General features: G+C 47.6%; 57 protein-coding genes and 1 riboswitch (2 of these 58 only partly in view). Of the genes, 51 read left to right on the top strand and 6 right to left on the bottom strand.

Annotated features, from left to right (window positions below):
* Window positions 1-37, bottom strand: the 5' portion of a protein-coding gene (locus tag HPY28_RS13890) for an NTF2 fold immunity protein (protein ID WP_017249640.1). Its footprint begins 449 nt before the window's first position; the window shows 37 of its 486 coding nt (coding positions 1-37); it begins with the start codon at window positions 35-37; the stop codon falls past the left edge of the window.
* Window positions 38-196: 159 nt separating this feature from the next.
* A riboswitch (purine riboswitch) is annotated at window positions 197-298 on the top strand.
* A gap of 176 nt (window positions 299-474) precedes the next feature.
* On the opposite strand from HPY28_RS13890, the gene HPY28_RS13885 reads away from it, so the two are divergent.
* The 23 genes from HPY28_RS13885 (at window position 475) to ggt (ending at window position 26,024) form a co-directional block, all read left to right on the top strand.
* Complete coding sequence (locus HPY28_RS13885; protein WP_017249642.1) at window positions 475-1,851, top strand: NCS2 family permease; 1,377 nt, start codon at window positions 475-477, stop codon at window positions 1,849-1,851.
* A 292-nt stretch (window positions 1,852-2,143) separates the two neighbouring features.
* A complete protein-coding gene (locus tag HPY28_RS13880; RefSeq protein WP_173622554.1) occupies window positions 2,144-3,445 on the top strand; it encodes a histidine--tRNA ligase in 1,302 nt (433 codons plus the stop codon).
* Window positions 3,446-3,504: 59 nt separating this feature from the next.
* Window positions 3,505-5,001 carry a M1 family metallopeptidase gene (locus HPY28_RS13875; RefSeq protein WP_174230757.1) on the top strand — a complete coding sequence of 499 codons (1,497 nt, stop codon included), beginning with the start codon at window positions 3,505-3,507 and terminating at the stop codon, window positions 4,999-5,001.
* Between the two features lie 19 nt (window positions 5,002-5,020).
* Window positions 5,021-6,559 carry a M1 family metallopeptidase gene (locus HPY28_RS13870; protein ID WP_174230756.1) on the top strand — a complete coding sequence of 513 codons (1,539 nt, stop codon included), beginning with the start codon at window positions 5,021-5,023 and terminating at the stop codon, window positions 6,557-6,559.
* Window positions 6,560-6,740: 181 nt separating this feature from the next.
* Window positions 6,741-7,229: a 5-(carboxyamino)imidazole ribonucleotide mutase gene (gene purE, locus HPY28_RS13865; RefSeq protein WP_012684280.1), complete on the top strand. Its 489-nt coding sequence runs from the start codon at window positions 6,741-6,743 to the stop codon at window positions 7,227-7,229.
* Complete coding sequence (gene purK / locus HPY28_RS13860; protein WP_174230755.1) at window positions 7,226-8,389, top strand: 5-(carboxyamino)imidazole ribonucleotide synthase; 1,164 nt, start codon at window positions 7,226-7,228, stop codon at window positions 8,387-8,389. Before purE ends, purK begins: the two co-directional genes overlap by 4 nt.
* Window positions 8,386-9,681, top strand: coding sequence for an adenylosuccinate lyase (gene purB, locus HPY28_RS13855; RefSeq protein WP_017249647.1), 1,296 nt, complete (start codon window positions 8,386-8,388; stop codon window positions 9,679-9,681). Before purK ends, purB begins: the two co-directional genes overlap by 4 nt.
* A 178-nt stretch (window positions 9,682-9,859) precedes the next feature.
* Window positions 9,860-10,432 (top strand): GNAT family N-acetyltransferase, encoded by a 573-nt coding sequence (locus HPY28_RS13850; protein ID WP_017249648.1) that lies wholly within the window; start codon window positions 9,860-9,862, stop codon window positions 10,430-10,432.
* 298 nt (window positions 10,433-10,730) lie between these two features.
* The gene (locus tag HPY28_RS13845; RefSeq protein WP_017249649.1) at window positions 10,731-11,246 is read left to right on the top strand and encodes a sigma-70 family RNA polymerase sigma factor; all 516 of its coding nucleotides are present in this window, start codon (window positions 10,731-10,733) and stop codon (window positions 11,244-11,246) included.
* Window positions 11,247-11,797: 551 nt separating this feature from the next.
* Window positions 11,798-12,496, top strand: a complete 699-nt coding sequence (locus tag HPY28_RS13840; protein WP_017249650.1) for a response regulator transcription factor — start codon at window positions 11,798-11,800, stop codon at window positions 12,494-12,496.
* The gene (locus tag HPY28_RS13835; RefSeq protein WP_017249651.1) at window positions 12,493-13,509 is read left to right on the top strand and encodes a sensor histidine kinase; all 1,017 of its coding nucleotides are present in this window, start codon (window positions 12,493-12,495) and stop codon (window positions 13,507-13,509) included. The genes HPY28_RS13840 and HPY28_RS13835 overlap by 4 nt, the downstream gene beginning before the upstream one ends.
* Before the next feature lie 67 nt (window positions 13,510-13,576).
* Window positions 13,577-14,347, top strand: a complete 771-nt coding sequence (locus tag HPY28_RS13830; protein ID WP_007729857.1) for an ABC transporter ATP-binding protein — start codon at window positions 13,577-13,579, stop codon at window positions 14,345-14,347.
* Window positions 14,322-16,208, top strand: a complete 1,887-nt coding sequence (locus HPY28_RS13825) for an ABC transporter permease (RefSeq protein ID WP_017249652.1) — start codon at window positions 14,322-14,324, stop codon at window positions 16,206-16,208. Before HPY28_RS13830 ends, HPY28_RS13825 begins: the two co-directional genes overlap by 26 nt.
* A gap of 70 nt (window positions 16,209-16,278) precedes the next feature.
* Complete coding sequence (locus HPY28_RS13820; RefSeq protein WP_017249653.1) at window positions 16,279-16,749, top strand: nucleoside deaminase; 471 nt, start codon at window positions 16,279-16,281, stop codon at window positions 16,747-16,749.
* 241 nt (window positions 16,750-16,990) lie between these two features.
* Complete coding sequence (locus HPY28_RS13815) at window positions 16,991-17,467, top strand: Lrp/AsnC family transcriptional regulator (protein WP_017249654.1); 477 nt, start codon at window positions 16,991-16,993, stop codon at window positions 17,465-17,467.
* A gap of 114 nt (window positions 17,468-17,581) precedes the next feature.
* Window positions 17,582-19,144 (top strand): ABC transporter substrate-binding protein, encoded by a 1,563-nt coding sequence (locus tag HPY28_RS13810; RefSeq protein ID WP_174230754.1) that lies wholly within the window; start codon window positions 17,582-17,584, stop codon window positions 19,142-19,144.
* A 41-nt stretch (window positions 19,145-19,185) separates the two neighbouring features.
* A complete protein-coding gene (locus HPY28_RS13805; protein WP_017249656.1) occupies window positions 19,186-20,142 on the top strand; it encodes an ABC transporter permease in 957 nt (318 codons plus the stop codon).
* The gene (locus HPY28_RS13800; protein WP_017249657.1) at window positions 20,142-20,972 is read left to right on the top strand and encodes an ABC transporter permease; all 831 of its coding nucleotides are present in this window, start codon (window positions 20,142-20,144) and stop codon (window positions 20,970-20,972) included. The genes HPY28_RS13805 and HPY28_RS13800 overlap by 1 nt, the downstream gene beginning before the upstream one ends.
* A 35-nt stretch (window positions 20,973-21,007) precedes the next feature.
* Window positions 21,008-21,982: an ABC transporter ATP-binding protein gene (locus HPY28_RS13795; protein WP_026043173.1), complete on the top strand. Its 975-nt coding sequence runs from the start codon at window positions 21,008-21,010 to the stop codon at window positions 21,980-21,982.
* Window positions 21,979-22,965, top strand: a complete 987-nt coding sequence (locus HPY28_RS13790; RefSeq protein WP_174230753.1) for an ABC transporter ATP-binding protein — start codon at window positions 21,979-21,981, stop codon at window positions 22,963-22,965. Before HPY28_RS13795 ends, HPY28_RS13790 begins: the two co-directional genes overlap by 4 nt.
* A 24-nt stretch (window positions 22,966-22,989) precedes the next feature.
* Entirely contained in the window at window positions 22,990-23,571 is a 582-nt protein-coding gene (locus HPY28_RS13785) for a chromate transporter (protein ID WP_017249658.1), read from the top strand.
* Window positions 23,568-24,098 (top strand): chromate transporter, encoded by a 531-nt coding sequence (locus HPY28_RS13780; RefSeq protein WP_017249659.1) that lies wholly within the window; start codon window positions 23,568-23,570, stop codon window positions 24,096-24,098. Before HPY28_RS13785 ends, HPY28_RS13780 begins: the two co-directional genes overlap by 4 nt.
* Before the next feature lie 315 nt (window positions 24,099-24,413).
* Window positions 24,414-26,024 carry a gamma-glutamyltransferase gene (gene ggt / locus HPY28_RS13775; RefSeq protein WP_174230752.1) on the top strand — a complete coding sequence of 537 codons (1,611 nt, stop codon included), beginning with the start codon at window positions 24,414-24,416 and terminating at the stop codon, window positions 26,022-26,024.
* Window positions 26,025-26,108: 84 nt separating this feature from the next.
* On the opposite strand, the gene HPY28_RS13770 is transcribed toward ggt, so the two are convergent.
* Window positions 26,109-26,525 (bottom strand): hypothetical protein, encoded by a 417-nt coding sequence (locus HPY28_RS13770; RefSeq protein WP_017249664.1) that lies wholly within the window; start codon window positions 26,523-26,525, stop codon window positions 26,109-26,111.
* Window positions 26,526-26,670: 145 nt separating this feature from the next.
* Here HPY28_RS13770 and HPY28_RS13765 point away from each other — a divergent pair, with 145 nt between their 5' ends.
* The 12 genes from HPY28_RS13765 to HPY28_RS13710 all read left to right on the top strand — a co-directional run bounded on the left by HPY28_RS13765 (window position 26,671) and on the right by HPY28_RS13710 (window position 40,371).
* On the top strand, window positions 26,671-27,219 hold the full coding sequence (locus HPY28_RS13765; RefSeq protein ID WP_017249666.1) for a hypothetical protein: 549 nt from the start codon (window positions 26,671-26,673) through the stop codon (window positions 27,217-27,219).
* Window positions 27,220-27,258: 39 nt separating this feature from the next.
* Window positions 27,259-27,867 carry a hypothetical protein gene (locus HPY28_RS13760; protein WP_173622561.1) on the top strand — a complete coding sequence of 203 codons (609 nt, stop codon included), beginning with the start codon at window positions 27,259-27,261 and terminating at the stop codon, window positions 27,865-27,867.
* Window positions 27,868-28,080: 213 nt separating this feature from the next.
* Entirely contained in the window at window positions 28,081-28,452 is a 372-nt protein-coding gene (locus tag HPY28_RS13755) for a response regulator (protein WP_017249668.1), read from the top strand.
* A 415-nt stretch (window positions 28,453-28,867) separates the two neighbouring features.
* Window positions 28,868-29,287: a response regulator gene (locus HPY28_RS13750; protein ID WP_174230751.1), complete on the top strand. Its 420-nt coding sequence runs from the start codon at window positions 28,868-28,870 to the stop codon at window positions 29,285-29,287.
* A complete protein-coding gene (locus HPY28_RS13745; protein ID WP_174230750.1) occupies window positions 29,284-31,488 on the top strand; it encodes an NAD-dependent epimerase/dehydratase family protein in 2,205 nt (734 codons plus the stop codon). Before HPY28_RS13750 ends, HPY28_RS13745 begins: the two co-directional genes overlap by 4 nt.
* Window positions 31,481-32,455, top strand: coding sequence for a hypothetical protein (locus HPY28_RS13740; protein WP_174230749.1), 975 nt, complete (start codon window positions 31,481-31,483; stop codon window positions 32,453-32,455). Before HPY28_RS13745 ends, HPY28_RS13740 begins: the two co-directional genes overlap by 8 nt.
* Window positions 32,456-32,493: 38 nt before the next feature.
* Window positions 32,494-34,359, top strand: a complete 1,866-nt coding sequence (locus HPY28_RS13735) for a DUF2194 domain-containing protein (RefSeq protein ID WP_217444789.1) — start codon at window positions 32,494-32,496, stop codon at window positions 34,357-34,359.
* Between the two features lie 3 nt (window positions 34,360-34,362).
* The gene (gene pelF / locus HPY28_RS13730) at window positions 34,363-35,769 is read left to right on the top strand and encodes a GT4 family glycosyltransferase PelF (protein ID WP_174230748.1); all 1,407 of its coding nucleotides are present in this window, start codon (window positions 34,363-34,365) and stop codon (window positions 35,767-35,769) included.
* 5 nt (window positions 35,770-35,774) lie between these two features.
* Entirely contained in the window at window positions 35,775-37,175 is a 1,401-nt protein-coding gene (gene pelG / locus HPY28_RS13725; RefSeq protein WP_173622564.1) for an exopolysaccharide Pel transporter PelG, read from the top strand.
* A 31-nt stretch (window positions 37,176-37,206) separates the two neighbouring features.
* Entirely contained in the window at window positions 37,207-38,931 is a 1,725-nt protein-coding gene (locus tag HPY28_RS13720) for a CotH kinase family protein (RefSeq protein ID WP_174230747.1), read from the top strand.
* The gene (locus HPY28_RS13715) at window positions 38,928-39,662 is read left to right on the top strand and encodes a polyphosphate polymerase domain-containing protein (protein ID WP_174224907.1); all 735 of its coding nucleotides are present in this window, start codon (window positions 38,928-38,930) and stop codon (window positions 39,660-39,662) included. Before HPY28_RS13720 ends, HPY28_RS13715 begins: the two co-directional genes overlap by 4 nt.
* Before the next feature lie 22 nt (window positions 39,663-39,684).
* Complete coding sequence (locus tag HPY28_RS13710; RefSeq protein WP_017249677.1) at window positions 39,685-40,371, top strand: DUF4956 domain-containing protein; 687 nt, start codon at window positions 39,685-39,687, stop codon at window positions 40,369-40,371.
* A 66-nt stretch (window positions 40,372-40,437) separates the two neighbouring features.
* Here HPY28_RS13710 and HPY28_RS13705 read toward each other — a convergent pair whose 3' ends face one another.
* The 3 genes from HPY28_RS13705 to HPY28_RS13695 all read right to left on the bottom strand — a co-directional run bounded on the left by HPY28_RS13705 (window position 40,438) and on the right by HPY28_RS13695 (window position 43,462).
* A complete protein-coding gene (locus HPY28_RS13705) occupies window positions 40,438-41,832 on the bottom strand; it encodes a DUF4832 domain-containing protein (RefSeq protein WP_174230746.1) in 1,395 nt (464 codons plus the stop codon).
* A 32-nt stretch (window positions 41,833-41,864) separates the two neighbouring features.
* Window positions 41,865-43,016: a response regulator gene (locus HPY28_RS13700; RefSeq protein WP_017249679.1), complete on the bottom strand. Its 1,152-nt coding sequence runs from the start codon at window positions 43,014-43,016 to the stop codon at window positions 41,865-41,867.
* A 131-nt stretch (window positions 43,017-43,147) separates the two neighbouring features.
* Window positions 43,148-43,462 (bottom strand): thioredoxin family protein, encoded by a 315-nt coding sequence (locus HPY28_RS13695; protein ID WP_174224909.1) that lies wholly within the window; start codon window positions 43,460-43,462, stop codon window positions 43,148-43,150.
* A gap of 212 nt (window positions 43,463-43,674) precedes the next feature.
* Here HPY28_RS13695 and HPY28_RS13690 point away from each other — a divergent pair, with 212 nt between their 5' ends.
* The 16 genes from HPY28_RS13690 (at window position 43,675) to HPY28_RS13615 (ending at window position 57,069) form a co-directional block, all read left to right on the top strand.
* Window positions 43,675-44,130, top strand: coding sequence for a prepilin peptidase (locus tag HPY28_RS13690; protein WP_017249681.1), 456 nt, complete (start codon window positions 43,675-43,677; stop codon window positions 44,128-44,130).
* A gap of 96 nt (window positions 44,131-44,226) precedes the next feature.
* Window positions 44,227-45,057, top strand: a complete 831-nt coding sequence (locus tag HPY28_RS13685; RefSeq protein ID WP_174224911.1) for a CpaB family protein — start codon at window positions 44,227-44,229, stop codon at window positions 45,055-45,057.
* Window positions 45,058-45,060: 3 nt separating this feature from the next.
* The gene (locus HPY28_RS13680; protein WP_017249683.1) at window positions 45,061-46,218 is read left to right on the top strand and encodes a CpaE/TadZ family protein; all 1,158 of its coding nucleotides are present in this window, start codon (window positions 45,061-45,063) and stop codon (window positions 46,216-46,218) included.
* 28 nt (window positions 46,219-46,246) lie between these two features.
* The gene (locus HPY28_RS13675; protein WP_017249684.1) at window positions 46,247-47,635 is read left to right on the top strand and encodes a TadA family conjugal transfer-associated ATPase; all 1,389 of its coding nucleotides are present in this window, start codon (window positions 46,247-46,249) and stop codon (window positions 47,633-47,635) included.
* Entirely contained in the window at window positions 47,613-48,539 is a 927-nt protein-coding gene (locus HPY28_RS13670) for a type II secretion system F family protein (RefSeq protein ID WP_017249685.1), read from the top strand. Before HPY28_RS13675 ends, HPY28_RS13670 begins: the two co-directional genes overlap by 23 nt.
* A gap of 4 nt (window positions 48,540-48,543) precedes the next feature.
* On the top strand, window positions 48,544-49,479 hold the full coding sequence (locus tag HPY28_RS13665; RefSeq protein WP_017249686.1) for a type II secretion system F family protein: 936 nt from the start codon (window positions 48,544-48,546) through the stop codon (window positions 49,477-49,479).
* A gap of 100 nt (window positions 49,480-49,579) precedes the next feature.
* A complete protein-coding gene (locus HPY28_RS13660) occupies window positions 49,580-49,792 on the top strand; it encodes a hypothetical protein (RefSeq protein ID WP_007717266.1) in 213 nt (70 codons plus the stop codon).
* A 129-nt stretch (window positions 49,793-49,921) separates the two neighbouring features.
* The gene (locus tag HPY28_RS13655) at window positions 49,922-51,367 is read left to right on the top strand and encodes a vWA domain-containing protein (protein WP_174230745.1); all 1,446 of its coding nucleotides are present in this window, start codon (window positions 49,922-49,924) and stop codon (window positions 51,365-51,367) included.
* A gap of 30 nt (window positions 51,368-51,397) precedes the next feature.
* Window positions 51,398-52,543 carry a hypothetical protein gene (locus tag HPY28_RS13650; RefSeq protein ID WP_173622570.1) on the top strand — a complete coding sequence of 382 codons (1,146 nt, stop codon included), beginning with the start codon at window positions 51,398-51,400 and terminating at the stop codon, window positions 52,541-52,543.
* Window positions 52,544-52,558: 15 nt separating this feature from the next.
* Window positions 52,559-53,413 (top strand): hypothetical protein, encoded by an 855-nt coding sequence (locus HPY28_RS13645; protein WP_017249689.1) that lies wholly within the window; start codon window positions 52,559-52,561, stop codon window positions 53,411-53,413.
* Window positions 53,414-53,436: 23 nt separating this feature from the next.
* Entirely contained in the window at window positions 53,437-54,159 is a 723-nt protein-coding gene (locus HPY28_RS13640; RefSeq protein ID WP_174230744.1) for a hypothetical protein, read from the top strand.
* Window positions 54,149-54,595 (top strand): TadE/TadG family type IV pilus assembly protein, encoded by a 447-nt coding sequence (locus HPY28_RS13635; RefSeq protein ID WP_254613117.1) that lies wholly within the window; start codon window positions 54,149-54,151, stop codon window positions 54,593-54,595. Before HPY28_RS13640 ends, HPY28_RS13635 begins: the two co-directional genes overlap by 11 nt.
* Window positions 54,596-55,264: a Tad domain-containing protein gene (locus HPY28_RS13630; RefSeq protein ID WP_017249692.1), complete on the top strand. Its 669-nt coding sequence runs from the start codon at window positions 54,596-54,598 to the stop codon at window positions 55,262-55,264.
* Window positions 55,265-55,290: 26 nt separating this feature from the next.
* On the top strand, window positions 55,291-55,491 hold the full coding sequence (locus tag HPY28_RS13625) for a hypothetical protein (RefSeq protein WP_235617602.1): 201 nt from the start codon (window positions 55,291-55,293) through the stop codon (window positions 55,489-55,491).
* Between the two features lie 31 nt (window positions 55,492-55,522).
* Complete coding sequence (locus HPY28_RS13620; RefSeq protein WP_017249694.1) at window positions 55,523-55,723, top strand: hypothetical protein; 201 nt, start codon at window positions 55,523-55,525, stop codon at window positions 55,721-55,723.
* Between the two features lie 35 nt (window positions 55,724-55,758).
* A complete protein-coding gene (locus HPY28_RS13615) occupies window positions 55,759-57,069 on the top strand; it encodes a VWA domain-containing protein (protein ID WP_174230743.1) in 1,311 nt (436 codons plus the stop codon).
* 78 nt (window positions 57,070-57,147) lie between these two features.
* Here the strand turns inward: HPY28_RS13615 and HPY28_RS13610 are convergent, their stop codons facing one another.
* Window positions 57,148-57,671: the 3' portion of a hypothetical protein gene (locus HPY28_RS13610; RefSeq protein WP_017249696.1), read on the bottom strand. The gene runs 37 nt beyond the window's last position; the window shows 524 of its 561 coding nt (coding positions 38-561); its start codon lies beyond the right edge, outside the window; it ends in the stop codon at window positions 57,148-57,150.

The raw sequence follows: 57,671 nt of genomic DNA, 5'->3' as shown, positions 1-57,671 counted from the left end.
CCGCTATTATTTGCTCCCAAGCATCCATATAGCTCATTTTGGACCACCCTAAAAGAGATTGTTGAGATCTGGAAGAATCTATGCAAGTATAACACAGGCCGTATTAGAAAATATCCGGATATTAAACTCTTTCCAAAAATGAATGTTCGTATTTTCGTTGACATTCCCTATGTCACCTGATAAACTTCTCAATGTGAGCAGGTAATATAGGAAGGTTCGTATATTCTTGAGAATATGGCTCGAGAGTTTCTACATGGTCGCCGTTAACGACCTGGCTACGAACAAAATGTCATCGGGATCTGATTTTGTAATTATATTTGGAATTATTCCCGGAGTGTTTTGTTTGAAGGCCAGGCGCATGATAAGAGCGTCCGGGCCTTTTTTTGTGAAAAACGTTGAGACGTTTTTCATTACGGTCGGCAAAAAACAGATAGACTGTTTTTTGCAACAAGATTAGTATGGGGGGACTTATAGGTGCGGAAGTATTTTGAGTTTGACAAGCTAGGCACCAATTACCGTCGCGAAATTATCGCGGGTATCACTACTTTTTTGGCAATGGCTTATATCTTGGCTGTCAATCCATTCATTCTCAGTGGTGCTGATCTGCCGCCAGATTTAAAAGCGAACTACCCTGAATTTGGCGCTGTCTTTACCGCAACGGCTTTGGCTGCTGCTCTCGGTACACTGCTAATGGGTATTCTCGGACGTTTGCCGATCGGTCAAGCTCCGGGTATGGGATTGAACGCATTTTTCACTTATACAGTCGTTCTGACGATGCAAATTCCTTGGCAACAGGCTTTGGCTGGCGTATTCCTTTCTTGTACGATCTTTTTGATTCTGTCCCTGACAGGTGTTCGTGAAGCGATCATCAAGGCGATTCCACAAAGCTTGAAATACGCAGTTTCGGCAGGGATTGGACTTTTTATTGCCTTTATCGGTTTGAAAAACGCGGGTATCATCGTAGCAAATGATGCCACCTTCGTAGCATTGGGACATCTGACCTTCTATCACGAGGGCATGAAGCCGGAAGAAATTTTGGCAGCGAAAAATGCATTGCTTGCTGTGTTTGGTTTGATCGTGACGGTCATTCTGCTTTCTCGCAAAATCAATGCGGGTATCTTTATCGGAATGTTGATTACAGCGATTACCGGGATGTTCTTCGGACTGGTGAATCTGCCTGAGCAAATCGTTTCTGCACCACCGAGCCTTGCTCCTACATTCGGTGCTGCATTCCAATATCTCGGTGATCCATCCGCATTGTTCACCATGAATATGCTGATTGTTGTTTTGACTTTCTTGTTTGTAGACTTTTTCGATGCGACGGGTACGCTCTTGGGTGTAGCGAACCAAGCTGGATTGCTTCGCGAAGACGGCAATTTGCCACGTCCAGGAAAAGCACTCGCTTCCGATGCGATTGCAGGTATGGCAGGTGCGGTACTTGGTACATCTACCACTACAGCTTATGTTGAGTCGACAGCAGGGGTAGCGGCAGGCGGACGCTCCGGATTTACCGCAGTTGTCACAGGGAGTATGTTCCTTCTGGCGTTGTTCTTCTCGCCGATTCTCGCAATTGTGACACCAGCTGTTACGGCACCAGCGCTCATTATCGTCGGTGTTCTGATGGCTTCTCATATTGCAAAAGTGGCTTGGGATGACCTGGATGAAGCGTTCCCTGCATTCCTGACGATTTTGTTGATGCCATTGACTTACAGTATTGCAACAGGTATTGCGACGGGCTTCATCGTTTATCCGGTGATGAAGGTAATGAAGGGCAAGGCTCGCGAAGTGCATCCGGCGATGTATGTGCTGTTCTTCGTCTTCCTGGCGTACTTCATCTGGTTGCGCGAATAGAATTTTTTGGGAATGGGGCTCTTCGTCTACTGGACGGGGAGCTTTTTTTGCGCTATGATAGGAAAAATCTTTTTTTGGAAGGATGGACCGATCAAAATGACAGGTCTCACTATGTTCCTTCAACAGCATCACCACACGTAGAGCGTTTGTATCTTCGGAAATTTTTCCGCAGGTGCAAGCGCTTCTTGTGCTTCGTGCCTGCGGTGGTGTATTTAGGAAGCCATGCGGGCAGGAAATTGCCTTGCATGGCTTTTTTGGTTTTCTTTATCTGAAAAAAGAAAGGGTGTTCCTCATGGAAAACGAAGTATTAAAAACGGTAAAAGGCACAAAAGATTTCATGCCGCAGGAGCAAATGCAACGAAACTGGATACGAAGGACACTCGAAGCCGTATTCGAGACATACGGCTGCAAACCGTTGGAGACGCCTATGCTACAGCACTACGAATTGCTGGCATCCAAGTACGGTGGCGGGGATGAAATCTTGAAGGAAGTGTATCGTTTGAACGACCAAGGAGATAGAGAGCTTGGGCTACGCTATGATTTGACCGTACCATTGACGAAGGTAGTGGGTATGAATCCTGAGATGCGGATGCCGTTCAAGCGGTATGAGATCGGAAAAGTATTTCGGGACGGTCCAGTGAAAACCGGGCGTTTGCGCGAATTTATTCAATGCGATGTCGATATCGTGGGAACGACATCGGTGCTGGCTGAAGCAGAATTGCTCAGTATGGCGTTTGAGGCATTCAAGCGGCTGGGGCTCGACGTGTACATTGAGGTCAACAACCGCAAGCTATTGTCTGGGGTGCTTCAGGAGTTGGGAGTCCCCGCTCTGCGGGCCGGGGATGTCATGCTGTCGCTGGATAAGCTCGAGAAGATCGGCGTGGATGGAGTGCGTGATGACTTGCGGGAGCGAAACGTCGAAGAGCCACTCGTTTTGGCGATTACGTCTTTCCTGCAAGAAGGTGTGATTACCCTGGATCTGTTGGCAGAGCGCTTTGTGTCCCCACTTGTTCAGGAAGGGATTCGGGAGCTGCGCGATATGCTTGCCTATGTAAAAGGAGCGGGTGTGGGTGGAGAGCTTCGGTTCTCTCCATTTTTGGCGAGGGGCTTAGGGATCTACACGGGAATTGTGTATGAGATTTTTTTGCAGGATGGAAGTCTTACGTCCAGTATCGGCAGTGGGGGACGTTACGATCAGATCATCGGTCGGCTTTTGGATGATGGACGAGAGTATCCCGCTGTAGGGATATCGTTCGGATTGGATGTCATTCTTGCAGCCTTGGCAAATCGCAACACGGGAGAGCAGAAGGCTGCCGATGTACTCGTCATTCCCCTCGGGACCGAAGCATCCAGTCTTGGTCTGGCCAATCGATTGCGAGAGGGCGGAATCAGAGTCGAGCTAGAGCTGACAGGTAGAAGACTGAAAAAAGCACTCGATTATGCAAACAAAGAAGGCGTTGCTTTTGCCTTGATCTATGGGGAAAACGAAGTGAACAGTGGGCAGGTCGTCGTCCGAGATATGCGAGAGGGAACGGAACAGCGGGTTCCTTTGGAGTTGGTTGAAAAGTGGCTGTCCGACAAGCTGTCAGGGTAAAGAGGAAAGATAGTCTTTTTCTTCCATTTTTTGTACAGTAGAGAAAAGGGGGAGATGGCGTGAAGAAATGGGTCTCAATGGTCGGTTGTAGCTTATTGTTTTTGACGTGGATGTTGCCTGTAAATGCTGAGGAGGGTACTGCGCTTAAGCGAAAACCACTCTATCAGGCTGATGTGCGAATTGATCCAATCAAGAAAGAAGTAGCAGGAACCGTAACAATTACCTTTTGGCCAAAAGACCCTACTCGTGCCTATCTCCATCTTTACCCGAACGTATTTACAGAAGAGCATCAAGGCATGCTATGGGAGGAACTTTTAGGCAATGGCCCAACGCTTGGCTCATATACTAATAAAAAGCTCTTGGTTGATGGAGTAGCGGTTGTCGGCAAACAGATAAAAGACCTGAACATCCTGGAAGTACCTCTAGAAGGACAGGCGGGACTACGAAAGATTGTGATGGAGTTCGAGATGACTCTTCCGCGAAACGACGGCAGGATGTCGTACGATGACCAATCCATCTGGCTGGGGAACTGGCTCCCAGTTCTTGCTGTGTACGACAAGGAAGGGTGGCACCTCGATCAATACGAGCCTGTTGGTGATCCATTTTACAGTGAGAACGCAGATTATGAGGTGAACGTGACGCTGCCAAAAGACTATCAACTGGCGAGCACAGCGTCAGACAGGGCTGCGAAGCAGGTTTCTACTCGTGAGGGAGAAAAGACGATACAGCTGGGTGCAGAAAATGTGAGGGATTTTGCCCTAGTCGTCATGGATGACTCCTATCAGCAAACGGAAACAAAGGTGGGCGAGACAGTCGTCCGAACATGGTGGCGGAAAACAGATGATTCGGCAACTGCTGAGCAGATTCATGAAGCAGCTGCGAAGTCTCTCGCCTATTTTCATCATCAATTAGGTGCCTATCCATATACCGAATACGATGTGGTAAGGACTGGTGGCGCGATTAATGGGATGGAGTACCCAGCATTGGTCTTTCTCGACGGACGTCATTTCTTTGCTGGGGAAGAAACAGGTATCGTCACGGTTGTCCATGAGACGGCACACCAGTGGTTTTACGGCTTGCTCGGAAATAATCAGGTAAAGGAAGCATGGCTGGATGAGGGATTCACGGAGTACGTGACGCTCTCGTATTTATCTCAGCAAGACCCGCTGTTGGGAGCAGAACGGGTGCGCAGACGGCTGGAGCAGGGCACCTCTGTTCAGTATTACGTGGCAGAGGAACTGCGTCCTTGGCAAGCACTGTCTGCATTTCCTGATAATCAGAGCTATAGCGATCTCGTCTATTCCCGTCCGTCCTCGATGCTGTGGCTATTGCAGGGAGCGTGGGGGGAAGAAAGGGTACATGACGTTTTGAAACAGTATGTCGAGAAGTACCGTTATCAGGTTGTGACCGGAAAGGAATGGGGAGCTTTTCTATCTGAGATGGCAGGAGAAGATGCAAGCGCCTTCTTGGATTATTGGTTGAAGGTAGACATGTCCCAGCAGGAACAGGCAGCAGCTTGGCTCGAGCGCCAACGTCTCAAGCATCAGAAGAAGTAATCGAAGGCAGGGGATCACGATGTGGCGGAAGCATTGGGTGGTCATCGTGGCAGTAGGAGTCGTTTTGACTGTATTCTTGACCGTCCGTCCTTGGATAGGGAAGGCAGGCTTAGATGCTCATGAGATTGTGCCGATTGATCACAGGGAGGCTGCAGTTACTTACAAGGCCGACGTACAAATCGATATGAACAAGCACGTGGTGAAAGGCATGCTGACGGCTCGTTTTGTCCCAAAAGATGACCAAGCTTTTTTTCATCTATATCCCAATGCTTTTTCTGCAAATGCTGCTCTCAGTGGTGAAAACTGGGAGGTTGTGCTGGGTAAACAGCGTGAGCCTGGTGGTATCAAGATAAGCGACGTACGGGTAAACGGAAAAAGTGTCGGCGTACAGTATGCAGGAAAGACCAATACGCTTTTACAAGTGCCCCTTCCTGCAAGAGCAACGTCTGCTGAGACGGTGGTGGATATGAGTTTTCAGCTCGAGGTTCCTTATAACAATGGGCGAATGTCTTACCATGATCATGCGATGTGGCTGGGCAATTGGCTGCCGATTCTGGCGGTCAAGGACGCAGGAGGCTGGCGGCTCGATCCTTATTCCGCGATTGGCGATCCTTTTTACTCGGATATGGCGAATTATCATTTGCGTGTGCAGTTATTAGAGGGGTACCAGCTTGCTACGAGTGGATTAGAGAGCGTGGCTGTCATCACTGAGACGAGACCGCAACGGCTAAAAATCTATGAGGTGGACGCATGGAACGTTCGGGATTTTGCCCTTGTCGTCATGGACGATACGTACCAGCCCATATCTGGTAAGGTCGGGGAAACTATCGTACGTACGTGGGTGCAGAAAAGTGATGACTCGCAAAATGTTGAACGAATACATGAAACTGCTAAGGAGTCACTCGACTATTACGGAAAACAGTTCGGGTTGTATCCGTATAAGGAATACGATGTTGTCAAAACAGGCGGCTTCTTTGGTGGAATGGAATACCCGAGCCTCGTCTTTATTGCCCAAGAGTATTTTGACCGTAGCGATGCCATGGGGGAAGCGGTCGTAGCACACGAAACGGCACATCAGTGGTTTTATGGGTTGGTCGGAAACGACGAGGTGCGAGAGGCTTGGCTGGATGAGGGACTGACGGATTATGCGACGATGGTATTTTTGCAGCAAAAGTTCCCCGCACGTTCACAAGCGTATATTCAGATGCGACTAGGCCAAGCACGTGCAGCGGAAGGATATGCGAACCAAGGAGTCACTGCGAAGTCATCCGTGGAAGCTTTTCCAGACTGGAGGAGCTACAATGACCTCGTTTACGGGCGAGCGGGTGCCATGTGGTGGAACTTGAAAGAAGAATGGGGAGTCGAACGACTGCATCAGGTGTTGCGCCAATATGTACGAGATCATCAATACAAACAGGCAAATGGGGAGCAAATCACAGCGCTATTGACTGCAGCTGCCGGGGCGGATGCCAGTCCCTATTTGGATTATTGGCTTCGGGTTGAGTTAGAGAAAGCCGAAGCGGCAAACAAATGGGTAGAAAAAGGCAAACACGAATAATTTTCGATCTTCCATTTTTAAATGTTCGGAAACGAGGTTGACAGGCAAACTTTCTCCCTGCTACACTGAATATGTTGAGTGAAAACGAGTTCGAATAGCCCAGGCGATGAGAGCGGCGCGAAAAGCCGTTAGTCGGTTGGGTTTTCTTCTGATGTTACAAAACGTAGGGGGCGAATGGTTCATGCTACAGCCTTTGGTAGGAGTCATTATGGGCAGTACGTCAGACTGGGAAACAATGAAGGAAGCTTGCGCAATTTTAGACGAATTGCAGGTGCCGTATGAAAAGAAGGTCGTGTCTGCACACAGAACGCCAGACTTGATGTTTACGTATGCCGAGACCGCTAAAAGCCGCGGCTTGGAAGTCATTATTGCGGGTGCGGGCGGTGCAGCCCATTTGCCAGGAATGGTGGCTGCTAAGACAGAATTACCAGTCATTGGTGTCCCGGTGAAATCATCCAACTTGAATGGTCTCGACTCGCTTTTGTCGATTGTGCAAATGCCAGGGGGCGTACCTGTGGCGACGGTTGCTATCGGAAAAGCTGGAGCCATCAATGCAGGGTTATTGGCTGCGCAAATTTTGGGGATCAAATATCCAGACGTACAAGAGCGGTTTGTGCAAAGACGTGATGATGTACGCAATAAGGTGCTGGAGGCTAGTGAACTCGAATGACGACCAAAGACCGTAAGCAAATCAAACCAGGATCGACCCTAGGAATACTCGGCGGAGGACAGCTTGGACGGATGATTGCTCTTGCGGGACGAGCTATGGGCTACCGCTTTGTCACAATGGACCCGACAGCAGACGCACCATGCGGCCAAACGGCTGATCGACAAATTGTTGCCAGCTACGATGATGTAGAAGCAGCGATGCAGCTTGCCTCGGTCAGTGATGTCATTTCTTATGAATTTGAAAATGTCGATGCGCAGGTGGCTGAAGTGTTGGAGAGCCGCGCTTATGTGCCACAGGGCAGCCGTCTTTTGCGCATCACCCAAAACCGGATTCGGGAAAAGACCGCCATTCGCGAGATCGGCATTCCTGTTGCTCCGTTTTGTGTTGTGAATAGCTTGGAGGATTTGCAGAACGCCGTGCGTGAACTGGGACTGCCTGCTGTAATGAAGACCGCAACCGGTGGCTATGACGGTAAAGGGCAATGGGTATTGAGAAGCGAGGCTGAACTGGCGGAGGCGTATGAAACGTTGTCCAAAGCAGGTACAGAGCTGATCGTGGAACAATTTGTACCATTCCAAATGGAGCTGTCTGTTATTGCTGCACGCAATCCTGCGGGAGAACTGGCTGTTTTTCCTGTGTCAGAAAATATTCATCAGGAAAATATCCTACACCTGAGTATTGTTCCAGCTCGTATTTCGGCTGAAGTAGCAGCCCGCGGGGAAGAAATTGCCCGCACGATTGTAGAAAAGTTGGATGTGGTCGGCCTCTTTGCCGTTGAGCTGTTTTTGACCGAAGATGGTCAGTTGTATGTCAATGAATTGGCGCCGCGCCCCCATAACTCCGGGCATTTTACCATGGATGCTTGTGTCACCTCACAGTTTGAGCAGCATGTTCGGGCGGTTTGCAATCTGCCTTTGGGATCTACAGAGTTGCTCTCGAGCGTCGTGATGGTTAATATTTTGGGAGAGCATCTACAGCCTGTCATCGATCAGATCGACAAGCTGCCGCGCACAGCCAAGCTCCATTTGTACGGAAAAGCAGAGAGCAAGGCCAAGCGAAAAATGGGGCATATCAATGTGCTCGCCCCTACTGTAGAAGAAGCGCTCACCCTGATTGATGAGCTGAAAATCTGGACGAATACATCGGAGGTATTATCATGATCGAACGTTATTCCCGACCGGAAATGCGCGCCATTTGGACGGAAGAAAACAAATTCAAAGCGTGGCTGGAAGTAGAAATTCTCGCGTGTGAAGCATGGTCCAAGCTGGGCGTCATTCCTGAGGAAGACGTGAAAAAGCTGTGGGATAAAGCTACTTTTGACATGAACAGAATCTATGAGATCGAAGAAGAGACACGCCATGATGTGGTGGCGTTTACCCGTGCGGTATCGGAAACCTTGGGCGAAGAAAAGAAGTGGGTGCATTACGGACTGACTTCTACAGATGTAGTGGATACTGCTCTGTCTTACCTGCTGCGTCAGGCGAACGAAATTTTGGAGAGTGATATCCAAGACTTCATCGAGATTTTGGCAGACAAAGCTCGTGAGCACAAGGATACGGTTTGCATGGGTAGAACGCATGGTGTACATGCGGAGCCTACGACTTTTGGTTTGAAGCTGGCCCTGTGGCATGAAGAAATGAAGCGCAACTTGGCACGTTTTCAGGCTGCGAAAAAAGAAGTGGCGTTCGGCAAAATCTCTGGTGCAGTTGGAACATACGCAAACATCGATCCGTTCGTGGAAGCGTATGTGTGCGAGAAGCTGGGGCTGTCGGCAGCGCCTATCTCGACTCAAACGTTGCAGCGTGATCGCCACGCCGAGTACATGGCAACATTGGCACTGATCGCAACCTCTTTGGAGAAATTCGCGACAGAAATTCGCGGTCTGCAAAAGAGCGAAATGCGCGAGGTGGAAGAAGCATTTGCCAAAGGTCAAAAAGGCTCTTCCGCCATGCCACACAAGCGCAACCCAATCGGCAGCGAAAATATTTGCGGACTGGCTCGTGTCATCCGCGGTCACATGCTCACTTCCTATGAAAATGTTTCCCTCTGGCATGAGCGGGATATTTCCCACTCCTCTGCCGAGCGCGTGATTTTGCCAGATGCGACGCAAGCGTTGAACTACATGCTGCGCCGTTTCATGAACATCGTGAAAAACTTGACGGTGTTCCCTGAGAACATGAAGCGCAATATGGATCGTACCTTTGGATTGATCTACTCGCAGCAGGTGATGCTCAAGCTGATCGAAAAAGGCATGAGCCGTGAGCAAGCCTATGACACGGTACAGCCTCGTGCGATGCAAGCGTGGGAAGAACAACGCTCCTTCCGTGCGATCGTCGAGGAGGATGCGACGGTCAGCTCCACACTGTCCAAGGAAGAGCTGGATGAGTGCTTTGACTATCGTTACCACCTGAAGCATGTGGATACGATCTTCCAACGTCTTGGTTTGATGTAAATACAAGTGCCCTCGAATTTATTCGGGGGCGCTTTTTCTTTTTCATGTAACTGTTGTGGGGAAGAAGCGCAGCTGTTTGTAAATTCCTTGAAAGTGAATCAGTGTTATCTTCAATTGTCAATGAGCGGCCAAGCGGTTACTATTATTGGAAACTCATTCCGATAGAAGGAGGACGAATATGAATCCATTACTGCTCTCTTTTCCGGAACATTTAGAAACTCAGCGATTATTGATTAGAGCACCGCAATGGGGGGATGGTCAATTTGTAAATGAAGCCATACGTGAGAGTGTAAATGAAATGAGCCCCTGGCTTCCGTTTGTAAAAAACCTCCCATCCATTGACGATTCGGAAGCCTACGTACGTAAGGCCCGGCTCAATTTTCTAGAGCGCACAGACTTAGTACTTCATATATTTGAAAAGAGCACAGGGCAGTTTGTGGGCAGTAGTGGACTCCATCGCTTTGATTGGAATGTACGCAAATTTGAAATTGGATATTGGCTACGCACATCGCGTACGGGTGAGGGTCTAATAACAGAGGCAGTAAAAGGTATCGTTGGCTTTGCCATTTCTGAGTTGGAAGCTAACCGTCTTGAAATTCGCTGTGATACTCGGAATAACGCAAGTATAGCTGTAGCTAAGAGGGCGGGTTTTACGTTAGAGGGTACTTTACGCAATGTTAATCGAAATGACTCAGGAGAACTAACTGATACCCATATCTTTTCAATAGCAAAAGGCTATGAATATCATTGATAACTGAGCTGATCTAACTGATGCGAAAGTAAACTAGAAAACATGCGGCAGGACTTTTCCCCCATCAAAAAATGGTTTTGAAGACAACTTAAAAAATTCCTTAAGAAATTTTTAAAGATTTCTTTTGAAAGTTGTAACCGATATGAAACCTCTTCCGTACCTACTTGTGCGAGCTTACAACGAGTCCAGAAGTACCTTACAAAAGTGTAAGCTTCCTGAAATATAACTCGATGGTTCCTGCTTCGTTTCAACCGTACAATGAAATCAATTCATACGGATCAGAAACGGGAGATCGATTATGACGACAGCAATCATGTATCCAAAATTAAATCACCAACAAATTTACGAAGATTACTCTGCTAAAATATATCGCTATTTCCGCTACCGGGTAAAAAACGTCTGGGATGTGGAAGACCTGACAACGACTGTGTTTATTAAGGTGTACTCCAAGCTTGAGCAGTACGATGGCCGCCATCCTTTTGGCGCCTGGATTTTCCGAATTGCGCACAATGCTTTGATTGACTACATGCGTAAGAAGCGGGAGAGCCCGGTAGATCAGGACACATTTAGCAATATGGTCGCAACGGATAAGCTGCCGGAGGAGTGCCTTCTGAATCAGGAGACAACCGAGGGCTTGTGGGATAAGGTGCACACGCTGACAAAGGATCAACGCAATGTGATTGCTCTGCGTTATCTCGGAGATTTGCGAATGAATGAGATCGCGGAAATCTTGGGTAAGACAGAGGCTTCGGTGAAAATCCTGCACTTCCGTGGGATTAAGAAATTGCAGCAATTGATGGAGGCACAAGCATAAAGGGAGGACAACAGTCCTTCCTTTTTTACTATGTGGCTGTAGTGGAGAGAAGAATATTTCCAGTCTAGGCTCCAGGCTCCGTCCTGCTGGGGGCTAAGACTGTCCGTTCGGTAGGACTTCACAAGTCGCTACGCCTGGAAATATTCTTCTCTATCGTTACTGATGACATCCTTACATTCTTTTAAGTCTTTTAAAAACGTTTAAGTAGGAAAGCTCGTAGAGGAAGCAGGAGAAATAAGCGAAGATCTTAGGTACACCGACCGAGACGCAATGCAAAAATCGAAACACGCCCTTAAGCGTCCACCTCTGAAACACATCCTGAAAGGACAACTTTGGACGCGGTTTCGGTTTTTGCATGGAGTCGTGCAGTCAATCCCCCAGCGGGTGGCCCTAGAAGCTGAGCGTTTTCTCCTGTTTCCTCCCCTCCACAACAGTAACGAGACTCGTGGCCTCTAAGTAAGAGAAACGCCAAATGCTTGGCGTAGTCTAGTTTTCTAATGGTATAGTAAAGAATAAAATGGAGGAGACTCAAGACGAGAGGAGTATGAGTGATGTCCACAATTATGATTGTAGAAGACGACCCGAAAATCAACCAGCTGCTGCAAGAGCAACTGGAAAAATACGGATTCCAAACAGTCAATGTTGAACATTTCGATAGAGTCATGGAGGTATTTACCCAGTCGCGCCCTGATTTGGTTCTGTTGGACGTGAATCTACCGAAATTTGATGGATTTTATTGGTGCCGGCAAATGCGCCAAGAGTCCAACTGCCCGATCCTGTTCATCTCTGCACGAGAAAGTAAAATGGACCAGGTGATGGCCTTGGAAAATGGGGCCGATGACTATATCACAAAGCCGTTCGACTACGATGTGGTTTTGGCTAAAATCCGCAGTCAGCTACGTCGGGCTTACGGACAATATGCTCCGCAAGAAGGAGAGCGTACGGTTGAAGTGGCGGGGCTCAAGCTGTTTTTGGAGCGAATGGAGCTATCTATGTACGATACCAAAATCGAGCTGAGCAAAAAGGAAGCGCTACTGCTTGAAGCCTTGATGAATCAACATCCGCGTGTCGTCAGCCGTGAGCGTTTACTAGAAAAGCTGTGGGATGAACAGTTTGTCGATGAAAACACGCTGAATGTCTACATCACACGCGTGCGCGGCAAGCTGAAGGACTTAGGCTTAGAGGGAGCTGTCGAGACTGTTCGCGGTTCCGGTTATCGCTTGCGTGCAACTTGGGAGGAAGAGCAATGAAGCTGTTCCTTCGAGATCAATGGCCATTCGCAGCGTTTTTTCTAATCCAATTGATCTTATTGATTATGATTTTTGCGATGGATGGGTACTGGAATGAGTCATTGATGATCTACGTTATGTTTTTATCTGTTTTTTTTGCGGGGGCTTTTCTCGCCATCCGTTATTTGTCTCACCGCACAATCTATCAGCGACTGAGCAAGCCGGTAGAGTCATTAGAGGAACTGACCCAGACATACGGGAATTCGCCGTTGTGCCGCGCGATGGATGATATCAGTCAGGAGCAGTACCGAATCTACAAAGAACAGCTTCATGCCTATGAAAACAAGCAACGGGACCATACGACGTTTATTCAGCAGTGGGTTCATCAGATGAAGACGCCGATTTCGGTTATTCATCTGTTGCTGCAAAATGAAGACGATCCAACAGCTGAGAGCGTCCGTGAAGAAGTGGACCGGATCAAGCGTGGACTGGAAACCGTTTTGTACATAGCTCGCCTCGACCGATTTGAACAGGACTTCCTGATTGAGCCTGTAACTCTGCGTTCCTTGGTGCAGAATGTGTTGGCTGAAAACAAGCGGCTGTTTATCCGCAACCAGGTGTATCCCGAGGTAAAAGTGGATGAAAATTGGCGAGTGGAATCGGACGATAAGTGGCTTGCTTTTGTCCTCAACCAATTGTTGACGAATGCCGTTCGTTATTCAGCAGGAAAAAGCAACAAGGTCACCATTCGTGCGTATGAACGCGGAGCACATGCCATACTGGAAGTACAGGATTATGGAATCGGGATCCCTGTCGAAGATATTCGCCGCGTGTTTAAGCCGTATTTTACGGGAGAAAACGGGCGCAAATACCCTGAGTCTACCGGGATGGGACTGTACTTGGTGAAGGAAATTTGCGGGCGGCTCCATCATGGGGTGGAAATGGAATCAGAAGTGGGCGAGGGGACAACCGTACGGATCGTCTTGTCTGCTGTCGTACCAACCTTACAAGAAAGTAAGATAGCTGAAAGTTAATTCGATGGCTGGACTATGCGCACTTCCGTATAGTTGAATTTGGAAGTGCAAGAAAGGGGAATGGCGCATGGAAATGCTTGCTGTAAATAGCTTGAGTAAAATATACGGGGGCAAGGTGACCTACCGCGCGCTGACCGATATCGATTTTTCGATCCGCAAGGGTGAATTCGTCGGTATTATGGGCCCCTCAGGCAGTGGCAAGACTACGCTATTAAACATGATCTCCACTATTGATACACCAACCTCTGGTGCGGTTCTTTTGAACGGTACGAATCCGCATCATTTAAAAAAAGATAAACTCGCTCTGTTTCGTCGCCGTGAGCTCGGTTTTGTGTTTCAAGATTTCAATCTCTTGGACACGTTGACGATTGGGGAAAATATCGTGTTGCCGCTGACGCTGGACAATGAGAAAGTATCGGTCATGGAAGAAAAGCTGCAAAGTGTTGCAGAGAAGCTAGGGATTCAGGACATTTTGGAAAAGCGGACCTTCGAGGTGTCTGGGGGGCAACGCCAACGGACGGCCATTGCCAGAGCGATCATTCATTCTCCATCGCTTTTGCTCGCTGACGAGCCGACAGGAAATCTTGATTCCAAGTCTTCGCGCAATGTGATGGAGACACTGGAAGCGATCAATAAGAGAGACAATACCACCATGATGATGGTGACGCATGATGCTTTGGCGGCCAGCTATTGCCATCGGGTGATTTTTATTAAAGACGGACAGCTCCATAACGAGATGTATCGCGGTGAGAGTCGACAGGTATTCTTCCAGAAAATTATTGACTCGTTGTCGTTTTTGGGAGGGAACACTTATGACCTTTCGACAATTCGCGTGTAATAACGTTGTACGAAATAAACGGATGTACGCTGCGTTTTTTATGAGTAGCGTTTTTTCTGTCTTAATCTTTTTCGTCTATGCGATGTTCATTTTTCATCCGGAAATTATCGGACAGGAGATTCATGAGTCCGTAGCCACTGGAATGATGGCGGCTGAGTACGTCATTTTTCTGTTTTCTTTCTTTTTTCTCTTTTATTGTGTCGGTGCTTTTCTGAAAAAGAGGGAGAAGGAGTTCGGCATCCTTTTTATCCAGGGCATGACACCGTTGCAGCGGAATACACTGATTTTTATGGAAAACATGCTGATTGGCATTGTCTCGATTGCTATCGGGATTGGGCTCGGTTTGGTTCTCGCCAAGCTGTTTTTCCAATTTGCCGGATTTTTGCTGGATGTAAAAGCACTTGGGTTTTACTTCCCGTGGAAAGCGATCGGTTTGACAGTGGTGGCGTTTCTCATCTTGTACGCAGCCATTTCGCTGTTTACCGTCCTCGTGCTGCGAAGCCGCAGTCTGTTGGATCTGTTGCAAGGGAGCGGTCGGTCTAAGCGTGAGCCGAGGGCATCGTTAGTGTTGTCTCTGGTCGCAGTAGCTTTGTTGGGAATGAGCTATGCCTTAGCCCTCACGGCTGACGGCGTGAATGTGCTCGTGCTGATGCTTCCGGTCATTGCGCTGACGACTGTCGGAACGTACCTGTTGTTTACTCAGCTGAGCGTCATCTTCATCGATTTTCTGAAGAAGCGTCGCGTTTTCTATTGGAAAGGTACGAATCTCCTGACGCTCTCTGATTTGGCCTATCGGATGAAGGATAATGCACGGATGTTCTTTTTGGTCAGCATCGTCTCTACCGTTGCTTTTTGTGCGATTGGCACGCTGGCAGCGTTGGCTGGGTCGATTCAGATTACGGTGATGAAAACACATCCATTTGCGTTTGAATACCAGTCCAAACAAAGCGATGAGGAGAGAGCGAAACATCTGTCGTTAATCGAAACGAGCTTGCAGCAAAGTGGCTTTTCTTTCGAAAAATATCAAGTGGCTATGAGAGTTTTGCCAGAACTGGTTCAGGAGGAAAGGGTTGGAGTAGTCAGGCTGTCTGACTATAACCGGCTGGCGGTAGCGTCCAATTCGACTGTACTCGAAATGACGAATAAAGAGGCCTTCGTACTGCTCAATTGGATTGGTGATTCGGTAGCGAGCAAAACGCTGCAAGTGGGGAAGGCACAGCTCGCAGTCAAAACAGATACGAATATGACTCCATTGATCAGAGGGATTGAATTTGAGCGATTGGTTGTCGTACCGAATCAGGTGTTTGACCAGCTTCCGAAAATGAAGGAAGAAGAGCGCTTTGTGTACGAGGTGCCAAGATGGAAGGAAACGCAGGATCTTAGTCTCAAGCTTCAGGAAGATATTAGTCATTTCGAAGATAATTACTCGTTTTCAGCTCGTGCGCCATACTACCACTCCATGAAACAAATGGCGAACATGGGACTCTTTATCGGGTTGTTTGTGGGCGTGTTGTTCTTTGTAGCGGCTGCTAGCTTTCTCTATTTCCGTCTGTATACTGACCTGGAATACGACAAACGGCACTATGGTTCGCTTTCCAAGATCGGACTCACGGATGCGGAGCTGACGCGTATCGTGACGACCCAGGTTGCCCTGTTGTTCTTCGTGCCGATTGTGGTGGCCATTATTCACAGTATGGTGGCGTTCGTCTCCCTGCAAAGCTTGTTGAAGCTCATTCTTGTCGCGTCTGTGGTTAAACCGACTGCGATTGTATTGTGCAGCTTTGTCATTGTTCAAGGTGTGTATTTCTGGATCATTCGAAACCGTTACTTGTTCCATTTAAAGCAATCGATGAACCGTTAGTGACTTTTCCAGCATGTCCAGATAAGCAGGGACATAGGATAAAAGGAGAAGGATGCGAGGGGGCTAGCGGATGGAACGGGAGGCATGGATGGGTCAAGCCGTTCAGATTGCGTTTGAAAATGTACGTGAGAAAATAGGCGGACCGTTTGGAGCTATTGTCGTGAAGGACGGACACGTAATTGGACGAGGACGCAATGAAGTGACGACGAGCAATGACCCTACGGCACACGCCGAAATCCAAGCGATTCGAGAAGCATGTCGTCATCTCCAAACTTTTCAGTTAAACGATTGTGACTTGTATACGAGCTGTGAGCCATGTCCGATGTGTCTGGGAGCCATCTATTGGGCCAGACCGCGCAATGTCTATTACGCTTGCACGAAGGAAGATGCGGCGCATGTTGGTTTTGACGATCGGTTTATTTATGAGCAGATCGTTCTCCCTCATGAGGAACGCAGCATTCCTTTTCAGAGAATCAATCTTGCGAATAGACAGAGTCCATTTCAAGCATGGTCTCAATCTCCGGACCGTATCGAATATTAATAGAGAGCCTCTCCTAGCGGAGTAGGCTCTTTTTTTTCGTTTTATTTATAGTAAGAATAGGTAGAAAGGAAAAAATAAAATGAAAATGCTTTCAAAATGAAATTTTCAGATAAAGTATTGCGCTATGTCGATAATCGTATTATAGTAACAACAATCATTATGAAATTCGACCATATTTTCCGTAATTGAGCCGTAACAAGGTTGAATATTGTTGAAAAAAGACGAATAAAGGTGTGTTTGTATGGAAGAGACTTTTCGTAGATCACTTTATCCTGATTTAGATGACATCGACTACGGGATCATTCGAGCTTTGCAAGGAAATGCGCGCTTGCCGTTTACTCAGATTGCAAAGGATCTTGGGGTCACGGAAAAGACGATCCGCATGCGCGTCCAGCAATTGCAGGACGAAGGTGCCCTGAGTCTGGTCGGTATTGTCAATCCAGTCAAGGCAGGGTTTCACGTACAGGCGATGATTCAAGTGGCTGTGGATGCGGAAAAGCTGGACGATGTGGTTGCTGCATTAACGGACACCGTTGAGATTAGGCTCATCGTACTCACTTCTGGTGAATATCAGCTTTTCACACAGGTGCTCGTAACAAGTTACGAAGAATTATCGCAATTTTTACTCAAAAAGCTGCACAAGATTCCTGGCATCTCTAAAACGAATGTGATTAACGAATTGAAAATACTGAAGTCCAAGTATAACTTTATCCGTTAGGCATGGGTGACCTTGGAAGGGGGAATGCCATCGGGCGAAAATCCGCTGGGATTATGAATGCCGAACGATTCTGGGAAGAAACCGGAGAAAAAACGAGAGAAAAGGGGTCATCCTATGTTTTCGACCAAAGTGAGCAAAGCAATGCTCGGTGCTGTTCTGGGGACAGTTTTATTGGTAACAGGCTGTGGAGGAGGAAATAGTGCGAGTACAGATAACGGCAAAGCCGCAACAACATCGCCAGCCTCCGGGAAAAAAGTACTGAATATTGGGTTAAAGGCAGATCCGCCGTCAATGGACCCAAACACCTCGACATCGCTGTACGACCGTCAAGTATACGCGAGCCTCTATGACAAGTTGTTTGATATCGACTCAGAAGGAAAAATAGTGCCAATGCTGGCGGAATCGTATGAAGTAACGCCAGACGGCAAGACCTATACATTGAAGCTGAAACAGGGTGTGAAATTCCACGATGGCACCGAGTTTGACGCTGAGGCAGTGAAATTCAACTTCGAGCGTAACATGAACGATGAGAAGTCTCGTCGGAAAGGCGAATTGAAATTCGTAGATTCCGTTGCCGTAGTGGACAAGAATACCATAAAAATCCAGATGAAAGAGCCTTTCGCTCCATTCCTGTCCGTCTTAACAGACCGTTCGGGCATTATGGTATCGCCAAAAGCAGTGAAGGAACATGGCGATCAATACCTCAATCATCCGGTTGGTACAGGCCCATACGTATTTGTTGAACAAGTAAAAGGCGATCACGTGACACTGAAGAAAAATGAAAACTACTGGAATGGTCAAGTGAAGATCGATGAAGTGAACTACAAAGTATTTACGAACGGAACAGCGAAGGTGCAAAACCTGCGCTCCGGCATGCTGGATATCATCGATGATACACCTGTAAAAGAAATTCCTGCAATCAAAGGCGATGCGAACCTGCAATTGGTTGCGGAATCCGGAATGGGTTACCAAGGGCTTTACTTGAACAACTCCCGCCCGCCGTTTGACAACAAGTACCTCCGTCAGGCTGTGGATCGTGCCATTGACCGTGATGCTCTGGTAAAAGTGCTGTTTAACGGCTATGCGGCACCGGCTCGTACAGCATTTACAAAAGGCAGTCTGGCTTACAATGAAGCACTGAACACACCGAAGCCGCCAGATGCAGCGGAAATCAAGGATTTGCTCGCGAAGGGCGGTCAACCAAACGGATTTAATTTTAAGCTGTACATCTCTACTTCTCCAGAGAATGAGCAACTGGGTGCGGTACTGCAAAACATGCTGAAACAGCACAACATCAATGTGACATTGGAAAAATTGGAATATGGACAATTGATCGAAACGGGCGATAAAGGTGAATTTGAAGCGATGCAATTGGGCTGGTCTGGACGTCAGGACCCTGACCAAAACTTCCATGACTTCGTCGTAACAGATACATCCAACAACGATGGCCGTATTTCCATTCCACAGCTGGATGAACTGGTTATCAAAGCACGTGGTGAGCTGGACGAAGCAAAACGCAAGGCGCTGTATGACGAAGCTGCTACATTGCTGCAAGACGAAGCGGGCTATGCCTATATGTACCACCAATATGTACTGCTCGGCATGAACAAGAAAGTAACTGGCTTTACTTATGTTCCAGATGGTTTGATCCGTACAGCCAATTTGGACAAGCAATAGGTAGCGCAACACTATAACAGCAAGAGCAAGGAGGAATTGTCATGATGTTCATAGTCAGGCGTCTATTGCTGACAATCCCGATTCTCCTGCTGGTGTCGATTATGACATTCTCTTTGATTCATATGATCCCGGGCGATCCTGCCCGGGTCATTTTAGGAGAGGAAGCGACACCGGAAGCCTATGCGGCATTGCGAACCGAGCTGGGGTTGGATCAGCCGATCGTGGTGCAATATTTTTCCTGGCTAGGAAAAGTGGTAACGGGTGATTTGGGAATATCGATTACGGACCGTGTGCCGGTCGCAGACTTAATTATGCAAAGACTACCAGCTACCGTGGAATTGACGATCGGAACGTTCTTGGTAGCGATTCTGATTGCGTTTCCTGCGGGAATTCTCGCGGCAGTGCGACGCGGGACCTGGATTGACTATACAAGTACCTTTACTGCGCTAGGCGGTATGAGTATCCCCAGCTTCTGGCTGGCGATGATGATGATTATTTTCTTTGCCGTGGAAAACCAATGGCTGCCTTCATCCGGTTATGTACCTTTTTCCGAGAATCCTACACAAAACCTGATGGCTATGATCCTGCCCTGTTTGGCAACAGGCTTGCGGGAATCTGCCGTATTGATGCGAATGCTACGTTCTTCTTTGCTCGATGTTGTGAGCATGGACTTTATTCGGACAGCGAAAGCGAAGGGATTGAATGAGGCTCGCACGATTCTGGGGCATGCGCTGAGAAATGCGATGGTTCCCGTGGTAACGACCTCGGGTTTGATGATCGCAGGCTTGTTAGGTGGTCTGGTGATTACCGAGTCGATTTTTTCGATTCCTGGCTTTGGCCGTCTGATTGTGGAATCTGTCTTCAAACGTGATTATGTAACGGTTCAAGGAGCCATTCTTGTTTCTGCGGTTCTCGTTGTCTTGGTGAACCTGATTGTCGACATTTTGTACGCTGTCATTGATCCGCGCATCAAGGCTGGGAAAGGAGCAGGTGAGTGATGAAAACCGTGGGCAAATTTCTCCGGAATGGCTTGGGCGTCATCGGAGCGGTGATTATCCTCGGATTGATCTTCGTGGCGATTTTCGCGCCGCTGATCGCACCCTTCGACCCCAATGCACAAGACTATAACAAAATTTTGATAGCGCCAGATGGTGAGCATTTGTTTGGGACCGATGATCTCGGTCGGGATATTTTCTCCCGTGTTGTTTACGGGGCGCGCATTTCCATTCAGGCAGCGCTGATCTCAGTCGGTATTGCAATGCTGATAGGGGTGCCGATTGGACTGTTGTCCGGTTACTACCGCGGCTTTTGGGATGAGTGGATCGTCATGCGGAGCGTCGATGCAATGCAAGCCTTTCCGTTTCTCATTTTGGCTCTGGCGATTTCGGCGGTGCTCGGTTCAGGCTTCGGGAATGCCATGCTAGCGATTGGGATTGGTTTTGCCCCTGCTTTTATACGGATTACACGCGGTCAAGTTCTTTCGCTTCGAAATATGGAGTATATTCAAGCAGCACGTTCGGTTGGGGTAAAGGATGCGCGCATTATTTTCCGCCACATTTTGCCGAACGCCATGAACCCCATTGTGATTCAAGCGACGTTGGCAATGGCATCCGGGATTATCGCAGAAGCATCCTTGTCCTATCTCGGATTGGGTGTACAGCCGCCGACTCCCTCCTGGGGAAGCATGCTAAACCAAGCACAAACACTTATGTCCGTCGCGCCCTATGCGACATTTTATCCGGGGATTGCCATCTTCTTAGTCGTGCTGGGCTTCAACTTGTTGGGGGATGGTCTACAGCAAGTTCTGGACCCACGCGCACGTAAATAATGAATGCCCTACACGGGAGAAAAGGAGTGGAGCAGATGACGACCATCTTGGAAGTGGAACAGCTAAGAACCCGTTTTCGCACGGACAGCGGTGTCGTCAGTGTCGTGGACGGCGTCGACTTCTTTATCCGTGCTGGTGAAACGCTTGGCGTCGTGGGCGAATCCGGCTGTGGGAAGAGTGTAACCAGCCTGTCGATCATGCGCTTGCTGCCGCCCAACGGAAGCACGGAAGGATCGATTCGCTTCAATGGGAAGAACGTGCTTGCGCTGTCGGAAAAAGAAATGCAAGGTGTACGCGGTAACGAAATCGCGATGATTTTTCAAGAGCCAATGACATCCCTCAATCCGCTGCATACTGTAGGCAAACAAATTGAGGAAGCAGTCATGCTGCATCGCAAGGTAACGAAGGCAGAGGCAAAGGAACGGGCGATTGCGATGCTAAAAGCAGTCGGAATGCCTCGTGCAGAAGAGATTTACGGAGAGTTTCCGCATCAGCTATCAGGAGGGATGCGCCAGCGTGTAATGATCGCGATGGCGATGTCCTGCGATCCGAAGCTGATTATTGCAGACGAGCCGACAACGGCACTGGATGTGACGATTCAGGCGCAAATTCTCGATTTGATGCGCGATTTAAAAGAAAAGACAGGAACTTCCATCATGCTGATTACGCATGATTTGGGTGTAGTAGCCGAGATGTGTGACCGCGTGATCGTCATGTATGCAGGGCAAGTCGTAGAGGAGACAGATGTCGATACGCTGTTTGACAGTCCGAAGCATCCGTATACGATCGGTCTGATGAACTCGATTCCGGAGCTGGACGAAGAGCGCGAATATCTGGAAACCATTCCAGGAGCAGTTCCCCTGCCGTATCAAATGCCAGTGGGCTGCCGTTTTGCCCCGCGCTGTTCGCAAGCGATAGCGATTTGTCACGAAAAGCCCCCTGAACTCTTGCAACTGGACAATCAAAAATGTCGCTGCTGGCTGTACGCGAAGGAGGGAGAACAGGCATGACGACACCTCTCTTAGAAGTAAAAGGGCTGCAACAGCATTTTCCCATCAAGGGTGGATTTTTGAAGCGGACAACGGGACATGTAAAAGCAGTCGATGGTATTGATCTGACCGTGTATCCGGGTGAAACGCTTGGGATTGTAGGAGAATCGGGCTGCGGCAAGTCTACGACAGGCCGAACGATTCTACGCCTCTTGGAGCCGACAGCAGGAGAAGTCTGGTTTGATGGCAAAGATTTAGCGAAACTCCCCAAAGAAGAAATGCGCGTCATGCGGCGGAACCTGCAAATGATTTTTCAGGACCCGTACGCTTCGTTGAATCCGCGGATGACGATTAAGCAGATTTTGATGGAGTCGCTGATGGTGCACAACATCGGGACAAAGGCAGAGCGGGAAAAAGTCATCGAAGAGATTATTCAGGTCGTTGGCTTGCGAAAAGAACATCTGAACCGCCACCCACACGATTTTTCCGGTGGGCAGAGACAGCGGATCGGAATCGCCCGCGCACTGGTCGTAAAACCAAAGCTGATCATTGCCGATGAGCCCGTATCTGCATTGGACGTGTCGATTCAATCACAGGTACTCAATTTGTTGAAGGATTTGAAAAAAGAATTCAATCTGACCCTGATGTTCATTTCGCATGATTTGTCGGTCGTGAAGCACTTGTGCGACCGGATCGCGGTGATGTATTTGGGACGGATCGTAGAAATTGCTGACAAGCGGACGCTATTTGAGAATCCGAGTCATCCGTATACACGGGCGCTGCTCTCGGCTGTTCCAGTAGCGAAACCACGGCAAAAGCGCGAACGGATCTTGTTGACAGGCGATTTGCCGAGTCCAGCAAATCCACCGAGCGGCTGCACTTTTCATCCGCGTTGTCCATATGCGACAGAGACTTGCAAGACGCAGGTGCCCAGTCTGTCAGACATCGGCAAGGGCCAACTGGTATCCTGTCTTTTGGTGCAATCGGGCGAACTTATCCGCTAGCTTGGCAAGGATGGAGGTACAGCTATGATTTACTGGCAATTATTTCTCGCCTTTTTCCGCATCGGAATATTCGGGTTTGGGGGAGGACCTACGATGGTTCCTCTCTTTTACACCGAATGCGTGAAAAAATACAAATGGGTGACAGATGAGGACTTTTCCGACAATCTGGCGCTCGGCAACGCTCTTCCAGGACCAATTGCGACCAAGCTGGCCGCATTTATCGGCTATCGGGTAAAAGGCTGGAAGGGTGCATTGGTGGCAAACATCGCAGTAGTGATGCCAATCGTGCTTGTGATGATCGGTTTGCTGCAAGTCATTTATCAATGGAAGGATGCGCCGGGTGTATACGGCATGATCCAGGCAATCGGTCCCGTAATCGCAGTCATGACAGGCGTCCTTACATGGGAATTCCTTTCAAAGGGCTGGAAGGGAGCGTCCAGCAAAGCAGGTGTGAGCCTTTCACTCGCCCTCTCACTCGTAGCGTTGCTCTTCCTTGATTGGCATCCGGGCATCGTAGTAGGAATTGCGCTGGCCGTTTCATTTGCCTACTCTACTTGGTCTGTCCGCAAGCGCAAGAACAAGGATGGCAAGGAGGGAGTAGCATGATTTACCTGCAATTATTTTGGGCCTTTTTCATCTCCAACATTTTGGGGTACGGGGGAGGACCACCGAGCATCCCGTTGATCCAAAATGAAGTGGTTGACCATTACCAGTGGATGACTGTACAGGAATTCGGAGAAGTGCTGGCGGTAGGAAATGCGCTGCCCAGCCCAATCGCGACCAAGCTCGCTGGGTACATTGGCTATCAGGTAGCGGGTGTACCGGGTGCAGTAGTCGCGTTATTGGCAACGGTTGCTCCAACAGCGATTGCGATGGTCTTATTGATGGGCTTTATTAATTTATTTCGCAGTGCTCCACAGGTAAAAGCGATGACCCAATCGGTACGGCCAGTCGTTACTGTTTTGCTTGGAACGATGACGTATCAATTCCTGATGGGCGCAGTCGAGGGAATCGGCTGGATGCAAACAGGGATTTTGACAGTGGCATCCTACCTTCTGCTCGAAACATGGAAGGTCCATCCCGCTTTTGTCATTTTGGGAGCGATGGCTTACGGGTTTGTTTTCATCGGCTAGGAAAGTTTACGTAAGCTGGTAGGAAGAAAAAGCACAGGGCTCGTAGACCTTGACAACGCCTACCCAGTCGGAACTTCAAAAAGGGGAGCAAGGTTGTCGAACACCTCTTCCCTGAGAAACTTCCGCCCGTAGGGTGGCTTTGGCTCGACGGTCCCCTTTTTGAAGTGGAGACGGACAGTAATTCCCCCCTGCTGGCGTGTCAGAGTCGAAGAGAACTGTGCTTTTTCTTCTCCTCCACTATGTTGACTCAAACCAAAAGGACTCTCATAGGTTTTCATATTGGCTAACAAAGAACTACTTAAGGAGGCATAAATCATGGTTAACTATGACGCAATGGAATACCCATACCCATCGAAGCGTGTGACGACTTTTGCCAAGAACGGCATGGTGGCGACCTCGCAGCCCCTGGCGGCACAAGCAGGTCTCGATATATTGAAAAAGGGCGGAAATGCGGTGGATGCGGCGATTGCAACGGCTGCGTGCCTAACTGTAGTAGAACCGACCTCGAACGGCATCGGGGGAGACGCATTTGCCCTCGTGTGGATCAAAGACGAGCTGCATGGACTGAATGCAAGCGGGCCTGCTCCACAAGGAATCTCCATTGAGGCATTAAAAGCAAAAGGTCTGGAAGAAATGCCGACCTACGGCTGGACACCTGTCACGGTACCAGGCGCACCTGCTGCGTGGGCCGCCTTGTCCAAGCGTTTTGGACGTCTTCCACTGACAGAGGTTTTGCAGCCAGCGATTGATTATGCGGAGAATGGCTATCCGGTATCACCAACATTGGCGCATTATTGGAATGCCGCACACAAAAAGTTTTCCCAGCTATGCAAAGGAGAAGAGTTCGCACATTGGTTCTCCACCTTTACGCCAGATGGCAAGGTGCCAAAAGCGGGCGACATCTGGAAGTCGCCGGGTCATGCTGAGACGCTGCGTCAAATCGCGGAAACAAATGCAGAGAGCTTCTATCGCGGAGAGCTGGCAGACCAGATTGACGCGTTTTCCCGGGAGTGTGACGGCTACTTGCGCAAAGAAGACCTGGCTGCTTATGAGCCGGAATGGGTGAAGCCGATCAGTGTCAACTACCGTGGCTATGATGTGTGGGAGATCCCGCCGAACGGGCAAGGAATGATCGGTCTGATGGCATTGAACATTCTGAAGGGCTTTGATTTTGACGCAAAAGACATTACGGAAACGTATCACAAGCAAATCGAAGCGATGAAGCTGGCATTTGTCGATGGATTGAAATACATCACAGAAGAGAGCAAAATGAAAGTTTCTAAGGAAGCATTGTTGTCAGAAGAATACGCTGCCACTCGCCGTGCACTGATTGGTCATGAAGCCTTGACGCCAGAGCCTGGTCAGCCGAAAACGAGCGGCACGGTCTATTTGGCGACTGCTGACGGTGAGGGCAACATGGTGTCCTTTATCCAAAGCAATTACATGGGCTTTGGTTCTGGGGTCGTTGTGCCGGGGACGGGGATTGCCATGCAAAACCGCGGTCATAACTTCTCGCTGGACCCTGCTCATGACAATTGCTTGGAGCCAGGCAAAAGAACGTTCCACACCATTATCCCGGGCTTCTTGACGAAGGATGGAAAAGCAGTGGGGCCATTCGGCGTAATGGGAGGCTTTATGCAGCCACAAGGACACGTACAGGTGGTCATGAACACGATCGACTTCCACCTCAATCCGCAAGCTTCGCTCGATGCACCACGCTGGCAGTGGATGGAAGGCAAAACGGTGGAGTTGGAGCGTCATTTCCCGGAGCATTTGGCACAAGCCTTGGAGCGCAGGGGCCATACCATCAAGTGGGCGCAGCTCGGCAATTACTTCGGGCGCGGTCAAATCATTTGGCGTGATGAAAATGGTGTGCTGAGTGGTGGTACTGATATGCGTACGGATAGTTGTATAGCAGCTTGGTAATGAAAGAGGAGAATGGAAGAGGATCAAAAAGAGCCGAAGCGATGCTTCGGCTTTTTGCGTTGGAACGAGAAGACCCACGAACGGCTATTCTTTAACCGAGATGGAATTGACGATAGACAAGATTTTTTCGTCCCTTTCTGAAAAGGAATCTGTTCTCGTCTCGGAGCTAAGATAAAATATCAAAACGTTTTTTGCCGCAAATATTTGCGGTATAACCATGTTCAATTTTTCCGTTTGGTTTAAGAAATCTTCCAATCCCTTTTTGGCATCTTCTTCTGATGCAAACACATAAATGTACAGGGGATTTCCGTTCACTGCATATTTTTCAGGGGATTGACCGTTCAGGACAAAGTAATCTGCGTTTTCGGATTTCGTCAAAGGCAGTGTGTTCGAATCAAATGCTTGAACAACGGCTTGCAAGGTGATGTTTTCGACCGGTTTTTCATTGCACCCTGAGAGGAAGAGCAGTGCAAGGAGTAGTAGAATTTTCTTTTGTACCATGAATTTACCTCCGATTCTATCCAATTCGGCGGACGATTTGATTTTGGGTGTAAATTATCTTCTCCGAAAATATAGTATTTACAACTTGCAGAAATATTCATACAATTGGTATAAATTCCAAAAAAAGGAAAAAGAGGTGTGAGTCATGAAGAGAAAATTTACTAGCTTAGGTATTGCAACGCTCTTATTGATTGTTCCTATTCAGTCTGCACTTGCTGATTACTGGCAGGGAGGAAAAACATGGGGAGGGACTACGGTATATGAGTTTGATTCCTCCGTATACAACTACTCCTATGACTACGAGAATGTTTATAACCAAGCCATTCGTAATTGGGAAGGCATTTCATCAAAGGTTAGCTTTGTTTCACGGACGCATGAGAATTCAGATAAATACTATGTAGGAGAAACGAGTGTTCAAGGGTTGCTAGGAAGGATGGACCCGTATAATGGTACTCGGATGGCAACTATTAATAGTAATTGGAGCTCTACCAAAGTTCATATATTTCACAACAATATGGACGCGTTTAATATGAGCGAAGCTGAAAGAATTTCGAATGCTACACACGAAATTGGACACAGTCTGAAATTGGCACATCCTGTTGGCAACGTAACTTCTGTTATGAAACAAGGGATACAAAGTAGAGGACCGAGCTCCTATGATAAGACAGAATTAAAGAATAAATGGGGACAATAGAAAAGAGAAATAATATAAAGTCAAAGGAGAGGTTTTTGGATGAATCTGAAAATGAATCGATTGTATATGAAAATAGCAATTGGAATCATGTTGACTGCCATCGTTTTTGTGTGCGCAGCTTTCAGCACCTTTTCCAAAAAGAATGAGCCAATGGAAACAATCTCTTTAGAAGCACTTTATATGACATATGAAAGTGCCGAGGAGTTGGATGAAGCAGATTTAATTCTGATAGGGACTCCAACCTCTGACTTTTCAGATCGAGAACATAAGACCAGTTATTATGAAGATGGTAGTTTGCAAGACTTTTATACGTTAACAGAGATTGAGATAGATAAAATTATTAAATCTCCGAATGACTTTGATTTAGAAGAATCTGAAACACTTTCCATAATAGAACCTGTTGGTATGATCGAGTTAGATGGAACGAAAAAAATCACGATTGATGAATATAAAGAAATGGAACAAGGTGAGAAGTACATTATTTTCTTGAATGATAATGGACATGGACAATACAGTGTAATTAACAATGATTTAGGAAAATTTAATTTAGATTCAAAATCAGCAAAAAGTGAAAAATCACTGAGCAAAAATTCAGGGATTGCGTTAAAAGAAGATGTTCTAGAAAAATATAGTGAGTTCATTGAATAATTTCGGGAAAAGAGAACCGAATAGAAAAGTGAGTAGAGCCGAAGCAGATGCTTCGGCTTTTTTATTTCTCTGACGATGCTCTCTTGTTCAGAAACTGTTTAGATGTTCCTAGTAGAATGTAGAAAATGATCAGATTATGTCATTTTTGCGTATAGGAAACCCTTTATGATGGTTTGAAAGTCGCGGTATAAAAGATAGGAGAAATCATTTTGGATGAATAGCATTTTAATTGTTGATGATACAGCGTTTACGAGACTCATGCTCCGTCACATGTTTGAGCAATTAGGTGTTGAGGTAGTTGCAGAAGCTGATTCAGGGGAGGAAGCTGTTAGAAACTATTGTTTGTATCGACCGTCACTCGTCATGATGGATATTACCATGCCGGGCATGAACGGTTTGGCTGCTTCCCGAAAAATCATGGAGCTGGATAAGGATGCGAAGATCATTATTTGCTCCGCAGTTGCACGACGCGACACTGTCATCAAAGCGATCCAGGCAGGTGCACGAGATTTTATCGCAAAGCCCTTACAGTTCGAGAGGATTGAATGGGCTGTTCAAAATTTGTTGGAAACAGATACTAGGTGAAACCGAATAGCTGTGGTGTTGCGTGAAGGCGGAGCTTTCGCTAGGGTACATGGAAACTGGGAAGACTCGTAGAAAAATTCGTTTGTTGAAAAAAGAGAAAGAGAACGTTCGGCGAAAAAAATAGTGTAAAAACATGAAGAAGAACAGGGAAAAGCTGCCGTATAGGTATCTGTCCCTGTTCTTCTTTTTATATGGCAGGGGAGCGGAGACATCTGATGGTCTTTTTGACTTTTGTTCAGAAATTGTTGAGATGATCCTAGTAGAATAGGAAAAGCTACATGTCAGGGGTCTTTGTGCCTATGGAAAATGAAATTTGCAAGACAGTAACTTTGGTTGGTAGTGAAATCAGGAATATATTACTATAATAAAACGATCCAAAAGATATAGATGGATAGGATGGGAGATAGCGGTTTGGATGAATAGCATTCTGATTGTTGATGATACAGCGTTTACGAGACATGTGCTGCGCAACATATTTGAATCGTTAGGACTACATGTCATAGCTGAAGCTGATTCAGGAGAGGAGGCTGTTAGAAATTACTGCTTGTATAAACCATCACTCGTCACAATGGATATCACCATGCCCGGCATGAATGGTTTGACTGCTTCACGCAAAATCATGGAGTTGGACAAGGATGCCAAGATCATTATTTGCTCAGCGGTGTCTAGGCACGATACCGTCATCAAGGCGATTCAGGCAGGTGCGCGGGATTTTATAGCGAAGCCACTGCAACTGGAGCGAATCGAATGGGCTGTCCAAAAAGTGTTGGGAACAGGGTTAAATGTTCGTCAGGGAGATAGACAGGGGAAACGAATAGCTGAGGTGTTAGTATGAAAGTTTTGATCACAGGTGGTTATGGGTTCATCGGTTCTTTTGTCGCAGAGAGATTTAATAAGGAAGGCTATAAAGTATTTATCCTCGACAATCTCAGTTCAGGCAATCAGAGGAACGTCACATTTCCGCATAAGGCATACGAGCTGGATGTAGCGGATAAAAAATGCGATGAAGTATTTAAAAGCAACAAGTTCGATGTCGTCGTACATTTAGCGGCCCAAGTAAGTGTTGCTGCATCCATGGAAGACCCCCTGCTGGATTCGAATACGAATATTCTTGGACTCATGAATATGCTGAGGCTATCGAGTAAATATGGCGTGTCCAAATTTATTTTTGCGTCATCAGCCGCTGTTTACGGTTTGAATGAAAATACTCCTTTACACGAAGATTCAGTGTGTGATCCGGTATCTGTTTATGGAATAAACAAGCACATCGGTGAAATGTATTGCCGCAAATGGGCGGAAATGTATGGCTTGCGAACGGTTGTCTTTCGCTTGGCGAATGTGTATGGCCCGAGACAAAGCGCAGTCGGGGAAGGCGGCGTCATCTCTACTTTTTTAACCCAGATCAATCATGGAAAAGAAATCGTTTTGCACGGGGACGGCAGTCAAACGAGAGATTTTATTTATGTAGAGGATGTAGCTGACGCCATTTTCCGTTCCGTTACCACGGATGATACCGGGGTGATGAATTTGTCTACCAATCAGGAAAGCAGCATTAATGAGCTTATTGACATTCTCGGGGCGAACCAGCAGCTCCAGGGAATAGTGCGAAGGGAAAAACGCCCAGGAGATGTAGATAAGTCGGTTTTGGACAATACGCGGGCAAAGAGAAGACTAGATTGGATCCCGATGTATTCATTGCCGGAGGGGCTGGAAAAAACGGCGCAGTGGTATCAAGAGACCCTCGCAGAGAAAGAACAAGAGCAGGAGAGCGAAGCGAAGAAAACGATCAATTGGCTCCGTTCATGGGATGCAAGGCCGTACATTGAGAACATTCTCGCTTTTCTTGTGGTGGTTTTCGCTACAGTTGGAACGGTTAACAGTGGTGTTTTTGATCTCAAGCTGATTTACATCGTGTTGATAGGCGCGATTTACGGAACGAAGCAATCGCTCTTGTCTGTCATCCTGGCCTGTGGACTTTTTATCGGAGAAAGCCTGCATAACGGGCGCGATGTCGTATCGCTCTTGTATGACGCCAATGCTCTGTTTCATATCGCTGTCTATTTTATTATCGGGATTGCTGTGGGGTATTCGATCGATAAACGCAACAGGGACATACTGTCTAAGGAACTGCAAAAGCAAACGCTGGAAGACAAGTATGACTTTTTAAAAGACATCTACAACGATGTCCTGATGGTCAAGCAAGAATTGCAGCAGCAGATCGTGAATTCGGAAGACAGCTTCGGAAAAATCTACAACATCACCAAGGAGCTGGATAGCCTCGAGCCGGAACGCGTATTGCAGAAATCGGTCAAGGTGCTGGAAAGAATCATGAAGTCCGATGAGATCGCAATTTATACGATGAATCAAAATGGCTCCTTCTTGCGATTGATGGCTAAATCAAATAAAGCGGGCTTTGATCTGCCACGCTCGTTGAAAATGAGTGAGCATGCTTATCTTACTGAACTAATGATAATGAAGAAGATCATCGTGAATAAAGAGCTGCGTCACGACATGCCTCTTATGGCAGCTCCCATTTTTGACAATGGCAAAATGGTGGCGGTCATAACGCTGCAACAACTTGGATTCGAAAATTTTACGATGTACACCCAGAACCTTTTCCAGGTCGCCGTTCAATTGATCTCTTCCGCGTTGTCGCGTTCACTTCGTTTCTTAAACTCCACACAAAAGGATCGCTATCTAGAAGACACCTCCATCCTGATTCCAGCCTATTTTTCGGCTATGTTGAAGAACAAAAGGGACGCCAAGCAACAGTTGAACACTGACTTTACACTCTTGGCAGTGGACGCTGCGCAAATGGACTATCATACGCTCTCTTCCTTTATCGCCAGCTCTCTGCGCGAAGCGGATTATATGGGAATGGACGAAGCAGGAGACATCTATATCATTCTCTCCAATTCAAACGAGCAAGAAGCCAATATCGTGATTGATCGGCTTGGTAGACTCGGCATTGCAGCGAGAATTGTACAGGAAAAAGACCAGGATCGCTTCTCCCTGAGGGATGGCGCCTATGCTTAAGTTTGTCTTCCTCCATGTATTGGTGACTGTTTGTTACAGTTTGATGCAAAGCCACGGCCGTAATAAGCAAATGCTGATCGTGCGAATGCTAGTCGCTGGCTTTCTTCCCATTTTCGGTCTTTTATTATTAGCAATTACCGATGTGTACAAGCGCACATCGAAAAAGAATGTGAATGAGTTAATGCTGGAGAGCGATTTGCTGAAGCTCTCGGAGGGATCGAATATTTTTCGAAGAACGGACATGGAAAAGGAAATGAACATCGTTCCAGTTGAGGACATTCTGTTTTTGAATGATACCAGCACGCGGCGAAAGATGCTGATCGATGTCCTGAAAGAGCAGACCATTTGGCAGATCGGCACATTGGAGACAGCCCTGCAAAACGAAGATTCGGAAACGGTTCACTACGCAGCCGCCGCTTTAACGGAAATGCGACGCAACCTTCAGCTTCAGCTGCAGGATTTATCGGTGAAATACGAGGAAAACAAGCAGAATCTTGAGGTTTTGCGCGCCTACGCAGACGTATTGAAGAAGTACTTGGACAGTCCACTCATTGATCAACGAACCTATGTGAAATACAGCTATACGTATTCCTTTGTGCTGGAGTCTTTATTGGACATCTATCAGGAAGAAGAAAGCTATTTTGTGGACAAGATCAATTGTGAGCTAGTGAACCAGTCCTATGAAAAAGCCGCACAGTACTGTCAATTGTTTCATGAGTATCATCCAGAAAGCGAACAGCCATATGTCATGTCGCTAAAGCGATTTTTTACGATCAGAGACCATGCAGGGTTTGCGGCAGAAATGAATCGATTAAAAGGCTCGGCGGTTAAAATCTCTCACGCTACGCTGATGATGATTCGCTACTGGAACACCCTAGAAGCTGATGAGCAAGACAGTGCTTGGAAGGAAGTCGCTGCTGCACAGGAAACAGGTACGAATTCGAAAGAGATGAGCGATACAAAATGAGAATGACAAGGAACAGGAGAAAGAAAAGAGACAGGGAAATGGATCGAGAATGGAGCCAGTCGAGGTCCAACGACATTCCTGTGAAAAAAAACATCTACCTCATTCTGATCTTTGTGGCGATTCTGGGGATCACCATAGAAGCTACCCGATCACAGTTCATCCTCCAGGTGAGCAGTAATAAATCGGGAGGCTCGGGAGTTCAGACTGACGAGCCGAAGCAAAACGCAATCAGCCAGGAGGAAATCGCCAAGCTTGCAAGGGAGCGGTTCCTCATTCTGCATGATTCCAAGGATGAGAGCAGTATGGCAATCGCGAGGAATGTAGAGCAAGTGCTACGGTACATGAAAAAGGAGTACGATCTCGCAGACATTAAGCAATTTTCGAAGCCCGATCCCCAATACATGACGGTCATTGTCACTGTAGAAAATCTGGGCTTGCTAGCCGATCTGGATGCGATGATGCAATATGCGCACAATGGGGGAAATGTGTTCCTTTCTCGTACGCCTGAATACAATGACAGTTTATATCGCATTTACCGAAAGCTAGGGATCAATTCCATCGATCTCCCCATCGTGACAAAAGGCATTCAGATGAGATCCAATCTCTTGATCCAAGGAGAAAATGCAAAAATCGGGGGAGAGTCCATTGTTAATTCCTCGATTCCCGTAGAGCTGGATAGGCAAGCGAAGGTACATGCTGTTTCTGCCGACAATATGCCACTGCTATGGGAGGCTCAGCATGGACAGGGAAAGTTCCTGGTCTATAACGGGACAAATATGCAATCTGCCATGAACAGAGGACTGATTGCTGGTGGCATCAGTTTACTGAATCAAGATTTCATGTACCCCATTTTCAATATGAAAATCACGTATATTGACGACTTTCCTGCTCCCTTTCGCCAGGGAATCGAGCCGAGTATTTACCGCGAGTACCGCAAAGATATTCCCAGCTTCTTTCGGGATGTGTGGTGGCCCGACATGATCAAGCTTGCTGCTGATTACGATGTGACCTACACGGGAGCGATTATCAAAACCTACAATAACCGTGTTACCGCCCCCTTCGCCGATGAGGAAGGAACAGATTCGAACAATCTGATTACGTACGGCAGGGATTTGGTGAAATTGGGTGGCGAATTGGGCATCCACGGATATAATCATCAATCGCTGGTTACTGATCAAGTGACAGCGAGCCATTACGAGTATAAGGCTTGGCCTGATGAAGCAAGTATGGCCGAGTCACTTTCGTACCTGAACGATTATATCAAGAAGGTCTTCTCGTCATATGAGGTACAGGTGTATGTCCCGCCTTCCAACGTGTTGGGAGCCGAAGGGCGTCGAGCGCTGAAAACGTCCTTCCCTGATCTGAGAGTCATTGCCTCCTTATATGCGGAATCAGACAGCACGCACGAATACATCCAGGAGTTTTCCGTGGCCGAAGATGGCATCGTAGAGCTGCCTCGTATTACCTCGGGATACAGTCGCACAGACATTCACGATTGGTACATAGCGAATGCGATCACCTCCATCGGTGTCTTTTCCCATTTTGTTCATCCAGACGATGTGTTGGACAAGGAACGAAGCAATAACAAGTCGTGGCCGGAATTGGTAAAAGACTTTCAACGTATGATGGAAGAGCTTTACCAGCACTATCCATGGCTGCGCAGCCAGACTGCTTCCGAAGCTGCAGCAAGCCTTGAGAGCTATTTGCAGACGGATGTGTATATAGCGCATACGGATAAAAAAATGACAGGATACATGAACAACTTCTCCGACGAAATGTATTACATCTTGCGGACAAATAAAAAAATGACGAGCTTAGTAAATTGCACGGTAGAAAAAATAGAGGAAGGCGCCTATCTCGTACATGCAACGGGTGCAAAATTTGAAATAGGACTGGAAGAGTAAGCGATGAAAATTTGTCTGATTGCCGAAGGATCTTATCCTTTTATTACAGGGGGTGTCTCTAGTTGGATTCATTCCTTAATCGCTAGCATGCCAGAGCATGAGTTTATCATTTATGCGATTGGTGCAGAAGAGAAAAATAGGGGGAAATACGTCTACCAGCTCCCCGCGAATGTGGTGGAAATCAAAGAGGTATTTCTGGATGCCTATCTCAAAGAAGATGCTGCACTGGGCAAGCGTCTGGGGCTAACTGAGGATGAACAGCAAGCGGTGCTTTCGTTGCTTGATGGCAGTAAGGGCGACTGGCATGCTCTTTTTTCCGTGTTGTCGGGGAGTAAGGTGCCATCCGTAGCCGAGTTGCTTACAAGCAAGGACTTTTTCGAGGTAATCCAGCGGCTTTGCGAGCAAAAATACCCGCAAATTCCCTTTACCGAAATGATCTGGATGATTCGCTCGATGGTGTTGCCACTATGTCTGGTCATTCAAAACGGCATGCCGCAAGCGGATTTGTATCACAGTGTTTGTACGGGATATGGCGGTGTTGCAGGGAGTCTCGGGAAGTATCTGCATGAAAAGCCGTTTTTGCTGACGGAGCACGGAATCTACACCCGCGAGCGGGAAGAAGAAATTATCAAGGCAAACTGGATTAAGGGTCACTTTAAAGATATTTGGATCGATTATTTTCATAACCTTTCTGCATGTGCCTACTCTTACGCGGATGAGGTAATCACGTTGTTTGAGCGAAACAAGGAAATTCAGATTGAGCTAGGCTGTGATCCTTCCAAAGTATCAGTGATCCCAAACGGTGTAAAAGTGAGCGATTATGTAGACATCGTGGAGGAAAAAAAGAACGATGCAATAACGATTGGCGCTGTCGTCCGCGTGGTACCCATCAAGGATATTAAAACAATGCTGCACAGCTTCGGGCTCGTCAAAGAACAAGTGTCACACGCACGCTTTGTCATCATGGGTCCGACGGATGAAGACGAGGAGTACTACACAGAATGCCTGCAATTGGTCGAAAGCCTGCAGCTGGAGGATGTTACGTTTACGGGTGCGGTCAATGTGAAAGAGTATCTCGGAAAAATGGACATGCTTGTTTTGACCAGCATCAGTGAAGGACAACCGCTCGTTATTTTGGAAGGAATGGCATGCAGAAAGCCCTTCGTCACAACGGACGTGGGAAGCTGTCGGGAATTGTTGTACGGCAATGGTGACAACTATGGCAACGCAGGGATAACGGTACCCGTCATGCATTTTACTCAAGTTGCTCAAGCGATCATTACGTTATGCCAAAACGAGCCCATGAGACGGCGAATGGGCAGATGTGGCTTCCAGAGAGTATCAGCTATTTACACACATGAGAATTTCTTGGCGGGATATCGCAATATGTATCGGAAATACGAGGTGTAAGAAACATGGCGGGCATTGGCTTTGAACTGAAGAAAATGTTTCGGAATAAAGGGTATTTGTCCAGTGTGAAGGCGTATGCATTTTCTTCGTTGGTCACAGTCGGACCGATGCTGATTTGTATGGTAATGATTACGGTGCTACAGCAAATTCTTCTTCAATGGAATGTCAGCTATTTGGAAAGGATGTCTTTTTTAGCAGCTGTCGTTTATGCATTCGTGTTTTCTCTGTTAATTACCTGCGGCTTTTCCATGGTCATTTCTCGCTATATCGCAGACAAAATTTACTTGCGTGAGTATAACGACATCATTGCGTCTTTGTATGGAGTTATCGCTGTTTGTCTAGGTTTGGGGGGAATTCTCGGGGGTGCCTTTTACTGGCTCGCGCCTCTACCGTCTGGCTTTAAGCTCGTAGCCTACCTTCTTTTTGTGGAACTGATCGTCGTATGGCTGCAATCTGCCTACTTGTCCGCATTAAAGGATTATATGCGCATCATTCGTGGGTATTTGGCTGCTGTTGCCGTTACGCTTCTGGCTGCGTTTCTGCTGTTGAATCTGACTGAGCTGGAAAAAGGAATCGCGATGCTGATTTCTTTGGATCTCGGCTTTTTTACGATGATCGTCCTATCTATGCTTCATCTGGAGAGTTTTTTTCCAAAGCGGGAGAGGAATTATTTTGATTTCCTGAAGTACGTGAAAAAGTACCCAAGTCTGCTTGGTGTGGGTCTCTTTTGTTCTCTCGGTTTTTATGTGCACCATTTTATTTACTGGCTGGGGAGTCCGCTGCAGGAGATCGTGGCGGATACTTACGTGATTGCGCCTTTTTACGACGTGCCAGCGTTCTACGCTTCCTTGAGCATATTGCCTACCATGGTCATGTTTGTGGTATCTGTGGAGACTGCTTTTTACGAGAAGTATCGAGCGTATTACGGAACGATATTGGGTACAGGCTCGGTGCAGGATATCAAGCGGGCGAAAACGGACATGATTCAAACGTTGATGCAGGAGCTCAGCTTCATGATGGAGGTGCAGCTGTTCTTTTCCTTCGTTGCACTGGCTCTAGGCATTACGCTACTTCCGCACATCGGTTTTACGTCCGATCAAATGGAGCGGTACAACATCTTGGTCATCGCGGGATATTTGTACGCTGTTATGTTTGTGATCGTGCTGATGTTGCTCTATTTTGACGATCGGAAGGGAGCGTTTGCGGTGACAACCTTATTTCTCGCCAGTACCGTTGTCATCACTATAGCGATGTTGCCCCTTCATAACTACGGTTTTTCATTTTTTATTGCTTCGTTTCTTGCACTGGTAGCCGGTCTCGGCAGGCTGATCTATTACTTGAAAAATATCGATTATTACACCTACTGCCTACAGCCGCTCTTTGTCAAAGGAAAACGAATGGAATAGACGGGGATGTATAGATTGGGGAGGACATAGGTTGAAGAAAAAACGATTCGTACTGAGCCTGCTCGTTGCATTAGGAGTTGTATCGACTGGTTGTACACAAGATGCGCCTGAACAGCCAGTGTCAGACAACTCGCCAGCAACGAATCAGGTGGCGTCAACTCAGCAGATGAACGAGGATCTGATTGAAAATAGAAGCGTATACGATCAGGATGTTGATGGGAGCATTGTCCATTTATATGTGACGGTAGTCAACGAAGAAAATTCGAAACTGAAAACGACCACCTTTACGGAACTCAATCTAGCTCCTAGTGGACGGAATGAAAAGGGAGAAGATCTCCAGGCCAAAGTCATTATGCAGGAAGGGACGGCGGAGGGGCCAACCCAGGGGTACTTTGGTTTTGGCGAGTCGAGAGCGAACGGAACGGTTGAGCTGCGGGGGGAATCGAGCAGAAGAGCAGAACAAAAATCGTACAAAATCCGTTTGTTCGACAGCGCCGGATACTGGCGGGATCAGCGCAACATCAACTTAAGTAAGCACAAGTCTGACATGACGCGTGTTCGACAAAAGCTTAGCTTTGATTATTTCGAGCAAATGCCAAATATGACCAGTTTACGGACGCAGTTCGTTCAGGTAAAAATCAAGGATTTGACCAAAAAAAATCCGGACCGAGACTTTGTTGATTACGGTTTGTTCACTCAAATTGAACAGCCAAACAAAACATTTTTGCAGGCGCACGGATTGGACCGAAACGGAAATTTGTACAAGGCAATTGATTTCGAGTTCCACCGTTACGAGGAACAACTTAAGCTGGCAACAGACCCTACCTACGATAAGAAAGCCTTTGAGAAAATTTTGGAGATCAAAGGCAGTGAGAACCATGAAAAGCTCATTTCGATGCTGGACGATCTTCACAATCCTGCGATCAATACGCAAGACTTTTTGGACAGGCATTTTGATCGGGAGAACTACTATACATGGCTGGCATCCAACCTGTTGATGGGGAATCACGACACGGCTGTTCATAATTTTTACTTGTACAGCCCTAGCAACTCCAACAAGTGGTATTTCCTACCGTGGGACTATGACGCATCGTGGGGATTTTTTGAAGAAGAGCTCAAGCGAAGCCCGGAAAAAGGGCTTGGACAATGGCAGTTTGGCATTTCCGACTACTGGGTGTCGAATTTGCATCGCCGCATCTTTAAAGATCCCGAAAACATCAAAACGCTTAACGAAAAGGTTGAGGAAATCAGCAAGATCATTACGAAGGAGCAAACGGAAAAATACTTGAAGAGCTATTATCCGATTGTGAGTAAATATGTGCTGCAACAACCTGATTTATATAACTTACCGTTGGATGTCTCCTATTTTCACAATGAGCAAGCACTTCTATCTGGTGAACCGGAGCGTAACAAAAAGAGGTACTATGAACGCCAAGAGAATCCGATGCCCTTTTTTATGGGGGAGCCAAGAAAAGAAGGAGATAAGCTCATTTTTGCCTGGGACCATTCCTATGACCTGCAAGGTGACGATCTGACCTACGACTTTACCGTCAGTTACGATCCTGCGTTTACGAAGATACACGCGCAGGCCAAGGGGCTGACAGGAGTCCAATACACGATAAACGATCCGGGTAAAGGCCGCTTTTTCTGGCGTGTGATTGTTCGGGACAGCAAAGGGAACACACAGACGGCATTTGACAGGGTAGAGTCCGAGGATGCGCTTTATCATGGGGTGAAGGAGTTCGTATTGAAATGAAAGGAATACAGAGCACGGGCATCCAGCTCGGCAACAAGCGATTGCGGCATGAGTTGAAGTATTATCTTCGGCTGAGTAATTACGAGCCGCTGCGGCAGAGATTGCGTCTGATCGCGACTCCTGACCCTTATTCTGTAAGTGAGGAAGGGTATCATATTCGTAGCCTGTACTTTGACGACTTTCACGACACGGCTCTCTATGAAAAAAACTACGGGGTTTTTCAAAGAAAAAAGTATCGCATTCGCATCTACAACAAAAGTGATGCAGTCATCAAAATGGAGCGAAAGAGCAAGTTCGGTGGATACATTTGCAAAGAATCAGCGTCGATCACACGAGATGAGTATGAACTGATTTTGGCAGGCGATGTTGAGTTTCTGCGAGAGACAGAAAGTGCTGTGCTTCGAGATTTTTATTTATCGTGCAAAAATCATCTGTTTCGGCCTCGCGTCATTACGGATTATGTTCGAGAGGCGTATTTGGTGAGAGAAGGGAATGTCAGAATTACGTTTGACAAGTATTTGAAGGCAAACGTCAATTCACTCGATATTTTTGACGAAAACATCATGATGGTCAGAGCTATTCATCAGCCCATGATGATCATGGAAGTGAAGTACGATCAATTCCTGCCGTTCAATATTAGACATTTGCTACAAAACCTGGGTAATCAGCGATCGGCTATCTCCAAATATGTCATTTGTAGAGAGGAGACCAAAAAATACTATAATCTTTAGTGTGAGGAGAAGTCGAGAAACTATGGATACTACCAATACGATTAATTTTCAAGATATCATCAAAAAAAGTGTCTTAAAAATGGATCAATTCGCCAGCATCTCGATCATTGATACCATCATAGGGCTAGTGCTATCGGGATTGCTAGGTTTGTTCATCTACTATATTTACAAAAAGACGTTTCGCGGTGTCGTCTATACACATACTTTTAACATCACGCTGGTGGCAATGGCGATGCTTACTTGCCTGATTATCATGACGATTAGTACCAATATCGTGCTCTCTCTCGGGATGGTCGGCGCGTTGAGCATCGTGCGGTTCCGTACTGCTATCAAAGACCCGTTGGATATTGTTTTCATGTTTTGGTCGATCTCGGTCGGTATTGCGACGGGAGCGGGTGTGTACCCAGTTTCCGTCTTGGGATCACTGGTGGTGGCGGCTGTCATTGTCGTATTATCCAAGCGGCAAATGAAAGATGTTGCCTATCTGCTCATTATCAACTATCACGATCAAGCCAATGACGGGGTTAAATACCAGTTGAACAAACTGAAATACGCCTTGAAGTCAAAGACCGTACACAAAGAGATGGTGGAATTGATCGTGGAAGTCAAAATCAAAGGAGATAATACGGCATTTGTTCAAGATATTTCAGAGGTAGAAGGTGTGAAGAACGTATCATTGGTAAGCTACGATGGCGATTATGCACCATAATGATTAGAAGAAAAAATCCCTTTCTGACTCCTATACGGGTGGTCAGGAAGGGATTTTTTTGATGGATCAGTCTCGTACTTGGACCGTACCCAACGTATATCTTCCGTCCGAGCGTTTGCCTTCCATGGCAAATTGAATGCCCGGCTCTTCTGTATGGGGATCGAGGATTGCTACACAGAGAGTGTATGTTCCTTCAGGAAGATTATCTGGAATTTCCAAGCTTTGCTTGACGGTTTTCTTGCCGGGAAGCCATTTGCGGATGTCTTCGTCCGTGTTGGTCTTGGTTACGATCTCACCGTCTTCATCCGCGAGTGACAGCTCGAGAATCCACGGAAAGTAAAATGGAGCAACACCGCGGTTTTGCCAATCCATCGTCACAGCAAGGCTGTCTCCGGGCTCGACTGCTTTGGCATGTGTCTCTTTGGTGATGGAGAAGCGGTAGCCAATCGTGTTTAAAAAGCGGTCCAAATATTCTTGTTGATCGCCGTCTTTTTCGAAACGTACGGGTGTATTTGGGCCAAGCCAGCTAATATGCGAAGCTTTGGCTTGTGAGATTACCTGGTTAATCGAGGAGCGAGTAAAGTAGCTAGTCAATGAGTCTGATGGAGAGAATTCTCCACCGCTTGGCGCATACTTCCAAAAGTCGGGCATGGCAGGCATTTTTTCTTTGGTCAGCCAGGAGACGTAGCCCTTCTGTATCCAGGACAGGTAGCTGTTTGTATCTTCTTTATTGCCGAACATGTCGTTAAACAGCCCCAGTTTGTACTCCTTGGCAATTGGGTGCGGTCTGCGCATCAGCAGCATGGGATCAGGGAAGTTATCTAGATACGGTTGTACGTACTGATCCGTGATTTCTGTTGCAGGGAAAGGAATAGACGTGTCGGTGTGCCATTCTCCCCAGTGACCGACGCTTCCCAGCTGTATGAAAGCAATACGAGGATCATCCTTGTAGCGCTCTCCCAGAGCGTCAATCAATTCCTTGTGGTACTTGATGATCAATGGATTACTGTAGTTGGGACTGTAGCCTTTGCCATAGTCGTTTCGATACCACTCGCCATCATCAAAATGGTCATTGTCCCCGCCGATCTCGTTGTATAGCCAATCCGGTATCTCCATGTCCGATTTTTTATCAGGAAGATCCATAACGATGCGGAGGATGAACTTGACGTCTTTTTTTGTCCATTCTTCAAGCCGGATCGTATCTTCGACCTCATCAAAAGCATAATCCCCTTTGGTTGGCTCGAGCATCCTCCAGGTTAGATTGGCATAGACGAGGGTGTGTTCTTGCTCATGATTACTCGTCCGTGAATCGGGAGCCAGTCCCATATAAGGGTTTTGTAGTACGTCTTGGGATTGCTTTGGCGAATAAGTCGCCGTTCCATAACTGGAGGCGGCGGCAGAGGAAGGTAGAATGCAAAAAGCAGCGAGAAGTACGCTGTATAGACCACTTCGGATCTTCATGAGTGCCCCCTAGATCTAGTGAGAGAGTATCATTACTTTTGTTCTGTCTCCTGTTTCCATATGTGATACCACTTGGTGATATGTTCGTTTACAGTAGAGCCGAGTTCAATCTCCCATCGAGAGGTCAAGAGTTGATACTGCTCTTCTACAGCCGCTTGATTATCCAAGGAAGCGTACAACTGCATCAAGATCATGTAGCTGTCTTCTTCAAGCAGGTGCAAATGCTGAATGCGTTGGTTGACGTTGATCGCTTCCTGGACTCTGCCGTGTCCCAAATAGAAGCTGCTCATTGTTTTGGCGAGCTGCAGCCACATCCTGCGGAGTCTTTCTCGCTCGTACTCTGCCCACAAATAGTCGTAGTCTCCGAAATAATCACCTGTATACGTCGCAAGTACTTGCTCATACGCTTGCATATTGGCAAGAGAGAGGGGCGGTAACTGTTTGAGACGATTCTCCCATTCTTCCACATCGATCGCAGCTGAATCGATCGTCAGCTTATAGCCGCCTTCTAAATTGCCTTTGTTGATCGATATCGTTTGGAGACCATAGCGTTTCAAGGTTTGCCGGATGAGGTAAATCGTCGTATATAGCTGGGTTACGCCTTTGCTTCCATCATAGTCCGGCCACAAAAGCTCGATCAGCGAATCTTTGTCGATCATCTTATTACGGTGATGCAACAAATACGCAAACAGCTCGCGGGCTTTATTCGTGCGCCACTTGATCTCTTGCGGCTCCTGATTCGACTGGTGAAACAAAATACTATTGAAGCATTGGATAGAAACGACTGATTCTTCTTTAACAGGCTCGGCTTCTTGCGCGGACTTGATTCTCTCACGCAGTCGATCCATTGTCTTTTGCAAGCGTTGAAGTTGTACGGGCTTCATGATGTAATCCAGCGCGCACAGCTCAAAAGCATCAACGGCGTACTTATCATACCCCGTGACAAATACGATCTCCGGAGAGTTATCGATTCCTTGCAGACGTTCTCCGATCTCCAGTCCACTGATGCGTGGCATATTAATATCTAAAAATACGACATCTGGTTGAAGGGATATTGCTTGGTCGATCGCTTCGAGAGGATTGGTGTAGGCTCCGACTACCTTAACGCCGCCAACATCTTTTTCTAGCAATCGTTGCAGATGCATCAAGGGTAGTTGCTCGTCGTCTACCAATAAGGCTCTCATCCACTGTCTCTCCTTCAAAAAACGATAAAATGCAACAGATTGTCTTACGAGTCTGATTTATCCATACTCTCTACTCTATCATCAAAAGAGAGGTTATCCAAATCTTTACGGTGGAAGGAAATGTGAATTTTTTAGCAAGTGATAGAGGTCAGAACACGCTCCAGCTCTTCAAATGATACAAACCGGGCTTGCCGAAACACTTCTTTTCCGTCCACAAACAAGAGGATCGCTGGAGCAGTAAATACGAGATACTCCCCGGAAAGGGTAGGTATTTTTTCCATGGATACCACCATGCTTTTCACTTGTGGAAATTGTTTCAGCCGTTCTACTGTTCTTGCGTAGGTGACATCGCAAACACCGCAGTTTGCCGTTTTTATAAACAACAGACTAATCGGATGACGTTCAATCTCTGCAAGTAGTTCAGTCAGTTCGAGATACTCCTGCACGGTTCGGTATTCTCCCCTTTCGTCGCCGTATTTTTTACTAGAATAGCACAAAAAAATGTTTGCCTCATGAAACGACAACGGATGTAATCTCCGAGACAATGAAAGCGCTTTTCCAAAAAACACACAAAAAAATTGGATATTTTTGCAACAAATTTCCCTCATACACAGTCTGTAATGGTGAAATTTTCCTCAAAAAGCAGGAAGGAGGACATATGGTGTTATCTTGGTATGTCATCATTCCCATTCTTTTCGTAATGGCAGTCGCTATGTATACCGACCTACGCCGCCGTCTCATTTACGACTGGCTGACGCTTCCCGGAATTGCATATTTTCTCGTTCTGCATGCATACCTTCATCCAGAGAAATGGCTGACTTATGCGATGGGAGTAATTGTGCTGGGAGGAATTTCATTACTGATGGCGGTGATCAGCAACGGTCAGATGGGCGGAGGAGATATTAAGCTGCTCGCTTTGGTCGGCGCAGCGGTTGGATGGCAAGCGGGGTTGGTCGTGCTCATGCTTACGTATTTGCTTGCGGGAGTCAGCGTGCTTCCCATGTGGGCCATCGCCAAAATGACAGGCAGGATGAAGCTCGGGCGAGAGATCCCGTTGGCTCCATTTGTTGCGGGTGGGACCAGTCTCATGCTGGTCATGATCATGTACTCCTAGTGCTTTTCTCATGAGTTGATCGATTCGCAATCTTGCCAATAAAACGACAAAGTTTGAACATGAATGGATTTTTCGAAAAAGAGAGGGAATCTTCTGATGTTGGAATCAAAACGTAGGGCAATCATTTTCCTTGTATTATCGTTCCTACTTGCTGCACTTGCGGGCTTTCTGTTTCTGCAAAAAATCAAGGATTTGAATGCGCAACTGGGCGAAATGGTGGAAATATACGAAGCAAATGCAGATATTCCATCTCGGGCACTGATACAACCCGATCAATTGACGGTAAGGGAAATCCCCAAAAAGTACGCGGATGATTCGTACGTCATCGATAAAGCTAGTTTGAAAAATCAAGTCACGATCGTTCCCTTGTCAAAGGGAGACATCATCACGAAAAACATCATGAAGCCAGCCAATGTTGTACGGGACCAAAACAACAGGCTCGTAACGGTGTTTTCATCGAGCAATGTCGTCTTCGACCAGGAGCTGGAGGCGCTAGACCGGGTGGACGTCATCATTTCGCATGAGGAGAACGGGAAGCCCGTGACGGAAGTGTTCATGAAAGACGTGCCAGTCGCCATGGTGGCCAAATCGGAGAACAGCTTCAAGGGGGTAGCTCTCGAGCTGCCGTTCGAGGAAGCTCCGAAATTCATTCACCAGCAGCATTATGCTCAGATGGTTCGCATTTTGAAAGCGAATGTGGGCAAAGGGGACTTGGGTATACCCGATCCGTTTGTGGAACCCAAGCCGGAACAGACAAAACCGCCTGGCAAACCAGCTGAAGCGAAACCTGCGACACCGCCTGTCACACCACCGGCAGCAGGGCAGCCAGCCGTACAAACACCACCGACAGTTCCGGCCCAGCCTCCAACGAAACCAACTTCGGTACCACTGCAGCCAACTAATCAACCACCGAAAACCGGAGGGTAAGTCATGAACAAAGATATGAAGATTCTCGTCGTTGCTGATTACGACTCTGTAAAAGACATGCTGAGGGACATTTTGACTCCGTATGAGCAAGTACGCTACACGACCTCCAGCGAAGTGAAAAAAGAAATTGACCGGATTGGACCCGATGTCGTTTTGCTTGTGCAGCCGGAAGACGGAGCAGGAGTAGAGCTGGTGCAGTACATACAAGGAGAGCTTCCGGAGGGCATCCTCATTTATCTCACAGAAAAACAGGATTTTGTCCTGCTGCGAGATGTTGTCCGTGCGGGTGCGGTGGAATACATCGTGATGCCCGATGAGCTCAACCTATTGTCTGATCGTCTCGACAAAATATCAGATTTATCCCAGATCAAACAGAGAAAAAAGGGCACGGATGCATCCGGCAAAGCTTTCGTGCGAGGTCGGGGAAAGGTGTACTCCTTTTACAGTGGAAAAGGGGGAAGCGGACGAACGCAGCTGGCAACGGGCTTTGCGCAAGCATTGAAGCTGGAATCTACGGCCAGTGTGCTGCTCATCGATCTCAATCTCCAATACGGTGGAATCGAAACCTTCTTGTCATTTGACAACAACCGTACATTAGGCGATCTCATGCCAGTTATGGATGAAATCAACGAATTTCATATTCGCAATGTGGCCCAGCGGGAGGACCATTCCAAGCTGGAGGTGCTGGTCAGTCCGCGTGATGCTGAGACGGCGGAGAATATGTCCGAGGCATTTGTCACCAGGTTGATCCGTGCTAGCCGCCGCAGTTATGACTTTGTGATTATCGACCTGCCAACGCATATGAACGAGCTTACCTTTGCCGCTTTGTCAGAGTCGGACATGATTTATTACGTGATGAATCTGGACACACCGTCCGTTCAAATTTACCGACTCGTGGAAGACTTGTTCCGACGTCTGCGCATTGATACCGCAGGCAGGCTCGAAGTGGTCGTCAACCAGGTAGGAAGGGATAACGAGCTGAATGTGTCTGATTTGAAAGGATTATTCACTGCACCGATTACTGCTGAAATCAGCAGAGATCATCAAGGCGTGCAAGCGGCTGTCAATCAAGGCCGACCGTTGCAAAAGGAAGCGAATGAGAAGAAGCTCTCTCCTGCTGCGAAAGACATCCGAAAATGGGTACTCAAAAAACTGTCATAAAGAGCAAGTTCAAAAAGGTGGGAGTTAGATGGCTTTATTCCGACGAAAGCAAGAGCAGACAGCGCCAGGGGATGAGGCAAAACAGACGACACTCGCTGCCACATTAGCAGCTCCTTCCTTCAATCCGTACATCGACGAGTTGGCTGAGCATTACAAGACCCGACTCTTGCGGGAGACCAATCTGGAGAGACTGACCAGCCTTCGTTCAGATGAGATGCGCCTCGCAATCGAACGGCTCGTCTCCCAATACATGTCGGAAGAAAAAGTAGTCATTCCGCGAAATGAAAAGGATATCCTGCTGACTCGTTTGATCAATGAATCGGTGGGGCTTGGTCCACTAGAACCGCTGCTCGCCGATCCGGAAATCACGGAGATCTCGATTAACGGACACAACCTGGTGTACGTCGAGAAACGAGGAAGGCTGGAATTAACCGATTTAAAATTTCGTGACGAGGAACATTTGCGGCATATCGTGGACCGGATTGTGGCACCGCTTGGTCGACGAATCGATGAAAGCTCGCCGATGGTCGACGCCCGTCTGAAGGATGGAAGCCGCGTGAATGCGGTCATCCCTCCGATCAGTCTCAATGGCACACTCGTTTCGATCCGTAAATTTCGCAAAGAGCCTTTCTTGATGGATGATCTGATGCAGTTTGGTTCATTCAGTGAAGCGATGTCTCAGTTCATTCAAGCCGTGGTGGAAGCCAAAATGAACACGCTCATCTCTGGGGGGACTGGTAGCGGAAAGACGACATTGCTCAATGCGACAGCAAAAGCCATTCCGCACTATGAACGTGTCATAACCATTGAGGATTCGGCCGAGTTGAAGCTGACTCACCCCAACTGTATTGGTATGGAGGCACGTCCGCCCAATATGGAGGGAACAGGGGAAGTCACAATCCGTCAGCTCGTGCGAAACTCCCTACGGATGAGGCCAGACCGCATCATCGTCGGGGAGGTACGGGGTGCAGAGGCATTCGACATGCTTCAGGCCATGAATACTGGGCATGAAGGATCACTTACCACTGTCCACGCCAACTCACCACAGGATGCCTTCAACCGTTTGGAAGGGATGGTCGTCATGGCCGGGATGGATTTGCCCTCCACGATTGTCCGTGAATATATCGTCAGTGCGTTAGATATCATCGTCCAGGTCACACGTCTTTCAGACGGAACACGTAAAATCGTTTCGATTTCGGAAGTAGCGAAAACGGAAGACAAACGGGTGGAGGTCAACGAGATTTTTCGCTTTCAGCGGCAGGGGATCGGCGCGAAAGGGGAAGTCCTTGGCTACTTTACGGCAACCGGGGTCATCCCGCGGTGCTTGGAGAGGCTCCAAGTTTTTGGAATCAATCTGGATGAATCCATATTCAGGGTGGAAGGAGGGAAGCAGCGTGACCATGCCTATTCTGTTTAGTCTCGCGGTGTTGTTTGGCATCTGGGGCATCTACGAGTATCTCGGCTATCGGGCCAAGAAGACCGAATGGAAAAAGAAAGCGGAAGAATGGTTCGAGGTGAAGGGAAAACGAAAAAGCGTCGTCATCGTTTGGGGAGATAAATTTGACCAGACGCCCTATGCCAAAGAAATCCAAAAAAAGCTGATCAAAGCGAACTTCCCGCTTGCTCCCTCGGAGTTTTACGGAATTTTGATCGTAGGTACCATGGGGCTCGCCTTCTTGCTCAGTAACGTTGTGAATATTTCTTTTCCTTTTAACATCATTATCGGTGCAGTGGTGATGTATCTCATACAGAACGTGCTGTTCTTTGTCCGACGCAACAAGTACCAGGAGCGATTGAATGAACAACTGTCTGAAGTGTGCCGCCTTTTGGCAAACTCGCTGCGCGCAGGTCTTACGCTTTCGCAGGGGATCTCACTGGTAGCCAAGGAGATGAACTATCCCGCGGGTGATGAATTTAGCCGTATGGCGCGTGAGCTGCAGCTAGGCGTCAGCTTTGACCGGGCGCTCTCTGACATGGAAAAACGAATACCGACGCGAGAATTCCGTATCTTTACGGCTACCCTGCTGATTCAACGGCGGGCAGGGGGGAATCTGAGCCAGGTGCTGCAAGAAATGGCGGAGACATTGGAGGATCGCCGCATCGTGAATCAGGAAATCAAGACGATGACGGCGGAACAGCGGTACGTCTCGATCTTGGTGCCGATCATGCCAATCGCCCTGGTGCTGATGATGAACATGATGAACAAAGGCTTCATTGATCCGTTGTTTTCCGGATTTGGTCTTTTTCTTCTGGGGTTGTTTGTAATCGGAACTCTCCTGTCCTATATCCTCGTCAAGAAAGTGACCAACATAAAGGTGTGAAAACATGGATGCTCTCATAATTACATGCGTGTTCTTGTTTCTATTGCTGTTTGCGATCTGTCTGAAGGAGTGGTATCGCTACTCCGTCGAGAAGCAAAAGCTGCTCGCACATGTCCATGAAATGAGCGGGCACAAAAACTACGGTGTGCGCAAGCAGGAGACCTCATCCGAGCGTCTGGTCAAGCGATTGCTACGGTATGGAGACGACTATGCTGTCATGGGGCAGCGCATCAACTTTTTCAGTGAGTCGCATGAGGTCGAGGATTGGTTGCTGAAAGCTGGACGGCCGCTAGATTTGACCGTCGCCCAATTCCAAGGGGTCAAAATTTTCATGGCTCTGCTCGGCATTATTGCTGGAACGCTGTTTTTCATTCTCCGCTTTCCCTTATCGCATCTAGGCTTGATCGCCTGGCCGTTGATCGGCTACTTTTTACCCATTCTTCTGTTGAAGAAAACAGCGCGCGATCGTCAACATCAGCTTCGCTACGACCTGCCAGAATTTCTCGACACCGTAAGCGTGACGCTTCAGGCGGGGGTGAGTCTCGATCAGGCTTTGCGTGAAGTCATCAAGTTTTTTGATGGGCCGATTCGGGAAGAGTTTTCTCGATTCAATCAAGAGCTGGATCTCGGTGTGCAGAGGGAAAAGGCGTATGAACAATTGCTGCGACGCAACGACAATCCGGAGTTTCAAATGCTGATCAAAGCGCTCATTCAGGGGATGCGCCTAGGGGTGCCGATTGCCGTCACGTTCAAGGCACAGGCGGAAAACATGCGGAGAATCCGCAAAGAGCTGATTAAGGAAAAGGCGGCCAAGGCATCGCCAAAAGTAACCCTGATCACCACGTTTGTCGTGACTCCTACAGCGATTATCCTGATTGGTGGTTTGATGGTATTGAATATTTTGGAGAACTTCAGTTTGTTCTCTGACATCATGCCATAATCCATGGCTTCACTTTTAGGAGGTGATGCCCGTCAGCGAGATGGGAGTGCACAGTTCTTTATTTATTCATCATCCAAATAATGAAGGGAGTAGATTTTTTATGAAAAGCATGATGCTGAAATGGTATGCAAAAGGTCAAGGAGCTCTGGGAAATGAAAAAGGAGCGCAAGCAATTGAGTGGATCGCATTGGCGGGTGTGGTGATCGCTGTGTTTGGAGCGGTGATTACTTACTTTAATGGTAACCCGGCACTTGTTGGCGAATCGATTGGGGATACGCTTAGCAATATCATCAAAAAATTAGACGGAAATTAATCAACAATTGAATGCTTTTTTGGTGATGAGCATATGGAAAAGAGGTGGTGAAGGGATGTTTCTTCACCACCTGAATCATACGAGGCTTCATACATAGTAAGTCGAAATCAAGCAGGAGGTAGCACTTTGATGAGACTCGTGAAGGGAATAATTGCAGTGATCCTCCTGTTGAGCCTGTTAACGGCGTGTTCGCAAGAGGCGGACAATCAACCGGAGACTCCCCAGAACACAGAGGGTCAAAATCCTTCTGTTCCACCAGGCACGGAAACACCGCCTACGCAAAGCCAGCCGCCAGACCAAACAGGGGAAACAAATGCCCAACTGACGCGAGAAGAAAAAGTAAAAGCGTTGGAGGCGATGGCACAGGAAGGAATGCCGCTAAAGCGGGAAACGACAGAGGACTTCGTCAATTCCCCACCAGGACGTTTTTCTGGGGTTTCGTATGACAACAACAGGGAAGAAGTATTGCCTGAACTTAAAAAGTTTCCTACTGTTGAAAACCCAGACGAAGAAATGATTAACCAATACTACCTTGCCTTGTTGGGGCTGTTTGCCCAGAGCTACCCCGATCCGCAACAGATCATGGATGAACTGAAAATGGCCTCATTTGGGAATCCGGACATCGATGATCCGCGGTTCAAGTTTAAGGAAAGCTACAATGTTGAAATTATCTTGGATGCGAGTGGCAGCATGGCGGCAAAATCGAATGGCAAGACGAGGATGGATGCTGCCAAAGAAGCGATTCAAGCCTTTGCTGAATCTTTGCCGAAACAGGCGAATGTCGCTCTGCGCGTATACGGGCACAAGGGCAGCGGGAAAGAGTCGGATAAAGCACTATCTTGCAGTAGCAGTGAACTGGTATACGGAATGCAGCCTTACAACAAAGAAAAATTGCAGCAATCTTTGAATCAGTTCCAACCTACCGGATACACTCCGATTGGCTACTCTTTGCAGGAAGCGAAAAAGGATTTAAGCAAATTGCCTGGAGATAAGAACACCAATATGATCTTCCTCGTCAGTGACGGAATCGAAACATGTGATGGTGACCCTGTCGAAGCTGCCAAACAGTTGGCCCAATCCGAGATTACGCCGATTATTAACGTGATTGGATTTGGTGTAGACGGTCCGGGACAGCAGCAGTTGAAAGAAGTCGCAAAGGCAGCGGGAGGCCGCTATGTTCTGATTCAAGATCAGAAGGAGCTACAGGAAGAATTCAATCGTGGGAAAGAAATCGCGAACAAGTGGAAAGAGTGGAAAGCCAATGCATCCCATCAAGCCGTATCCACTCGTAGTTCTCGATCGATCGACATTAGTCACTTTGCTTTGAAATGGAGCCGTATCGCCAAACGGGAAAATCATGATCTCACATCTGCGATCATGACTATGGATGCAAACAACATCATTTCAGATGAATTCGCTGATCATCTGCGGAAGTTGAACGATGAGCAGCTGGAAATCGCACAGAAAAAGGCAGATGAACTGGAGCAATTCCTGGATACCTTGAACGAGAAGTCCTATAAGGAAGCCGTGGATGCGATCAACCAGAAGTTTGCTCAACATACGAAAACGAACTAGAGACGAAATCTCCAAAAGGAGGTTTGTAAAGTGAGAAAATGGGTAAGAGGCCCAATGGCAGCGGCGACTTTCGCTTTTCTGATTCTTATGATGAATCTGTTTCCGCTGGTGGGCCTGGCAGCTTCCATTCAGTATCAAGGGTTACAATACGAGGCCCCGAAGTGGGATCAGCCAAATCTGGAGTCGCCACAATGGGAGCAGCTCAACCCACAAGCGCCGCAGTGGGAACAAATAAACCCACAGGCTCCTGATTGGGAAAAGCTGAACCCGCAGGCGCCGAGCTGGGATCGGACGAATCCGCAAGCACCAAATTGGGATCGGATAAATCCACAGGCACCTGATTTGCAGGGGCCAAGCATCAATCACTCGAACCCGCAAGCGCCAAATGCAACCGCACCTGCACCAAATGTACAAATGCCTGCTTCTCAGCAGCCTGGCGTCGATCCAGATAGCTCGAAGCCGATGACGGAGACGCTTGAATACGGTGCAGTTAAATGGACGTTCAAGGACGTCATGGGCGGAACGCTGGCATATAGCGCTGATTTGCTTATGAATGGCGAAGTAGACATGGCAGCGGGACTTCGTGGCAAAGGCTTGTTCTTGGGAGATCTGGCGATAAAAGGCCTTGATCTTGCCTTCAAGAATACGCCGTATGTAAACACAGTAACAGGCTTAGGTGTCGATTCACTCGACGGGATGAATGCGTGGGCCAACTATCAATTTGTGTTGGCACAATTGCCGAATAACAGTTTTCGAGATATTTTCCAAGGCGGTCAGCTGACGAATTCGGCAAATCCATCCGGCGTCAGAATGCCGGGGATCGTAAAAGGCTTAAATGTGGGCGTAGCAGCGATCAGCCTTCCGTTTGACATCATGGATACGATCGGCAGCTTTGGCATGGCGTTTGATCCGAGCCAGAATGAAGCGACACAAAATGAAAAATTCGTGGATGGCGTCGGTAATTTCGGCAGTGTGCTGATGGATGGAGGGGTCATTGCTGCCGTCATACCAGGTGGGCAGGCGGTAGGCGGTGTGCTTGTTGTCACCGGTGCGGTTTTGTGGGGGTTGAGCAAACTCGTGAAGTACGCTGATAAGCTAGCCGGAGGAGCGATTACCCGTGGAATCCGGGATGGAGTCGGAAAAGCTGTTGGCTGGGTAAAATCCTTATTTGCGTAACGGAGGTCCTTGCTTATGAAAGTCGTGAATACACCACAGGTTCAGGCTCAGATCGAGCGGAATAAGCGTTTTTTAGAGAGGACAGAGCTGTATAATTACCCGGCCTACGTAGACGGAGAATATTACTACCATGTCGCGTACTGGAGATGGGGGAAAAAAGACGCTGTCGGGTACTTGGTGTTGCGACCGGATGGTGAAGTGGTTCGCCGCAAGGAAGCAGAGCCCGTCGTGAAACTATTTTTGGTGCATGCACATGCGGGGCGCAAGATTAAGAACAATCTGGCCATTGATAAGGATAAGCCGATCGAGATGTACGAGCAAAAATACGAGTTTTTGACGGCGCTTTTGCCCAGCTACCAGGATAAGATGGACACGGTGCTTCGGCAAGATGCAGAGAAGCTGATCGACGTTTGCCAAACCATGATGGAAAGCCGGGACCAGCTGCGTGCCATTTATGATCGAGGGATGGATCTGCTCAATCAATTTTTCGCGCGCAACTACGTCATCGCGGGAGAAGAAACGGCATTACGGGATGTGTTATTTGAATCTGACTATATTTTGTATGATCGCATTCGCAAGCAGGTGCTGATCAAAGACTCGGTGGATCGACTTTACCAGTTTTTCCAATCTGATCGAGTAGAACTAGATCGGGTACAGGAGCAGAAACGAAAAAAGCTGAGCGACTTGCTCTCTGTATACAAAGACAAAACACTGCGAAATATTGCCGATGAATCCGTGAAAAGCTTTGAGACGCATACGACAGGGAAGCATGAGTCTTTCCATTCGGTTGAACAGTTGCGGGAAGCCCACGAGAAGCTGAATAGGACCATCTTGGAAAACGGGCTGATGGATAAACTGCGAAACCCTTAACAGGAAAGGTGAGAGAAACCCATATGCATCCCTTCAAAGAAAGCATTCGGTTTTATGCACGGAACATCGAATCTTTGCTGCTCTTGTCCGCCGTGCTCGTGGTTCCATTTTTTATCATCCACAACTTTACGCTGAACTACTTGAATCTGATTGCCGCGATCACGGGCGCCAAATTCGTAGCAAGCTTTTTCAATCTGTTTTTACTTCTTCTGTTTTTGCTGATCCTCCAGATCCCTTTTGCCCAGTATGTCCAAAGTGATCTGGATGGCGATGAGCGTCCGATTCGAAAAGCTTTTCGGACATTTTTTGAACACAGCTTTTCTGTATTCGTATTTGGGATCGTGTTTAGCTTTCTTGTCTCTACAGGAATGATGCTGTTCATGATACCCGGGTTGATTCTTATGATCTTGTTTTACTTGACGCCGTTTTTTGTGGTGCTGAAAAAACAATCGGCTTGGCGTTGCTGGCGATCTGCCATGGAAATGGGCAAAAAGCATTTCTTCCCAATCTTTGGCCTATTGCTAATGGTGAGCGTGGTGGAATGGCTAATCAGTATGGCGGGCTTGTTCCTCGTCACGTCTATTACGGCGACCTTTGGGGCGGTTATGTTTATTGAGTTGTTGCTCAATGTGATTGTTCTCCCGTTTTTTGCAGTCATGTTCATGATGTACGTGAATAAATGGAAAGACGAGGCGGCAGGAGCGGAAGCAGCTGTAGCAGGGGGATTGCTGCTCGATGAAAGATAGCTTGCAAATAAGTTCGAGAGGAGATGAGCGAAGAATGCGCCTGAAGAAGATCGTTTCCAATGAAAAGGGCTCGGTCACCGTAGAGTTTATCGCCATACTGCCGTTCGTCTTTCTGATCATGCTGATTTGCTGGCAGTTTCTTGTGGGCGTCTACGGCGTCATCATCTCTCAGTCGGCAGCAAATGAGGCAGCGAAGGTGTACGCCATTACAGGGAATTCGGGTGAAGCCATACAAGCTGCCAAAAACGTGGTGAACGCGGCAGGAGGCTATATTTCCTTCAGTGACGGTGATATCAGGTGGGATGGTGACGGATATTTTACAGCCAAGGTCGGCGTCCAGATGGAGCTGGGGTTCCTTCCTGACTGGCTCTCTATCAAAAAGGAAGACCGATATATCTCCTTTGATCGGGAAATGAAGAGCAGGGTGATGAACTAGATGGTACGTATACTGCGTCACTTGCAAAATGAACGTGGAAATATGACGATCTTCACCCTGACGATTTACTGGTTTATGTTCATGCTGGTGTTTGTTGCGCTGTTCAACTTTTCGACCATTTTTGTAGACAAGGAGCAGGCGTCGAACAGTGCGCAGCAGGCGAGTATTGCGGCGGTGAAGGATATTTATGATGAGATGGAGTGGGCTATTAAAATACATGATGCGTCACCCCAGCGGTATTATGACCAAAATTATCTCACGCTCAAACTAGGAGCTGCCAAGAGCCAGATGAGAGCATCGCACGCCGATTGGTCTCAAAGTGAAATTGAATATGGCGCGATTGACTTGGTATTGAGCAACGAATTACCAAGCAATGTTGAGTTGCAGACTTATGTCTACGCTGGTTTGCAAACGGCAACAGCAAAAATTACTGGGGTGGTTGCCAAAGTGCTATCAGACAACAATGCAACGCTCAGCGGCTCGTCCGTCCAATTGTTCAACAGTGACAATCGGATTGAAGTAACAACTTCTGTAAAGTACGAATCGGAATCGATGGGCTTTGACTTCATTCCTGCCTATTCCGAGCAAATCTACCAGACAGGGGAAAGCAGACGGATCGGTTTTATTGATGAAGTAAGCGGATGGGCGAATCTGCACATCCCTATGTAGGAACGGCGAGCATTGGAGGAAATGGCATGACAAGAAAGCTACAAAAAATGCAGCGGTTCTGGAATGGAATGACGGTGATCATCTATGGCGTTTTCCTGCCGCTGTCCTGTCTGTTCATGGCGTTGGGTGAAAAGCTCCCGTATGCACTGCTCTTTTTTATGTTTGCTCTTCCTTATATTGAACAGGCTGGCATGGACCATTTGCGTCGAAAAGAAATGAGTCGGTGATGATCAGTGGATGAGAAGGAAGGTGTAGGCCATGTCCAGACAGGAACGAAACTGGCAGCGCTTTTGGCGATACATGATGATTTACTTTTACGCCCTGATCGTACCGGCTACGGTCATCGGCGCATTTTATCGAGAAGAGTTTCCATTGCAACTGCTCATACTCGCCATCGGTATGCCTTTTATCAAAAGAAACCATCTGGCGTTCATCCGAAAGAAAAACGCGGCGATCTGATCAACAGGGCAACAAGGCAAGGAGGATATGACCGAATGCGTAACACTAAAATACGGATGTCGCTCTTGATCAACAGCATCATGATCATGCTGCTTTCTGGCTGTTCGCTGGGCGCAATAGGAGCGGGTACAGGGATCCAGCAAAATCAATGGCCGCAGACGACACAGGAGTTGATTGCTTCACAGCCCGGACCGCTTGCTGGCACACAATTTTTCCATGCAGCTTATCCGCATCGAGCTGAGATCATACAGGTTTTGGATAAAATGCCTACCTTGGTCGATGGAATGAATGATGCTTACTTGGATTTGTACTGGAATCAATTGCTCACCCTGTTTGCCGAGGATTACCTCAGTCCCCAAATGGTTGTCGACCGTTGGAGAATGGCTTCGTATGGGAGTCCTGACATCGAGGACGCCCGCTTTCAGTTTCGGGAAAATTTCAACGTAGAAATCATCCTGGATGCAAGCGGCAGCATGGCTGGGAAAATCGGGGACAAAACGAAAATGCAGCTCGCCAAGGAAGCGATCCAGGAATTCGCGGAAGCACTACCAGATGAGGCGAGAATCTCGTTGCGCGTGTATGGACATAAGGGTAGCAATGCAGATGAGCATAAACAGCTCTCCTGTGGCAGCAGTGAGATGGTCTATCCATTGCAAGCCTACGATGAGAAAGGTCTTGAACAAGCACTTGGCATGTTTGAGCCGACGGGCTGGACATCCATTGCGCACTCCTTGCGTCTCGCTCAGGAGGATTTGGCGGGATTCGAAGCGGATAAAAATACGAATGTCATCTATCTAGTTAGTGACGGCATCGAGACGTGCGATGGCAATCCGGTGGCAGTAGCCAAGGAATTGTCCCAGTCCAAAATTATGCCGTTGTTGAACGTCATTGGCTTTGACGTGAATGCAGAAGGGCAGAAGCAATTGAAGGAAATTGCCCACGCGTCAGAAGGTCTGTATGCAAATGTGACGAACCGTGAGCAGTTCAAGCAAGAGCTGGAACGCGCGAAAGAAATTGCCCAGAAGTGGGAGCAGTGGAAACGGGATGCTTTGACAGAAGCAGACGCTGTGCTGATCGACCGCAAAAAATGGGTGGATGCTTACGACCGGGACTGGTACGAGAAAAACTGGCGGGAGAGTCTGAACATCGGAATGGCGATTGAGTATTTGTCTGCAAGTGGCAAGATTGGCAATCAAGCGAGGGAGTACCTTACTGGGAAAAGGCAAGCAAGAGAAGCGTTGGCTACACAGTCCAAGGAGGAGCTTACCAATTACTTGGTAAGTCTCACAACCGAGACCTATCAGGAAATGAGAGAGGAAATTGAGGATAAATACAGCGGAAACTAACAACAGTGGGTTCTCCGTTACAAAAGCGATTGCGGTCGCAACGGAGAACCCACTGTAAATGTAAAGGATTAGGGTGCGTCAATCATAGGTGAACGTAACGACCTGTTGCAGGCCTGGGTCCACTCCGATTGCCACATCATGTAAGCCATCTGTGTAATAAAAGTAACGCTTGGCGTCATTGGAATGAGCGTCAGAAGCTTTAACCAATTGGAAGTCGTTCGTCGCAAGCAGGTTTTTCGAGCGGATGAAATCGGATGCCGTCTTTTCCAAATCTGCTTCTGTCATCGTTTTTGTCGCCATTTCTCCGTTTATTCCAATAACGTCAATCGACAGAGAAAGGATTTGCTTTGATCTCGGTTCGATGATGGCGTGAAAGCCATGGACATCGCCACTCACGGGTTCGCGTTTCAGTACGGCGTGAACAGGGACTCCTCTGTATACCGAATTGGTTGGGTCCTCCAGCGTGATTTCCCGATCAGTCGTATCAACATCCATCTGATAATATTGTCTAACAGCGGCTGCAGCGATTTGCGCCGCTTCTTCTTTTCCGAGCCCTTGCACTGCATCTGGTGAGCTGGAGGAGCATCCCATTAACAGAAAGA

Source organism: Brevibacillus sp. HB1.2, from assembly GCF_013332495.1.
Classification (GTDB): Bacteria; Bacillota; Bacilli; order Brevibacillales; family Brevibacillaceae; genus Brevibacillus; species Brevibacillus porteri.
The sequence above is the reverse complement of the archived record's forward strand: the minus strand, read 5'-3'. Positions and strand labels throughout refer to the sequence as shown.

Bases quoted from the DNA above. Each gene is read 5' to 3' on its own strand.
- HPY28_RS13880 (WP_173622554.1), top strand. From the start codon at position 2,144: ATGGAAAACGAAGTATTAAAAACGGTAAAAGGCACAAAAGATTTCATG.
- HPY28_RS13870 (WP_174230756.1), top strand. From the start codon at position 5,021: ATGTGGCGGAAGCATTGGGTGGTCATCGTGGCAGTAGGAGTCGTTTTG.
- purE (WP_012684280.1), top strand. From the start codon at position 6,741: ATGCTACAGCCTTTGGTAGGAGTCATTATGGGCAGTACGTCAGACTGG.
- purK (WP_174230755.1), top strand. From the start codon at position 7,226: ATGACGACCAAAGACCGTAAGCAAATCAAACCAGGATCGACCCTAGGA.
- purB (WP_017249647.1), top strand. From the start codon at position 8,386: ATGATCGAACGTTATTCCCGACCGGAAATGCGCGCCATTTGGACGGAA.
- HPY28_RS13850 (WP_017249648.1), top strand. From the start codon at position 9,860: ATGAATCCATTACTGCTCTCTTTTCCGGAACATTTAGAAACTCAGCGA.
- HPY28_RS13845 (WP_017249649.1), top strand. From the start codon at position 10,731: ATGACGACAGCAATCATGTATCCAAAATTAAATCACCAACAAATTTAC.
- HPY28_RS13840 (WP_017249650.1), top strand. From the start codon at position 11,798: ATGTCCACAATTATGATTGTAGAAGACGACCCGAAAATCAACCAGCTG.
- HPY28_RS13835 (WP_017249651.1), top strand. From the start codon at position 12,493: ATGAAGCTGTTCCTTCGAGATCAATGGCCATTCGCAGCGTTTTTTCTA.
- HPY28_RS13830 (WP_007729857.1), top strand. From the start codon at position 13,577: ATGGAAATGCTTGCTGTAAATAGCTTGAGTAAAATATACGGGGGCAAG.
- HPY28_RS13825 (WP_017249652.1), top strand. From the start codon at position 14,322: ATGACCTTTCGACAATTCGCGTGTAATAACGTTGTACGAAATAAACGG.
- HPY28_RS13820 (WP_017249653.1), top strand. From the start codon at position 16,279: ATGGAACGGGAGGCATGGATGGGTCAAGCCGTTCAGATTGCGTTTGAA.
- HPY28_RS13815 (WP_017249654.1), top strand. From the start codon at position 16,991: ATGGAAGAGACTTTTCGTAGATCACTTTATCCTGATTTAGATGACATC.
- HPY28_RS13810 (WP_174230754.1), top strand. From the start codon at position 17,582: ATGTTTTCGACCAAAGTGAGCAAAGCAATGCTCGGTGCTGTTCTGGGG.
- HPY28_RS13805 (WP_017249656.1), top strand. From the start codon at position 19,186: ATGATGTTCATAGTCAGGCGTCTATTGCTGACAATCCCGATTCTCCTG.
- HPY28_RS13800 (WP_017249657.1), top strand. From the start codon at position 20,142: ATGAAAACCGTGGGCAAATTTCTCCGGAATGGCTTGGGCGTCATCGGA.
- HPY28_RS13795 (WP_026043173.1), top strand. From the start codon at position 21,008: ATGACGACCATCTTGGAAGTGGAACAGCTAAGAACCCGTTTTCGCACG.
- HPY28_RS13790 (WP_174230753.1), top strand. From the start codon at position 21,979: ATGACGACACCTCTCTTAGAAGTAAAAGGGCTGCAACAGCATTTTCCC.
- HPY28_RS13785 (WP_017249658.1), top strand. From the start codon at position 22,990: ATGATTTACTGGCAATTATTTCTCGCCTTTTTCCGCATCGGAATATTC.
- HPY28_RS13780 (WP_017249659.1), top strand. From the start codon at position 23,568: ATGATTTACCTGCAATTATTTTGGGCCTTTTTCATCTCCAACATTTTG.
- ggt (WP_174230752.1), top strand. From the start codon at position 24,414: ATGGTTAACTATGACGCAATGGAATACCCATACCCATCGAAGCGTGTG.
- HPY28_RS13770 (WP_017249664.1), bottom strand. From the start codon at position 26,525: ATGGTACAAAAGAAAATTCTACTACTCCTTGCACTGCTCTTCCTCTCA.
- HPY28_RS13765 (WP_017249666.1), top strand. From the start codon at position 26,671: ATGAAGAGAAAATTTACTAGCTTAGGTATTGCAACGCTCTTATTGATT.
- HPY28_RS13760 (WP_173622561.1), top strand. From the start codon at position 27,259: ATGAATCTGAAAATGAATCGATTGTATATGAAAATAGCAATTGGAATC.
- HPY28_RS13755 (WP_017249668.1), top strand. From the start codon at position 28,081: ATGAATAGCATTTTAATTGTTGATGATACAGCGTTTACGAGACTCATG.
- HPY28_RS13750 (WP_174230751.1), top strand. From the start codon at position 28,868: ATGAATAGCATTCTGATTGTTGATGATACAGCGTTTACGAGACATGTG.
- HPY28_RS13745 (WP_174230750.1), top strand. From the start codon at position 29,284: ATGAAAGTTTTGATCACAGGTGGTTATGGGTTCATCGGTTCTTTTGTC.
- HPY28_RS13740 (WP_174230749.1), top strand. From the start codon at position 31,481: ATGCTTAAGTTTGTCTTCCTCCATGTATTGGTGACTGTTTGTTACAGT.
- HPY28_RS13735 (WP_217444789.1), top strand. From the start codon at position 32,494: ATGGATCGAGAATGGAGCCAGTCGAGGTCCAACGACATTCCTGTGAAA.
- pelF (WP_174230748.1), top strand. From the start codon at position 34,363: ATGAAAATTTGTCTGATTGCCGAAGGATCTTATCCTTTTATTACAGGG.
- pelG (WP_173622564.1), top strand. From the start codon at position 35,775: ATGGCGGGCATTGGCTTTGAACTGAAGAAAATGTTTCGGAATAAAGGG.
- HPY28_RS13715 (WP_174224907.1), top strand. From the start codon at position 38,928: ATGAAAGGAATACAGAGCACGGGCATCCAGCTCGGCAACAAGCGATTG.
- HPY28_RS13710 (WP_017249677.1), top strand. From the start codon at position 39,685: ATGGATACTACCAATACGATTAATTTTCAAGATATCATCAAAAAAAGT.
- HPY28_RS13705 (WP_174230746.1), bottom strand. From the start codon at position 41,832: ATGAAGATCCGAAGTGGTCTATACAGCGTACTTCTCGCTGCTTTTTGC.
- HPY28_RS13700 (WP_017249679.1), bottom strand. From the start codon at position 43,016: ATGAGAGCCTTATTGGTAGACGACGAGCAACTACCCTTGATGCATCTG.
- HPY28_RS13690 (WP_017249681.1), top strand. From the start codon at position 43,675: ATGGTGTTATCTTGGTATGTCATCATTCCCATTCTTTTCGTAATGGCA.
- HPY28_RS13685 (WP_174224911.1), top strand. From the start codon at position 44,227: ATGTTGGAATCAAAACGTAGGGCAATCATTTTCCTTGTATTATCGTTC.
- HPY28_RS13680 (WP_017249683.1), top strand. From the start codon at position 45,061: ATGAACAAAGATATGAAGATTCTCGTCGTTGCTGATTACGACTCTGTA.
- HPY28_RS13675 (WP_017249684.1), top strand. From the start codon at position 46,247: ATGGCTTTATTCCGACGAAAGCAAGAGCAGACAGCGCCAGGGGATGAG.
- HPY28_RS13665 (WP_017249686.1), top strand. From the start codon at position 48,544: ATGGATGCTCTCATAATTACATGCGTGTTCTTGTTTCTATTGCTGTTT.
- HPY28_RS13660 (WP_007717266.1), top strand. From the start codon at position 49,580: ATGAAAAGCATGATGCTGAAATGGTATGCAAAAGGTCAAGGAGCTCTG.
- HPY28_RS13655 (WP_174230745.1), top strand. From the start codon at position 49,922: ATGAGACTCGTGAAGGGAATAATTGCAGTGATCCTCCTGTTGAGCCTG.
- HPY28_RS13645 (WP_017249689.1), top strand. From the start codon at position 52,559: ATGAAAGTCGTGAATACACCACAGGTTCAGGCTCAGATCGAGCGGAAT.
- HPY28_RS13640 (WP_174230744.1), top strand. From the start codon at position 53,437: ATGCATCCCTTCAAAGAAAGCATTCGGTTTTATGCACGGAACATCGAA.
- HPY28_RS13635 (WP_254613117.1), top strand. From the start codon at position 54,149: ATGAAAGATAGCTTGCAAATAAGTTCGAGAGGAGATGAGCGAAGAATG.
- HPY28_RS13630 (WP_017249692.1), top strand. From the start codon at position 54,596: ATGGTACGTATACTGCGTCACTTGCAAAATGAACGTGGAAATATGACG.
- HPY28_RS13625 (WP_235617602.1), top strand. From the start codon at position 55,291: ATGACAAGAAAGCTACAAAAAATGCAGCGGTTCTGGAATGGAATGACG.
- HPY28_RS13620 (WP_017249694.1), top strand. From the start codon at position 55,523: ATGTCCAGACAGGAACGAAACTGGCAGCGCTTTTGGCGATACATGATG.
- HPY28_RS13615 (WP_174230743.1), top strand. From the start codon at position 55,759: ATGCGTAACACTAAAATACGGATGTCGCTCTTGATCAACAGCATCATG.